General features: G+C 46.9%; 50 protein-coding genes and 6 tRNA genes. 36 read left to right on the forward strand and 20 right to left on the reverse strand.

The window, feature by feature from the left end:
* The first annotated feature begins 82 nt into the window (after positions 1-82).
* Both Q0198_RS05360 and Q0198_RS05365 read left to right on the forward strand, forming a co-directional pair.
* Positions 83-3349 carry a S8 family serine peptidase gene (locus Q0198_RS05360; RefSeq protein WP_297895881.1) on the forward strand — a complete coding sequence of 1089 codons (3267 nt, stop codon included), beginning with the start codon at positions 83-85 and terminating at the stop codon, positions 3347-3349.
* Positions 3350-3504: 155 nt separating this feature from the next.
* Positions 3505-3627: a hypothetical protein gene (locus tag Q0198_RS05365; protein WP_291939188.1), complete on the forward strand. Its 123-nt coding sequence runs from the start codon at positions 3505-3507 to the stop codon at positions 3625-3627.
* Positions 3628-3932: 305 nt separating this feature from the next.
* Here Q0198_RS05365 and Q0198_RS05370 read toward each other — a convergent pair.
* The 7 genes from Q0198_RS05370 to Q0198_RS05400 form a co-directional block, all read right to left on the reverse strand.
* Positions 3933-4007: transfer RNA gene (locus tag Q0198_RS05370), tRNA-Asn, on the reverse strand.
* A gap of 14 nt (positions 4008-4021) precedes the next feature.
* Positions 4022-4106, reverse strand: a tRNA-Leu gene (locus Q0198_RS05375).
* 49 nt (positions 4107-4155) lie between these two features.
* Positions 4156-4232: transfer RNA gene (locus tag Q0198_RS05380), tRNA-Arg, on the reverse strand.
* Positions 4233-4247: 15 nt separating this feature from the next.
* Positions 4248-4324, reverse strand: a tRNA-Arg gene (locus Q0198_RS05385).
* 6 nt (positions 4325-4330) lie between these two features.
* Positions 4331-4407 (reverse strand) — tRNA-His (locus tag Q0198_RS05390).
* Between the two features lie 5 nt (positions 4408-4412).
* Positions 4413-4489, reverse strand: a tRNA-Pro gene (locus Q0198_RS05395).
* A gap of 74 nt (positions 4490-4563) precedes the next feature.
* Positions 4564-5193 carry a non-canonical purine NTP pyrophosphatase gene (locus Q0198_RS05400; RefSeq protein ID WP_297895883.1) on the reverse strand — a complete coding sequence of 210 codons (630 nt, stop codon included), beginning with the start codon at positions 5191-5193 and terminating at the stop codon, positions 4564-4566.
* Positions 5194-5298: 105 nt separating this feature from the next.
* On the opposite strand from Q0198_RS05400, the gene Q0198_RS05405 reads away from it, so the two are divergent.
* The 4 genes from Q0198_RS05405 to Q0198_RS05420 all read left to right on the forward strand — a co-directional run bounded on the left by Q0198_RS05405 (position 5299) and on the right by Q0198_RS05420 (position 10035).
* Positions 5299-6597 carry an MFS transporter gene (locus Q0198_RS05405; RefSeq protein WP_297895884.1) on the forward strand — a complete coding sequence of 433 codons (1299 nt, stop codon included), beginning with the start codon at positions 5299-5301 and terminating at the stop codon, positions 6595-6597.
* Positions 6594-7805: a molybdopterin molybdotransferase MoeA gene (locus Q0198_RS05410; RefSeq protein WP_297895886.1), complete on the forward strand. Its 1212-nt coding sequence runs from the start codon at positions 6594-6596 to the stop codon at positions 7803-7805. Before Q0198_RS05405 ends, Q0198_RS05410 begins: the two co-directional genes overlap by 4 nt.
* Positions 7806-8145: 340 nt before the next feature.
* Positions 8146-8658 (forward strand): DNA-deoxyinosine glycosylase, encoded by a 513-nt coding sequence (locus tag Q0198_RS05415; RefSeq protein ID WP_297895888.1) that lies wholly within the window; start codon positions 8146-8148, stop codon positions 8656-8658.
* A gap of 159 nt (positions 8659-8817) precedes the next feature.
* Positions 8818-10035, forward strand: a complete 1218-nt coding sequence (locus Q0198_RS05420; RefSeq protein WP_297895890.1) for a toxin-antitoxin system YwqK family antitoxin — start codon at positions 8818-8820, stop codon at positions 10033-10035.
* Positions 10036-10960: 925 nt separating this feature from the next.
* Here the strand turns inward: Q0198_RS05420 and Q0198_RS05425 are convergent.
* Genes Q0198_RS05425 through Q0198_RS05440 form a run of 4 tightly spaced genes read right to left on the reverse strand, consistent with a single transcriptional unit; the run spans position 10961 to position 14606 of the window.
* Positions 10961-11692: a superoxide dismutase gene (locus Q0198_RS05425; RefSeq protein ID WP_297895891.1), complete on the reverse strand. Its 732-nt coding sequence runs from the start codon at positions 11690-11692 to the stop codon at positions 10961-10963.
* Positions 11692-11865: a hypothetical protein gene (locus Q0198_RS05430; protein ID WP_005870938.1), complete on the reverse strand. Its 174-nt coding sequence runs from the start codon at positions 11863-11865 to the stop codon at positions 11692-11694. Before Q0198_RS05430 ends, Q0198_RS05425 begins: the two co-directional genes overlap by 1 nt.
* A complete protein-coding gene (locus Q0198_RS05435; RefSeq protein ID WP_297895893.1) occupies positions 11858-13972 on the reverse strand; it encodes a mechanosensitive ion channel family protein in 2115 nt (704 codons plus the stop codon). The genes Q0198_RS05430 and Q0198_RS05435 overlap by 8 nt, the downstream gene beginning before the upstream one ends.
* Entirely contained in the window at positions 13938-14606 is a 669-nt protein-coding gene (locus Q0198_RS05440; protein WP_297895895.1) for a carbonic anhydrase, read from the reverse strand. Before Q0198_RS05440 ends, Q0198_RS05435 begins: the two co-directional genes overlap by 35 nt.
* A 132-nt stretch (positions 14607-14738) precedes the next feature.
* Here Q0198_RS05440 and Q0198_RS05445 point away from each other — a divergent pair, with 132 nt between their 5' ends.
* The 6 genes from Q0198_RS05445 (at position 14739) to Q0198_RS05470 (ending at position 18413) form a co-directional block, all read left to right on the forward strand.
* The gene (locus Q0198_RS05445; RefSeq protein ID WP_297895897.1) at positions 14739-15434 is read left to right on the forward strand and encodes a Bax inhibitor-1/YccA family protein; all 696 of its coding nucleotides are present in this window, start codon (positions 14739-14741) and stop codon (positions 15432-15434) included.
* A gap of 94 nt (positions 15435-15528) precedes the next feature.
* Complete coding sequence (gene secG, locus Q0198_RS05450) at positions 15529-16050, forward strand: preprotein translocase subunit SecG (protein WP_297895899.1); 522 nt, start codon at positions 15529-15531, stop codon at positions 16048-16050.
* Positions 16051-16151: 101 nt separating this feature from the next.
* Positions 16152-16709: a ribosome recycling factor gene (gene frr / locus Q0198_RS05455; RefSeq protein WP_297895901.1), complete on the forward strand. Its 558-nt coding sequence runs from the start codon at positions 16152-16154 to the stop codon at positions 16707-16709.
* Positions 16710-16712: 3 nt separating this feature from the next.
* Positions 16713-17324 carry an orotate phosphoribosyltransferase gene (gene pyrE / locus Q0198_RS05460; RefSeq protein WP_297895903.1) on the forward strand — a complete coding sequence of 204 codons (612 nt, stop codon included), beginning with the start codon at positions 16713-16715 and terminating at the stop codon, positions 17322-17324.
* Between the two features lie 103 nt (positions 17325-17427).
* The gene (locus Q0198_RS05465; protein WP_297895905.1) at positions 17428-17853 is read left to right on the forward strand and encodes an RDD family protein; all 426 of its coding nucleotides are present in this window, start codon (positions 17428-17430) and stop codon (positions 17851-17853) included.
* Positions 17850-18413 carry a ribonuclease HII gene (locus Q0198_RS05470; protein WP_297895906.1) on the forward strand — a complete coding sequence of 188 codons (564 nt, stop codon included), beginning with the start codon at positions 17850-17852 and terminating at the stop codon, positions 18411-18413. The genes Q0198_RS05465 and Q0198_RS05470 overlap by 4 nt, the downstream gene beginning before the upstream one ends.
* A 34-nt stretch (positions 18414-18447) precedes the next feature.
* Here Q0198_RS05470 and Q0198_RS05475 read toward each other — a convergent pair whose 3' ends face one another.
* On the reverse strand, positions 18448-18582 hold the full coding sequence (locus tag Q0198_RS05475) for a hypothetical protein (RefSeq protein WP_297895908.1): 135 nt from the start codon (positions 18580-18582) through the stop codon (positions 18448-18450).
* A 340-nt stretch (positions 18583-18922) separates the two neighbouring features.
* Here Q0198_RS05475 and Q0198_RS05480 point away from each other — a divergent pair, with 340 nt between their 5' ends.
* Together Q0198_RS05480 and Q0198_RS05485 are read left to right on the forward strand one after the other, a co-directional pair.
* Positions 18923-19642 (forward strand): TerC family protein, encoded by a 720-nt coding sequence (locus tag Q0198_RS05480; protein WP_297895910.1) that lies wholly within the window; start codon positions 18923-18925, stop codon positions 19640-19642.
* 35 nt (positions 19643-19677) lie between these two features.
* Positions 19678-21129, forward strand: a complete 1452-nt coding sequence (locus Q0198_RS05485) for a hypothetical protein (protein WP_297895911.1) — start codon at positions 19678-19680, stop codon at positions 21127-21129.
* Positions 21130-21598: 469 nt separating this feature from the next.
* Here Q0198_RS05485 and Q0198_RS05490 read toward each other — a convergent pair whose 3' ends face one another.
* The 3 genes from Q0198_RS05490 to Q0198_RS05500 all read right to left on the reverse strand — a co-directional run bounded on the left by Q0198_RS05490 (position 21599) and on the right by Q0198_RS05500 (position 24422).
* Positions 21599-22627, reverse strand: coding sequence for a DUF3137 domain-containing protein (locus tag Q0198_RS05490; RefSeq protein ID WP_297895913.1), 1029 nt, complete (start codon positions 22625-22627; stop codon positions 21599-21601).
* A gap of 378 nt (positions 22628-23005) precedes the next feature.
* Complete coding sequence (locus Q0198_RS05495; protein ID WP_297895915.1) at positions 23006-23566, reverse strand: Fe-S-containing hydro-lyase; 561 nt, start codon at positions 23564-23566, stop codon at positions 23006-23008.
* A gap of 10 nt (positions 23567-23576) precedes the next feature.
* On the reverse strand, positions 23577-24422 hold the full coding sequence (locus Q0198_RS05500; protein ID WP_297895917.1) for a fumarate hydratase: 846 nt from the start codon (positions 24420-24422) through the stop codon (positions 23577-23579).
* A gap of 199 nt (positions 24423-24621) precedes the next feature.
* On the opposite strand from Q0198_RS05500, the gene Q0198_RS05505 reads away from it, so the two are divergent.
* The 3 genes from Q0198_RS05505 to Q0198_RS05515 all read left to right on the forward strand — a co-directional run bounded on the left by Q0198_RS05505 (position 24622) and on the right by Q0198_RS05515 (position 27291).
* Positions 24622-25179, forward strand: coding sequence for a NapC/NirT family cytochrome c (locus Q0198_RS05505; protein WP_297895919.1), 558 nt, complete (start codon positions 24622-24624; stop codon positions 25177-25179).
* Between the two features lie 10 nt (positions 25180-25189).
* On the forward strand, positions 25190-26593 hold the full coding sequence (locus Q0198_RS05510) for a multiheme c-type cytochrome (protein WP_297895921.1): 1404 nt from the start codon (positions 25190-25192) through the stop codon (positions 26591-26593).
* A gap of 281 nt (positions 26594-26874) precedes the next feature.
* Positions 26875-27291 (forward strand): hypothetical protein, encoded by a 417-nt coding sequence (locus Q0198_RS05515; RefSeq protein ID WP_297895922.1) that lies wholly within the window; start codon positions 26875-26877, stop codon positions 27289-27291.
* 1243 nt (positions 27292-28534) lie between these two features.
* Here Q0198_RS05515 and Q0198_RS05520 read toward each other — a convergent pair.
* Positions 28535-28753: a hypothetical protein gene (locus tag Q0198_RS05520; protein ID WP_297895923.1), complete on the reverse strand. Its 219-nt coding sequence runs from the start codon at positions 28751-28753 to the stop codon at positions 28535-28537.
* Between the two features lie 310 nt (positions 28754-29063).
* On the opposite strand from Q0198_RS05520, the gene Q0198_RS05525 reads away from it, so the two are divergent.
* The 17 genes from Q0198_RS05525 to Q0198_RS05605 all read left to right on the forward strand — a co-directional run bounded on the left by Q0198_RS05525 (position 29064) and on the right by Q0198_RS05605 (position 47178).
* Positions 29064-29669, forward strand: a complete 606-nt coding sequence (locus Q0198_RS05525) for a DUF6803 family protein (RefSeq protein ID WP_297895924.1) — start codon at positions 29064-29066, stop codon at positions 29667-29669.
* A gap of 393 nt (positions 29670-30062) precedes the next feature.
* A complete protein-coding gene (locus Q0198_RS05530) occupies positions 30063-30752 on the forward strand; it encodes a response regulator transcription factor (RefSeq protein ID WP_291940170.1) in 690 nt (229 codons plus the stop codon).
* On the forward strand, positions 30742-32160 hold the full coding sequence (locus tag Q0198_RS05535) for a DUF3365 domain-containing protein (protein WP_297895962.1): 1419 nt from the start codon (positions 30742-30744) through the stop codon (positions 32158-32160). Before Q0198_RS05530 ends, Q0198_RS05535 begins: the two co-directional genes overlap by 11 nt.
* 104 nt (positions 32161-32264) lie before the next feature.
* On the forward strand, positions 32265-34340 hold the full coding sequence (locus Q0198_RS05540) for a cytochrome C (protein ID WP_297895926.1): 2076 nt from the start codon (positions 32265-32267) through the stop codon (positions 34338-34340).
* Between the two features lie 51 nt (positions 34341-34391).
* Positions 34392-35165: an FKBP-type peptidyl-prolyl cis-trans isomerase N-terminal domain-containing protein gene (locus Q0198_RS05545; RefSeq protein WP_005870892.1), complete on the forward strand. Its 774-nt coding sequence runs from the start codon at positions 34392-34394 to the stop codon at positions 35163-35165.
* 28 nt (positions 35166-35193) lie between these two features.
* Positions 35194-35901, forward strand: coding sequence for a 4Fe-4S dicluster domain-containing protein (locus tag Q0198_RS05550; RefSeq protein ID WP_297895928.1), 708 nt, complete (start codon positions 35194-35196; stop codon positions 35899-35901).
* 1 nt (position 35902) lies between these two features.
* Positions 35903-36874 (forward strand): NrfD/PsrC family molybdoenzyme membrane anchor subunit, encoded by a 972-nt coding sequence (gene nrfD, locus Q0198_RS05555; protein ID WP_297895930.1) that lies wholly within the window; start codon positions 35903-35905, stop codon positions 36872-36874.
* Positions 36875-36889: 15 nt separating this feature from the next.
* Positions 36890-39580 (forward strand): cytochrome c biogenesis protein CcsA, encoded by a 2691-nt coding sequence (gene ccsA / locus Q0198_RS05560; protein WP_297895932.1) that lies wholly within the window; start codon positions 36890-36892, stop codon positions 39578-39580.
* A 10-nt stretch (positions 39581-39590) separates the two neighbouring features.
* A complete protein-coding gene (locus Q0198_RS05565) occupies positions 39591-40424 on the forward strand; it encodes a tetratricopeptide repeat protein (RefSeq protein ID WP_297895934.1) in 834 nt (277 codons plus the stop codon).
* Positions 40425-40455: 31 nt separating this feature from the next.
* The gene (locus Q0198_RS05570; RefSeq protein ID WP_297895936.1) at positions 40456-41580 is read left to right on the forward strand and encodes a nitrous oxide reductase accessory protein NosL; all 1125 of its coding nucleotides are present in this window, start codon (positions 40456-40458) and stop codon (positions 41578-41580) included.
* A 17-nt stretch (positions 41581-41597) separates the two neighbouring features.
* Positions 41598-41765, forward strand: coding sequence for a hypothetical protein (locus Q0198_RS05575; RefSeq protein WP_297895938.1), 168 nt, complete (start codon positions 41598-41600; stop codon positions 41763-41765).
* The gene (locus Q0198_RS05580) at positions 41755-42864 is read left to right on the forward strand and encodes an FtsX-like permease family protein (RefSeq protein ID WP_297895940.1); all 1110 of its coding nucleotides are present in this window, start codon (positions 41755-41757) and stop codon (positions 42862-42864) included. The genes Q0198_RS05575 and Q0198_RS05580 overlap by 11 nt, the downstream gene beginning before the upstream one ends.
* Entirely contained in the window at positions 42861-43538 is a 678-nt protein-coding gene (locus Q0198_RS05585; protein WP_297895941.1) for an ABC transporter ATP-binding protein, read from the forward strand. Before Q0198_RS05580 ends, Q0198_RS05585 begins: the two co-directional genes overlap by 4 nt.
* Positions 43535-44488: a hypothetical protein gene (locus tag Q0198_RS05590; protein ID WP_297895943.1), complete on the forward strand. Its 954-nt coding sequence runs from the start codon at positions 43535-43537 to the stop codon at positions 44486-44488. The genes Q0198_RS05585 and Q0198_RS05590 overlap by 4 nt, the downstream gene beginning before the upstream one ends.
* The gene (locus tag Q0198_RS05595) at positions 44485-44994 is read left to right on the forward strand and encodes a hypothetical protein (RefSeq protein WP_297895945.1); all 510 of its coding nucleotides are present in this window, start codon (positions 44485-44487) and stop codon (positions 44992-44994) included. The genes Q0198_RS05590 and Q0198_RS05595 overlap by 4 nt, the downstream gene beginning before the upstream one ends.
* A gap of 542 nt (positions 44995-45536) precedes the next feature.
* Positions 45537-46358 carry a DUF364 domain-containing protein gene (locus tag Q0198_RS05600; RefSeq protein WP_297895947.1) on the forward strand — a complete coding sequence of 274 codons (822 nt, stop codon included), beginning with the start codon at positions 45537-45539 and terminating at the stop codon, positions 46356-46358.
* A 136-nt stretch (positions 46359-46494) separates the two neighbouring features.
* Positions 46495-47178: an alpha/beta hydrolase gene (locus Q0198_RS05605; protein ID WP_297895949.1), complete on the forward strand. Its 684-nt coding sequence runs from the start codon at positions 46495-46497 to the stop codon at positions 47176-47178.
* Here the strand turns inward: Q0198_RS05605 and Q0198_RS05610 are convergent.
* From Q0198_RS05610 to Q0198_RS05620, 3 genes are all read right to left on the reverse strand, one after another.
* Positions 47167-47352 (reverse strand): hypothetical protein, encoded by a 186-nt coding sequence (locus Q0198_RS05610; RefSeq protein ID WP_297895951.1) that lies wholly within the window; start codon positions 47350-47352, stop codon positions 47167-47169. The genes Q0198_RS05605 and Q0198_RS05610 overlap by 12 nt on opposite strands.
* Positions 47353-47632: 280 nt before the next feature.
* On the reverse strand, positions 47633-48025 hold the full coding sequence (locus tag Q0198_RS05615) for a hypothetical protein (RefSeq protein ID WP_297895953.1): 393 nt from the start codon (positions 48023-48025) through the stop codon (positions 47633-47635).
* Between the two features lie 91 nt (positions 48026-48116).
* Positions 48117-48878 (reverse strand): hypothetical protein, encoded by a 762-nt coding sequence (locus Q0198_RS05620; RefSeq protein WP_297895954.1) that lies wholly within the window; start codon positions 48876-48878, stop codon positions 48117-48119.
* A gap of 266 nt (positions 48879-49144) precedes the next feature.
* Between Q0198_RS05620 and Q0198_RS05625 the strand changes: the two genes are divergently transcribed.
* Both Q0198_RS05625 and Q0198_RS05630 read left to right on the forward strand, forming a co-directional pair.
* Positions 49145-51502: a type I secretion system permease/ATPase gene (locus Q0198_RS05625; protein WP_297895956.1), complete on the forward strand. Its 2358-nt coding sequence runs from the start codon at positions 49145-49147 to the stop codon at positions 51500-51502.
* Between the two features lie 25 nt (positions 51503-51527).
* Positions 51528-52829: an HlyD family type I secretion periplasmic adaptor subunit gene (locus tag Q0198_RS05630; RefSeq protein WP_297895958.1), complete on the forward strand. Its 1302-nt coding sequence runs from the start codon at positions 51528-51530 to the stop codon at positions 52827-52829.
* Between the two features lie 529 nt (positions 52830-53358).
* On the opposite strand, the gene Q0198_RS05635 is transcribed toward Q0198_RS05630, so the two are convergent.
* Positions 53359-56046 carry a polymorphic toxin type 44 domain-containing protein gene (locus Q0198_RS05635; RefSeq protein WP_297895960.1) on the reverse strand — a complete coding sequence of 896 codons (2688 nt, stop codon included), beginning with the start codon at positions 56044-56046 and terminating at the stop codon, positions 53359-53361.
* Between the last annotated feature and the right edge of the window lie 301 nt (positions 56047-56347).

Raw genomic sequence — 56347 nt, forward strand, 5'->3', positions numbered from 1 at the left:
TTAGCTTTTTTCATTTTTCACCTCAATGATATATAATTAAATAATTTTTTTATAAAAACCAAACCATAAAGAAAGGGATCGTATGGGAAAGTTAAATTTCAAAGGAGCCCATGTGCTGTCTGCGGCAGTATGCGCCGTGCTATTTGCAAACGTCTGCGAAGCGCAGTATATAGAGCGCGGCAAAATAGGCGATATAAAAAGCTGGGAGACGGACGAATACAAAGCGTACTGGGGCCTAGACAGTATGAACGCGTCGGTAGCTTATGCTAAAGGCGCCACCGGCAAAGGAGTAAAACTCGGCGTGGTCGATTCGGGTATGCTTCTAAGCCATCAAGAATTCGCAGGAGGCAGGGTTACGGGGACGACCGCGAAGGGCGAGTACTCCAAAGACGGCATGCGTTACCCCGACGCGGAATTCGGCAACGCGCCCTTTAAACAAAAAGGCAGCGATGAAAAAGACAAGACAGACAAGGGCAAATTTAAAAAAGGTCAAAAATTTGAAACTAACGGCGATTGGATAGCCGGGACGAACGACTCGCACGGCACGCACGTAGGAGGCACGATAGGGGCCAACCGCGACGGACGCGGCACGCACGGCGTGGCATGGGAGTCGAGATTATACTCGGGAAATACAGGCGGAAACGACGGCATGACCTACGGCCCAAATCAAGACTACGGATACTTCTATGCCGTATATAACGAGCTTGCTAAATCGGGCGTAAGAGCGATAAATAATAGCTGGGGATCAAATAGAAGAGTAAATTCCTCCTATCCGGGCGCGGAAGGTTACAGCGGGATTCCCGGTACGGCGGCTAATCCTACTAAGCCTAATCATCATCTATACCTCAAAGATATAGATACCGCTAAAAAAGCTTATTATCAATTCGTAGTGGACGGCCGGAAAAGCTTCATAGATGCCGCATACGAAGTCGCTAAAAAATACAGAATAATCCAAGTCTTTACCGCTGGCAATAGAGACGGCATGGAAGAATCCTACACAAGGGCGATGCTGCCGTATTTTCGCCCCGACGTGGAAAAGCTATGGCTAAACGTAACGGGACAAACTGACGGCAATGCCCAAAGATTTAATACCGCGGGAGATTCTAAATGGTGGACCATAGCAGCGCCTGGAGTAAAGATAAAATCCTCTATCGTAGATGTCAAAACAGGCAAGGCGGGATACGCTTCTTGGGGCGGCACGTCTATGGCGGCACCTCACGTAACGGGAGCCTTGGGCGTCATAATGTCCAGATATAACTATATGACGAACGAGCAGGCACGAGATGTCTTACTAACAACGGCGAGACAGACGAAGTATTCGTTCAAAAAGAATGATACTAGCAAGCTTTCGGGCTGGACGAGCGAGCTTGGAGTGCCCGATAAAAGATGGGGCTGGGGCATAGTAGATCTCGGCAAGGCGATGTTCGGACCGGGTCAGTTTCTAGGGAAATTCGACGTAAATATGGACGTAGATGACGTCTGGTCCAACGACATCTCTGATAAGGCGATAAAATTTAGAAAGACCGAGGACGATGCGGATGCTGCGGCTTGGGCAGTGCGCAAAGCACAACTCGATGCTAAAGGCGGAAATTTAATCGCAGAAGAAAGAGCCGAATACAATGTAGAGCTAGCCAGAGAGCAAGCGCGAGCGCATAGAGCGGCGGAAGGCTATAAAGGAATGCTGATAAAAAGAGGCGGCGGCACGCTAACGCTTGCGGGCGATAACACCTACAGCGGCGATACGATCATAAAAGGCGGGCAGATCACGGCGCTAAATCAGTCTTTAAAAAACAGCAAGGTGACCGTAGAAAACGGCGGCGCCTTGAAGATCAAAAAGAGCCTAACCGTCCAAGAGGTCAAAACCGACGTATTCAATAAGCCGAAAGAATTCGTAAATAAAACTAGAACCGCCACCTCAGATACCGTCACGGCGACGATAAAGCAAGGCGGCAGATACGTCGTATCGCACGCGGGTATAGTCGGCATGTCTTCGGCAGGAGCTACGAATTTGAACCTCACGTTTGAAAAAAATTCCATCGTAGATCTAGAAAATCCTCTTTTCGAAGATGCGCAAAAGATATATAAAGATCCTGCAAAATCAAAGAGATACTGGGTAGAAGGTAGCTTCAGAGGCTACGATCAGACAATTTTAAGAGAATACGCGTTTTTTGATTTAGTTAAAAATTTTAACGACTCCAAGCTAGAGTTCACCTTCAAAAAGGGCAGCGAGGGTATGGTGGATTTCGCAAAGGGTAAAAATCAAAAACTGATCGCCGCCGCAATAGAGGGCTCGAGCAATCAGCCCGCCCTAATGAGCGTTTTTAGAAGCAGACCTGCGGTGCGAACGAGCGATCTGTATAGAAATTTCATCTTTGCTACGCCGCAGCAGGCCTCCGGCACGCTAAAAACGTTCGCGAACGAGGCAAATTTCATCGCGCAAAACGCCGCCGTGATCGATAACGTACTGATCCGAAACGCCGTCTTAAGCCGCAAAAGAAATTTTAACGCGCTAAGCATAGATGAAGAGACGGGGATCAACTTCTGGGCGAATACCGCGGGAAACGTCATGAAATTTAGCTCGGATGAGGGAAGCGGAAATTTCAAATCTACCTCCGTGACGCAGCTCGTCGGCCTAGACGGCGCGCTGAGTGAAAACTTAAGACTGGGAGCCGTAGTGGGCGTGGGAAAAACCAAGACCAAGGAAGACGGCAGCATGGAGTTTGATCACACAAACAGACACGCGGGACTTTACGCGCAGGTGGGCTTAGAGACCGTTAAATTTGATCTAGGCGCCGTATATACGGACATAAAACGCAAAAAAACCGGCAGCTCCACGATAGTGCAACACACCGCTAATAATGGCGCTAAGAGCAACGAAAAGCTCATAAATATGTTTGCTAGCGCGACATACGGCGGCTTTAACGGCGAAAATTTTGAGATAAATCCGTATTTGGGCGTCTCTCGCATCTACGCTAGAACGGGCGGCATGAGCGAAAATGTGGGTCCGTTCGTGATGAGCACGGATAAAAAATCTAGAAACATGAATATCCTAACAGCGGGCATTAGTCCGAGCATGCCGTTTAAAATAGGCGGCATGAGTTCGTCCGCACAGCTCGATCTAGCCTACAATAGATTTTTCAGCGACACGAGACCGGGCGCGGGAGTGAATGTCGCAAACGCAGGATACGTGGATCTAGAGGGCAAAGAGCTTAGAGACTTCGTCACCGCGGGCGTGGGCGTAGAGACTATGATATTTAAAAACACGAGCCTTAGGCTATCGTACACCGGCGCGTTCGGAAACGACGTGAAATCAAATAGCCTAAACGCCAAGATCGAGGTTTCGTTTTAACCCGCTTCACTCGGCTGCAAAGCGGCGGGCTAGAGTAAAATTTACTTTAGCCCGCGCGGCGCTTGAAATTTTAAAATTTAACCGCAGCAAAATACACATAAAATCGCTAAACTGCGATATTTGCGTAGCTAGAGAAAGGCGAAGAGCCTATTTTAATGCAATCTCGACATAAATTATTTCTGCAAGACGAAGCGCCGAGCCCGTCAAGCGCTTTTGCGGACGGAGTGATCAAAAACATAGACAAGATAAATTTAGCCGCATATCCTATCGCACAATGAGTTTTGAAATTTCACGGGGGCGAATTTCACTTTTAAAATGGCAATGTGAGCCAAAGCGGCAAAAATCGCAAAGATAAGGCGCCCGCCGAAACCTTAAAAGCAGGTCCCGTAAAACTAAATTTTATTCTTTGCGAGCACATGCACGACCGACGCAAATAACGACACTTTTTGCAACAATAAAATTCTAAATCTAGGCTTTTGTAGAGGAAAATTTTTAATTTTATTCGTATTAAAATTTAGGCTAGGAAAGCAATTTAACAGATGCTTTTAAACATCGTTGAATCTAAAGGGATTTTGAATACAAGTGGCTCCGGATGCTGGATTCGAACCAGCGACCAAGCGGTTAACAGCCGCCTACTCTACCGCTGAGCTAATCCGGAACGCGTAGAATGGATGGTGCGGATGAAAGGACTTGAACCTTCATGCCGTGAGGCGCCAGATCCTAAGTCTGGTGTGTCTGCCAATTTCACCACATCCGCAAAAAAGAAAGCGCATATTAGCCAAAAAGCTCTTAATATGAGCTTAATATGGTACGCCCAAGAGGATTCGAACCTCTGGCCTACGGCTTAGAAGGCCGTTGCTCTATCCAACTGAGCTATGAGCGCAAAATATCAAATCAGTGGTACGCTCGAAAGGAGTCGAACCTTCAACCTACAGATCCGAAGTCTGTTGCTCTATCCAATTGAGCTACGAGCGCATAAAGTGGGGTGAGTTGTGGGAATCGAACCCACGACCCTCAGGACCACAATCTGATGCTCTAACCTACTGAGCTAAACTCACCACAATGGTCGGAGCGAAAGGATTCGAACCTTCGACCCTCTGGTCCCAAACCAGATGCGCTACCAGCCTGCGCTACGCTCCGTAGATTTTCGTGGATTGAATGAAAAGCGTATTATATATATTTTTTCTTAAATTCCGCTTTTTGCGGCTTTAAATTTAATGAAATTTAACAAGTCGCATCTGTTTTTCTAAATTTTTCAACAAAATTTGCATCAGCGCCAGTCCCTTCGTGCGGTGCGAAATTTCAAATTTCACCGCAGCGGGCAGCTCCCCGATCGTGCGGTCAAATCCGCGCGGAATAAACATAAAATCGTATCCGAATCCGTTTTGCCCCCGCTGCTGCGTTATCGCCGTGCCGTGCATGAAGCCGTGCGTACAAAACTCGCCCAGAGCGCATTTTAGCGCGATCGCCGCCGTGTAATGCGCGGGCGAGGAGTCTAAGCTTAAAGCTCTCAGCTCGCTTGCCAATTTATCGCGGTTGCTCGCATCCGTTGCACCCGCTCCACTAAAGCGCGCCGAAAATATCCCCGGAGCCCCGCCCAGCGCGTCTACGCAGATACCGCTATCATCGCTTAGCACAAAAAATTCGCTCTGCAAATTTTTACTTTTTAGCGCTTCATACACGGCGCGGGCCTTAATCAGCGCGTTTTGTTTGAAGCTCGTGCCGCACTCGTCGATCTCAAAAGGATCGAGCACCTCGCCGAGCGCACACACGTCGTATCCCGTGAAAAATTCTTTTATCTCTTTTACTTTATTTTTGTTGCTCGTCGCAAGTAAAATTTTCATCCTCGCTCCTTAAATTTAAGCCGCCATTTTACCCAAAATCAAAGAATTCGTTACGATTTTTGGCTATAATCGGCGCAAATTTCATATTATTTGAGGTCTAAGATTATGCTAAAAAGCGTCCTTCCGCTTAGTTTTATCATCGCTACGAGGTTTTTTGGATTATTTATTTTGCTGCCCGTGCTTAGCCTGTATGCATTGAGCTTGCACGGCGCAAACGAAAGTCTAGTGGGGCTACTTTTTGGAATTTATGCGATTATGCAAGTGATTTTGCAAACGCCATTTGGAGTGCTAAGCGATAAGATCGGACGTAAGAAAACCCTTGCTATAGGGCTGGCGCTTTTTATCGTGGGCGCTTGCGTTTGCGCGGCGAGTGAGAGCATTTATACGATGATTTTTGGGCGCTTTTTGCAAGGCTGCGGTGCTGTAGGAGCCGTAGCTACCGCACTAATTAGCGATTTTACGCGAGAGGAAGAGCGCGGTAAGGCGATGGCGGTAATGGGCGCGATGATAGGCGTGAGCTTTGGCGTAGCAATGATTTTAAGTCCGCTTTTAAGCGCCAAATTTGGACTTGCCAGCCTATTTCATCTAAGTTCGGCGCTTACGCTTTTATGTTTGATGCTGCTTTTTTTCGTAGTACCTACCGAACCGCATATCCGCTCCCTGCGCCAAAAGGTCCCGCTCGGCTCACTTTTGAGTGACAAAAATTTAATGCTTATGAATTTAACGAATTTTTTTCAAAAAGCTTTCATGACGGCAGCGTTTTTTCTAATTCCAATTTTGCTCGTGCAAAAATTCGGACTTTCCAAAAGTGATTTGACTAAAATTTATGCTCTAGGCGCGGTCTTTGGCTTTACTGCGATGGGTGCGAGCGGTGCTTTAGGCGAAAAGCGCGCGCTAGCTAAGCAAATTCTACTTATCGGCATTTGCTTTTTCATCGCTTCGTATTTGATTTTTGCGTTTGCTAGCGGGGCGAGCGCTTTCGTGGTGGGTGTGATGCTCTTTTTCGTGGGATTTAACGCGCATGAGCCCATTATGCAAAGCCTTGCGTCCAAATTTGCCAAAGTCGCTCAAAAAGGCGCCGCACTTGGGATTTTTAATTCATTCGGATTTTTTGGCAGTTTTTTGGGTGGGCTATGCGGTGGCGCACTTTTTGGCAAAATTGGCATCGAAGCGCTAGGCATTGGAGTCGCGGTTTTGGGTGTGATCTGGCTTGTGCTGCTTTCTAGGCTGAGCGATCCGAAACTTTTTAAGAATTTATACTTTCCTAAAGACGGTGATTTTTCCGCACTACAGGGCGTCAAGGGCATTATTGAAATTTACGAGACCGATAGCGAACTCGTTGTGAAATTTAACTCGAAACTGATAGATGAAGATCAAATTTATAAAATCGTAGGAGGCAAATGATGGAATTTGAAAAATTTGAAAGCGCGATGGAGCGCTTCGCAAAGACGGTGCAAAAGTCTTCGCGCATCGAAAAAGTCGCGATCACGCAGGCGCTGGGACGTATTTTAGCAAGTGACGTCGCAGCGCCTTTTAGCACCCCGCGTCGCCCGACCGCCGCGATGGACGGATACGCGCTAAAGGGCGCGGATCTAAGCGAGGGGGCGAAATTTAAGATCGTCGGCACGACGCCTGCAGGCAAGATGCCTGGCGCCGCAGCAAAGGCGGGCGAGTGCGTCAAAACCTTCACGGGCGGGCTAATGTGCGAGGGTAGCGACACGCTTCTGCCGATCGAAAACGTGCAGGTACAAGCAGGCGGTATTATCGTCACAAAGCCCGTTTCCGCAGGCTTTGCCGTGCGCGCGGCGGGCGAGAGCTACCGCGAGGGCGAGCTTTTGCTTAGAAGTGGCACGAAGCTCGGCTTTTCGCAGATCGCGCTGCTAGCCGAGCTAGGGCTATTTCACATAAGCGTATTCATCCGCCCAAAAGTAGCGATCCTAGCCACCGGCAGCGAGATCAAGGATCTGGGCGAAAAACTCGAAAACGACGCTCAAATTTACAGCTCCAACCACATCGCGCTTGCAAATTTAGTAACGCAGCTAGGCTGCGAAGCGATGATAATGCCTCTAGTACGCGATGACGAAAAAGAGCTAGAAGGCGCGATCTTATCGGCTTTACAGAGCGCCGATATACTTCTAACTAGCGGCGGAGTGAGCGTCGGAGACTACGACTTCGTGCAAAGCACGCTGCAATCAAAATTTGAGCTCATCGTAAAGGGCGCGGCGATCAAACCGGGCCGCCACGTGCGCGTAGCCAAAACTGGCGAAAAATATATCTTCGCATTCCCCGGCTTCCCGCTCTCGGCGCTCATTACGTGCATTTTGTTCCTGCGCGTATTTTTGCAAAAATCCTTCGGCGTGCACGAAAACACCGAATTTAGCGCAATCTTAGATCACGACTACGTAAAAAAGACGCCGTGGCTTGAGTTTATGCCCGCCGTCTTGCAAAACAGAGACGGGCGGCTTTTTGTTAGCCTGCAAAGCAAAAAGCAAGGCTCCAGCGCGATTTTGAACAATTTAGACGACGATAGCGTCCTGCTCGTCGCGCCGCTCGAGGTCAAAGAGCTCAAAAAAGGCGAGCTCGTGCGCGTAATCTCGGTACCTAAAATTTAGCGCGCAGCGGTTCGAAGGCGATTGCAGCGGCAGATGGAATTTTAACTGCCGCGAGGGTTAAAATTTTGCCGCTGCGAGGCGTTAAATTTAGCCACAAAGGTCTGCTTCGAGGTTTAAAAAGTTGAAATTTAGACCCAAACGCGCGCCGTAGCAGGCTGATCAAAATTTTACCGCACGCCGCTATACAGCGAGTGCGGTAAAATTTTTGCCGCCGCGCAACTTCAGCTCCAAGCTACTTCGCGGACGAAATTGCGAAATTTACGAGAGATAAAGCGAAAATGAAAGATAAATTTTATGACGCTCCGGCGGGCGTTTTCGGCGAATACAAAGCAGGCGTAAAATGAGCCAAACCCACCCTTTTAAGCCGATTTTCGATGAGAATTCTAAAATTTTAATCCTCGGCTCTTTTCCCTCCGTCGTTTCTCGCAAACTGGGCTTTTACTACGCAAATCCGCAAAATCGCTTCTGGCGCGTGCTGGCGCAAATTTTAAACGCGCCGCCGCCTACGAGCACGGAGGAAAAGATAAAATTCCTGCTCGCCCGCGGCATCGCCGTCTATGACGCGGCGATCTGCTGCGAGATAAAGGGCTCGAGCGACGCCAAAATGACCGCCGTCGTGCCAGCAAATTTGGAGCCGATCTTTAGCGGCGCACGCATCGTGCAAGTGTTCGCAAACGGCGGCAAGGCGCATGAAATCTGCGAAAAACATCTAAAAACTCAAATTTTAAACGCAACGGGCAGAGAGCCGATCAAGCTGCCATCCACAAGCCCCGCAAACGCAAATTTTAGTTTTGAAAGGCTAGTGCGCGAATGGACGATCGTCGCGGATGTGTTAAAGCGCGCCGAAATTTAGCGCCCAGCTCCGTTAAACAGCGCGCGATAAGCTTACGTGCACGGCGCGCGTCCAGCGCCATAGACCAAATCCACAGCCTAAATTCCGCGAGGATTTATCTAAAATTTAGCTTCAAATTTTAAAATTCTTCAAATTTAACCGAGCCAAAGGAAGCAAAATATGAAAACCCGCAAAGCCGCGCAAAATTCGCTCAATTTGGGCTTAAATTTAATGCGAAGTTTTAGCTTTCCAAGCGCATTAAAGTTCCTGCTTCTGCTTCTGCTTCCGTTTTTGGCGCTGGGTGCGCAAGCTCTGGAGCCAAAAATCGTAATGCAGCCCGAGCCGATCCTAAAAAACGGCCTGTATTTCGTAGCGGACAAGCCCTACAGCGGGACGCTCAAGGTGCTGCACTACAGCGCCGAGGATCTCTACGACGTAAACTTTATGGGCGTCGTCTACCCCAGAGCAAAGCCGCTGCCGCCGACGCTTATCAGAGAGATCGACGTAAAGGACGGCACCGCGGTGCTTCAGCGCGATTACTTTGACGGCAGAGATAAGCCCTCAAACGAATATCCGCTAAAGGGCGACCTGTACGACGGCGTCGCGAAGAGCTACTACGCAGACGGCGGCGAGCTGAGATCGCAGAGCGAATACAAAGCCGGCAAGCGCGAGGGTTTTTACAAGCTGTATTATCAAGGAAGCGGCAAGCTAAAGCAGCGGGGCGCGTATAAAGCGGACAGGCGCGAGGGCGTTTTCACCGACTACTACGAAAGCGGCGAAGTAAGCGCGCGCCATCCGTATAAGGGCGGGCTACGAAACGGCAAGGACGTGGATTATTACAAAAGCGGCAAAGTGCGCGGCGTGCGGAGCTACAAAGGGGGCAAGCGACAAGGCGTGGAGAGATGGTATCACGCAAACGGCGCGTTAAGGCAGACCGGCGCATACAAGGATGACCGCAAACATGGCATTTGGAAGTTGTTTTACGAGGACGGCAAGACGCGCGTAGTCGAAAATTTTAAAGATGGCGAGCGCGACGGCGCCGTGCGTGAATATTATCCAAGTGGCGCGTTGCAGGGCGAATACGAGTTTGAGCGCGGCAAGCAAACGGGCACGAGTAAGCAATACTACGCAAGCGGCGCTCTTGCGGCGAAAGTGATGTTCAGAGACGGGCACAAGCACGGGCTATACGAAACATACCACGAAAACGGCGCGCTCAAGGCTAGAGTTACGTTCAAGGATGGCCTGGAGACGGGCACGGCGAAGCACTACTACGCAGACGGCAAGCTCGAAGCCGAGGGCGAGTTTGAGCGCGGCAGGCTCGTGCGCGCCAAAAAATACGACGAAAGCGGCAAACTAATCAGCGATAAATCCGATAAAAACGGGCTCGCAAGAGAGTAAGGCGGGCTAAATTTTAAAATTTTGCAGGTTTGGAATTTTGGGTAGGCTTAAATTTTAAGCAGCCTCGGCTTTATGTTTTGCGTTTCAGACAGATGCGGCTTTGAATTTTGATTGAGCGCGACTTTGGACAAGTGCGCTTTATATAGTTCAGCACTTTAAATATACGCAGATTTGCTTTTTTTCGAGCAAGTGCAGTTTTAAATTTTTGAGCATGACTTTGAATTTTGAGCGAGCTTTGCACTTTGGGTAAGTGTAACTTTATACAGCGCGTGAATGTGACTTGATACTTTAACCAACGAGGCTTTGTATGGCATAAGCTCGCCGCACGATTTAACTTTATACGTATTAAAATTCTACGCGCTGTTTCAGCACAACCGGCAACACAGAAATCATCCGACACGACACAGCTTGGCTTTTCGACATAGCGAGTTATTTTCTAGGCGTAGCGCAAATTTTTAAAATTTAAAGCGGAATTTCAAGCCAGAATAGCGCTAAAATTTTAAACGTAAAAGGGCTAAATTCGATGGTCAAATCTCGCTAAATTTATCCCACGGTTCGCAAGCTGTGCTATTTTGGCGTTAAATTTCAATGTGCGTGCGACACAGTATTTGTAGGGCGGAATGCGGACGCCGAGAGGCGATAGACGCTTATAAATTTAGCGCGTAGTAAGCGGAAGCGAGATGGACTCCAGATAAAAAATCTTAAATTTTAATCCGCGGACGCCAAATGGGTTCAAAATTAAATTTACGTAAATTTAGAGCGCGGTAGACCGTGAGTGCTCGCAGAGCACCGCAGGCTGTATGGCGCAGTATCCGTGCGGCAAAATACGGGCATTGAAAGACGTAGCCGTTTGAAATTTAGAGCGCGGCGGTCATAGAGAGCCGAGAATCCGTAGCGCTCGAAGCTGCGTAACGAAAGCTCAAATCTATCCGCAGCAGCCGCAATCGCAGCGCGAGGAGGCAGCGGGGTGAAGCTCACTGATGTAGAGCTTTACGGAGTCAAGTCCTTGCTCTTTCGCCTGGAAGTAGGCATCGCTTGCAAAGCCAAAGTCCGCAAAGCGCAAGAAATTCTCCACGTAGAACTTGCGCGCATTTTGATAATCTATGTAGTAGGCGTGCTCCCAAAGATCGCAGGCTAAAAGCGGAATTTTACCACGCACGATCGGCGTGTCCGCATTTTGCGTCGTGATGATTTCTAAATTCGCCGCGCGCTCGTCGCACACAAGCCAGCACCAGCCGCTGCCGAAAAGCCCCATCGCGCGCTTTAAAAACTCGCTTTTAAAATTTTCCATCCCGCCGAAAGCCTGCGTTAAAGCGTTCGCGAGCTCGCCGCTAGGCTCGCTTGGCTGCGCGATACAGTCGAAGTAAAAATCGTGGTTGTAAATTTCAGAGGCGTTGTTAAAAATACGGCTAAAACCTAGGCAAATTTTATAAAGCTTTGAAATTTGCGAAAAATCGCACTCCTCGTCGCGCGCGGCCTTGAACGACTGCGTAATTATCGTAAAAAGATCCGCGTTTTGTATCGGCGTGTCCGCTATATCTCGATTTAAGGCAGAGACGTAGTCCTCGCAAAGCCCGCCGTGATGAAATTTTAAACTCTGCAAGCTCGCGATTTTATTCGTGCGCGGATCAAAAGGCAGCGCCCTGGATCTAAACACTAATAATCCTCGCTGTCCAAATCGCTATAATCGTTAAAACCGTCGTCGTCTTCGTAGCTGTAATCATCCTCGTCGTAGTTGTAGTTGTAACTCTCGTCGCCTCCGATTAAATCATCGTCCTCATATTCGTCCTCATCGAACTCTTCGTCTTCGAAGTCATCGAAATCAGCCATTTTGCTCTCCTTTGTCGTTGGAATTTGCTTTTGATTTTACGCATTCGCTTGCTATTTCCGGGATATTTTCGATATAAACGCTCTGCGATGGGAAGGCAAACGATAGTCCGTTTTGCTCCACGATCTCCATTATTTTAAATAAAACATCCTCTTTAGTTTGGATGAAATTTGCCCATATTACGGTTTTTGTGAAGCAGTAAACTAAAATATTAATGGACGAATCGCCAAAGCTATCTAACGCCACAAACATAGTGCTTTTATAGCCCGCTAAATCGTCGATAGAGACCATATTTTGTCTATAGCGCATACGAAAATCTTTAGAATTTAGCGCTGTATCGGCAGATTGAGCGATGCCCGGGTGAGATTTTAGCATCTCTTTGATGTCGTTTACGCACTTTCGAAGTTGAGCTGTGCTCGCGCCGTATTCGACGCCTACGGTAAGCTTTAAATTCCGTCCTACCTTCCTGCGGCTCCAGTTTTTGATATTTTGCGCCATTATGTTGGAATTCGGCACAAAAACAAGAGCGTTATCAAAGGTCCTGATCGTCGTCTTTCTAAAGCCCGTTTCTACGACGTTTCCCTCTATGTCGCCTAATACGACCCAGTCTCCTTGCGAGAATGAATTATCAAATAATAGCATCACGGATGAGAAGAAATTTGCGATGATGTCCTTGGTTGCAAACGCGATCGCAAGTCCGCCGATTCCAAGCGATGCCATAAGCGCCGAGATGTCAAAGCCTAGACGCTCTAGCACCAAAAGTGCGGCGATGATGATTACGATGACATATAGAATTTTAACGACTAGATTTATGATATCTTTTCTGACGCCTTTTTTTGTGATATTTCCAAGCACGACAATGCCGTAACCATCGATGATTTCGATAATGAGCCATGCCCAAAGCACCACGTAAACGATCGAGAATAAATTTGCAAATTTTATCGGCACAGGCGCCGGATAATAAAATATACTAAGACAGATATCGACCGAATAAGCGATCAGCAAAATACCCATCGGACGCTTGATAATGCCCACTACTTGCGTTTTTAGAGTTTCGCTATCCAGCGAAAAGCTTTTATTAAAGAATTTAAATACGAAATAGATGATGTTGGCAAGCAGTCTGCGAAGCGAGTAGAAAAATAGCGTAATCAGCGTGATTAGAATGAGCTTGCCGAAATTTACGTGGCTGAGCTTAAACGGAATTTTATCGTTGATATAATCGATCACCGACTTAAAATTTAAGCTCGTAAAAACCACGCTGCTTGCGAGTAGATCGCTATTTCGCGATAGATACGTAAGCACCTCGTCGTAGGTCTGCTTGTCGTTTTTCAAATCGTTGATTTTAGACTCTAAGGCGTCTATCTGCTCTTGACTGCTTAGATTATTTTTCAAATCATTAAGTTTGCTAAAATCCCTAGTTTGGATATTTAGTAGCGTACTACTCAGCTCGCTTTCAAGCGCGCTTCTGCTTGCGCCGTTTACAAACATATCCTCAATTTTCATAAGCGAGGTATAAAAGATCTCTGCCATTTCCATCTTTTCTAAATCCGCGCTTGCATTTACGTATTCGGGAGAGCTCTGCTTTTTAGCATATTTTTTTAGCGTAGTTTGGATGTTCTTTTTATTTTGCGCATACGACATTATGCTTTCGATATCCATATCCTGCTGCGTAATCGCGAAAGGTAAGCGATCAAAGAGCTTAGCTTTATTGCGATCGATGGCGTCCAATTCGTTTTTGCTCGCGTTGGCATCGCCGCCGTTAAGCAGGGAGGCGCGCTGCAAATTTAGCTTTTTAATCTCTTTGATTACAGAGATAAGCGTCTCGCCGTTAGGAGCTTTTTTCTGTGAAGTCTCCGTTTTGGCGACCTTTTCTGCGATCATATTTATTACTTCAGTTTTATTTCCATCCTCCGCACCGAGGGATTTGGATAGAATTTTAGCGACTTCTTTTTTGATCTCGGTTTTGTTGTTTTCTAAAGTAAGATTTGCCTCGGGCGCGGAAGAATTTGTCTCTATAAAGCTTCCCTCACCGGTCGTGTTGAGGTCTGCAAACGCTAAAGCGGTGCTAAAAAGACTAATCGTTAAAAAGCTGATTATAGATTTTTTCATAATCCATTCCCTTATTTAATAGCGTAAAATGCGCGCCTTCGTCGTCGTAGTTGAATAGCTCGCCCGTTTCGATGACGTAGTGCCAGCCGTAAATTTTAATCTCGCCGTTTTTGTAGGCGTCTTTGATGCCGGGAAAGCTAAGTAAATTTTGCATAGAATTTATAATATTTAATCTCTCGGTGATCCACTCGCGCTTGTCGGCGCCGATATCTTTTAGCTTTTCGACCTCGTCTTTTACAGGCTGCATTAAATTTAGCCAGCGCCTTACGTTTGGAATTTTTTCGAGCTTTTTTGCGTCATAAAATAGCGCCGCGCAGCCGCCGCAGTTGCTGTGCCCGCAAACGATAATATTTTTGATTTTTAGCGAATATAGCGCGTATTCAATCGCTGAGGTAGTCGCTAAAAATTCCTCGCTAATGCGGTATGGAGGAACGACGTTTGCAATATTTCGTACGACGAAAAGCTCTCCTGGAAGCGTCGAAGTAATTAGGCTTGGCACCACGCGCGAGTCGGAGCAGCCGATAAAAAGCGTGTGGGGCTTTTGATGATTTGCCAGACTTCCGAAAAGCTCGGCATGCTCGGCAAAATTTTCTTCCATAAATTTAATAGCTCCATTTATTAACTGGCTGGGCATACTTTCTCCTTAAAAAAGTCGGGAATTATATATTACTTTCATAAATAGATAGAATTCTAGGAATTTTTAATTATATATTTACCAAATTTTCGCTAAACTCCCCGCTCATAAATCAAAAGAAGGAGAAAAAATATGAGTCTATACGACAGACGAAATTACGCGGACGGCTATGAGCTATCGGACGCATCACTAGAACAAGGACGAATCTCTCAGACTATCAAACAAACCTACGCGCTTCTAACCGCTTCGATGATAGCTGCGGCAGCAGGGGCTTTTGTGGCGATGAGCTTTGGTGTGAGCTTGGCTATTCATCCATTTTTATATCTAGTGCTTTTAATGGGGCTAATTTTTGGTATGCAAGCAGCTGTAAATCGCGGCGCTAATACGATTGCGCTAGTTTTGCTTTTTGCATTTACCTTTATTACCGGTCTTACTCTAGGTAGATTGATCGCTATTTATATCGCAGCGGGTGCCGGAGACGTAGTAACGCATGCGTTTGTGGCTACAGCGATTACTTTCGGTGCTCTTACCGTTTACGCGATGAATGCAAAGACAAATTTCGACTCTTGGGGCAAGCCGCTATTGGTATCGCTTGTGGCTATTATCGTGTTAAGCCTTTTGAACTACTTCTTTTTCAAAAGCACCGTGCTTGATATAGCGATTTCAGCTTTTTCGGCTTTAATCTTTTCGATGTATATCATCTACGATACTAAAAATATTATAAACGGCACCTACACTTCACCGATAATGGCTGCCGTAGATATGTATCTAAACATCTACAACCTCTTCCTTTCGCTGCTAAGAATTTTCGGCGCAAGCAGAGACTAAATTTTACGCACCGCTTCGTGCGGTGCACTCTTAACTTAAAATTTATAAATCTTTTATTATAATCGCAAATTCAATTTTTTCAAAAGGTTTTATAGTGACTACGTTATTTTTGGTTTTACAAGTCGTTTTTGCCGTGATAATTACGATCTCCGTTCTACTGCAAAAGAGCTCTTCTATCGGACTTGGCGCATACAGCGGAAGCAACGAAAGCTTATTTGGTGCGAAGGGGCCTGCGGGGTTTTTGGCTAAATTTACCGCTGCAATGGGAATTTTATTCGTGATAAATACACTCGTGCTTGCGTATTTTTATCAGCAAGATGCTAAATCTTCCGTAGTTGATCGCGTCAAGATCGAAGCAAATGCTACCAAATCCGTGCCAAACGCTGTCCCTGGCGTGCCATCCATTCCTAATTCCGGCACAAAGCCTAATTTCGCTCCGGCAAACACCGAAGCAAATCCCGTAAATAGCAGCGAGGTAAATTCAACAGCTCTGAAGATCGAAGCGCCCGTAGCTCCTGCGACTGATACTGCCGCGGCTGCCCAATCGCAAGCATCAAGCGCCGCAAACGATACCAATGCGAGCGCCGCTTCCGCAGATCAAAACACAACCAAATAAACTCTAAATTTTAAAATTTAAAAGCGCAAAATCCGCGCTTTTAAATGCTATTCTTATTTTTTTAACGCTATAATTTTGCAAATTTTATTTAAAGGATTTGAATGCTAGAAGCTATCTACAAAGAGCAAAGAGCAAATGGCGATCGAGCTATCGAGGCTTTGAAAAAGGACTTTACGACGCTACGCACCGGCAAGGTGAGCGTGGCGATCCTGGATCATATTTTCGTGGATTATTACGGCTCGCAAACTCCGCTAAATCAAGTCGCGACCGTCCTTTCGACCGATGCGGTCACGATCTCGATCACGCCGTGGGAAAAGCCGATGCTAAAGGCGATCGAAAGCGCTATCGCAGCGGCAAATATCGGCGTAAACCCAACTAATGACGGCGAGAGCGTGAAGCTCTTTTTCCCGCCGATGACGGTCGAGCAACGCCAAGAAAATGCAAAAAAGGCCAAAGCGATGGGCGAGAAGGCTAAAATCGGCATTCGCAATGTCCGCAAAGATGCTAACGACGAAATCAAAAAGCTCGAAAAAGACAAAGCGATCTCCGAAGACGACGCCAAAAAGGGCTATGACGAGGTGCAAAAGATCACCGACTCTTACTCAAGCAAGATCGACGACGCAGTCAAGGCCAAAGAAGCCGAGCTTTTGAAGGTCTGAGCTGTGAATATAGAAAAAATCTATCGCGACTGCGGCGCATATCTGCGAGGGCATTTTCTGCTTTCAAGCGGCAACCACTCGGAATTTTATCTGCAAAGCGCCAAAGTACTTGAGGATCCGCAGCTCGCGGGGCAGCTCGCAGACGAGCTTGCCGCAATCATCGAAAAAGCAGGCGTAGAGTTTGACAGCGTCTGCTCGCCCGCGCTGGGCGGAATTTTAGCGGGCTACGAGCTAGCTCGCGCGGCGAAAAAGCGTTTCATATTTACCGAGCGCGTAGATCGCGTAATGAGCCTGCGCCGCGGCTTTGAAGTGCATAAGGGCGAGAGATTTATCGTCTGCGAAGACATCATCACGACGGGCGGCTCGGCTCTTGAGAGCGCGAGGCTCATCGAAAACCTCAGCGGCGAGGTCGTGGGCTTTGCCGCGCTTGCCAATCGCGGATTTTGCAAGGTCGCAAATTTAGCGGGCAGCGTCGCTAGGGCTGGCGCCAAGCTGCCCGCGGATAAGCCGTTTTTTGCGCTAGGCAATTTCGAGTTTGAAATTTACGAGCCCGCAACCTGCCCGCTTTGCGCTACCGGAAGCAAGGCGATCAAGCCCGGCAGTCGCGGAAACTAGGCGTCGATTTGCTGCTAAGAAACCGCAACGAGATTAAATTTTATCCTCTAGGCTCTAAATTTAGCGCGCCGGAATTTTAAAATTTAATCCAAAACGGATCGAAATGTCAAAACAAAAAGCTAAAATTTCACCGATTTTTCTGCGCGTAAAGGCCTTCATCGTCGATCTTTTCATCATCGCGATGCCCCTATTCTACGGCGTTACCTATCTCGTCTTAGGCTCGAAAGAGGCTCTGTGGCGCAACCAGGCTGCGATCGCGTTTATATGGCTCACATACGGCGCGATTTGCGCGGCATTTTACGCCCGCAGCGCCCAGACGCCTGGCTACAAGCTCGCGGGGCTTTACCTCATCGACGTTCGCAGCGGGCGCAAAGTAAGCTTTTTTAGGGCGCTAGCTCGCTTTGCGTGCTTTGTATTTGCAGGCTTTAGCGTCATCGGGCTTTTGATCTGCTTCTTTCGCAAAGACAGGCTGAACTTACACGACCTGCTAAGCGGGACTGCGCCCGTCGTGCGAAAGGACGCGCAGTGAGCGGGCAGATTTGCGGCATCGACGAGGCGGGGCGCGGCTGTTTTGCGGGTCCGCTTTGCGTCGCGGGCTGCGTGCTAGCGCGCGAGATCGCGGGACTTACCGATAGCAAAAAGCTAAGCGAAAAGCGCCGCGAGGAGCTCTACGCCCTGATCGTCAAAAACTCGCGCTACAAAATCGTCGAAATTTCAAGCGCACAGGTCGATGAGATCGGACTCAGCGCATGTCTAAAATTGGCGCTTGAGCAGATTCTCGCGTATTTTATGGGTTTTAGCGGACAGATCATCTACGACGGCAACGCAACCTTCGGCGTACGCGGACTTCAGACGCTCGTAAAAGCCGACGCGCAAATCGCCGAAGTAAGCGCGGCGAGCATCCTCGCCAAGGTCACGCGCGACCGCGTCATGCACGAGCTCGCGCAGTGCTACCCGCAATACGACTTCGCGCAAAACAAAGGCTACGGCTCGCGCGCGCACATCGCGGCGATCGAGCGGTACGGGCTCACGCCGTTTCACCGCGCAAGCTACAAGATCAAATCGCTGCAACCCTCGCTGTTTGATTAACGAATTTGTTTCGCGCTGTTTAGGACGCGCCCGCTTAAATTTCAACCTCGTACCCTTTGCATACACTCGGCGCCGAATTCCAACCTTGCACGCTCTGTGTGTATTTGGCGCCAAAATTTAGCCTGCCCGCATTGCAGCGCTCGTCATCAAAATTTACTTGTCGTGGCACCTATCTTTAAATTTTGAAATTTGCCGCTCCTTTATCCACCAACCTCGATCGAGGTATGCCGCCTGTGCGGCTTTAGCTGCACGCGGATTTCAAAACGAATTTTGATAAAGCAAACGCGTGCCACGCCGCACTAAATAAATTAAAATTCCGATCTATGCTAAATTTAGCCCATATTTGCGCTGTATCAAAACTCAAAATTTTAAAATTCGAGACTTTAAATTTAGTGCGAAATCAAGCGCGGAATTCCACGCGCAGTTTCGCGCGCAAAGGCGGTAAAATTTAGAAATTTTAACCAAACTTTCGCTATCATCACGGCTTAAATTTCACCCAAAGGAAACCGATGTTTGAATGGATCGCCTCACCCGAGGCATGGATCAGCCTGGCGACGCTCACGGGACTTGAGATCGTGCTTGGCATCGACAATATCATCTTTATCGCGATTTTGTGCGGCCGCCTGCCCGAGGCGCAGCGCGGGCGTGCCCGTATAATGGGGCTTGCGCTTGCGATGTTCACGCGCATACTGCTGCTTCTTAGCCTTAGCTGGATCATGGGGCTTACCAAGCCGCTATTTAGCGTGCTTGCGCGCGATTTTAGCGGACGCGATCTCGTGCTGATCGGCGGCGGATTGTTTCTGCTCGTCAAATCCACGCTCGAGATCCACTCCAGCGCCACCGGCGAGGCGCACGAACATAGCGCTAGCGGCGGCAAGGCGAGCTTCGGCGGCACGCTCCTGCAGATCGCCGTTTTGGACATCATATTTTCGCTCGACAGCGTCATCACCGCCGTGGGTATGGCGCAGCACCTACCTGTGATGATCCTCGCAGTGATCATCGCCGTGGGCGTAATGATGCTCGCTAGCGGCGCGATCGCGCGCTTTGTGGACACAAACCCGACGATCAAAATTTTAGCGCTTGCATTTTTGATTTTGGTAGGCGTCTCGCTGATCGCCGACGGGCTGGGCTTTCACATACCTAAGGGCTACATCTACTTCTCGATGGCGTTTTCGCTGCTGGTGGAGCTCATCAATATTCATATCCGCAAAAAATCCGCCGCGAAATAGGAGGAGCGGAATTTTGCGAGATCTGAAAGGCGCGCATGGGGTTTTCTAAATTTCTTTCGCCGCGGCAGATCAAGCTTGCTCGCGGCACGGCTCGAAATTTCAAGCTTGAGCCCGCGACTGCAGGCACGGCGAAATTTAGCTTTACGCTTGAGGGTTTGCACTTTGCGGGAAATTTGGACTTAAAGCGCGACGGACTTTATCTGCCGATACGCGAGGGCGATGAGCTGGCGGTGATATATGAGGCTTCAAGCTCAAATTCCAGCCGCGAAGCTTCGAGGAGCTTAAATTCCGATCGCGAGATTTTAAGCGGCGCCGATTTAAATGGCGAAAATTCCGTACCGCGCCCTAACTGTGAAATTCCAAGCGACCGCGCTTCCGCTGCCGCAAATTCAAACCGCGACGCATATAGCGATACGGCGGCAAGTGCGCGCCAAAATTCCATTGTATCTGATTTATCGGACAAAGATCGTAGCGGCATAAGCTCCGCCGCTTTAGGTTTTATCCGTAAAGACTTAAGCGGCTCCATATCTTTAAATTCTACCCGCGAGGAGCACGGCGCCCAGGCAAACCTCGCCGTATCTCCGCTAGATTTCGTCAATTTAAGCCTGGGCGCGCAGCGCTGGAAGGACGCGGGCAGCGCGATCCTCGCCGTGATATTCGCAGCCTTCGGCGTAGCGCTAGCTGCGATGAGCATCTACTGCATAATCTTTATCTTTGATGCAAGGGCTCCTGCGGGGCTGCTAGCCCTGCTCATCCTCGCGCCTTTTGCGTATTGCAGCTTTAGATTTATGCGAAGAGACTGGCGCGCCGCAAAGTTCGGACGCATATTCGTAGCGCTTCCGCACTCCAAAGAGCCCAAGCGAAGCGGCGAAGCGGAAGGCTACGCCAGCGGCGTGCGCGTGCTAAAAGGCGATGACGTTTATTATTTCGGCTTTGTGGTGGACGGAGTGTATTTATCGGGCGATAGCAAGCTGCAGATCGTCTCCGACGGGATACTCACAGATCAAAATTTAGCGGAGCTTGCGGACGGCGAGAATTGCACGAAATTTAAAAATTTAGGTGCAGAAAATTCTGCAAATTCTGCGAGCATTAAGAATTTTGCGAAATCGGCAAATTCCACAAGCTCTGTAAATTCTGCCAACGCAGCAAATTCTATAAATTCCGCCCGCTCCGCCGAAGCCGCGGCACCCGCCAAGGCAAAGGACGCTTCGCATAGCTTTGAGCTGCAAAACGGCGATATTCTCCGCGCCCGCTACAAGGACTACCGCGTAAGCGGGCTGTGGAATAAAAGCCGCGGCAGCGAGCTCGGCGATACGCGCAGCGGGCTTCGGCGCGTGATAGATTTTATCGCGGGCGTGGCGCTACAAATAGGTCTGCGTTTGGGCGGCGCGCTCGTGCTGACGTGGCTCGGCGATCACATCGGCGGCTCCTTCGGCAACGCCCTAAGCTTCATCGGATTTTTGCTGCTGCTTAGCCTTATGCTTTGAAAGGCGAATTTCAAACGGCATCCTCACGGAATTTTGCAACTTCAAGAAATTTCAAGTTTCGAAATTTTGCGGAATTCCGCAGCGAGCGGATTCGGCTTTTAAATTTTGAGGCTTTGGAGCCGCAAATTTAAAGGCGCGGCAAAATTTCAAATTTCAGGCGCGTAAGATTTCGACTGCGAAATTTTAAAATTCTAAATTTTAAAGCGTAGAATTTCAAGGCGCGGAATTTTAATTTAAGAATTTTAAATTTTGCGGCGCGGAATTCCGTAGCGTGGATTAAAATTTTAAATTTCAAAATGCGCGGGATTTTACGCGCCTTAAAATTTCAAAGTACGAAATCAAAAAGCGAAATTTTAAAATTTCAAATTTTAAGGCGCACAGAGCTGTAGCATGTGGAGCCGCGGCGCGGCGTGTGAAGTTATAGTGCGCGAGGCTGTGACACGCAAAGCCACGGCGAGCCGCCTGTCCGCTAGCTCCAAATTCTTTCGTTTAGTTTTAGGTTTTTTACGATCGCTAAAAAGTGCGAAAGCTCGCGCTTGAGCTGCGCGGCGGGGTCGCGGCGTAGCACACTTTCGTCGATGTCCGGCTCGAAATTATCGCGCCCCGTATTTACGAAAATATAAATTTTGCTATCTGCGAAGCTAAGGCTAACGGGCGCGGCTACGGCGCCTGCGAAGCGCAAGAGCCTCCGCATAAAGGCGGGCGTTAGAATATACATCGCGCCCGTCGCGTCCGCGGAATACACGGCGAAGGCGGCGTTAAACTCCGCATCGTCCATATCGATCCTCTTTAGCCCGCCGGTGTTCGGCGCGCCGGCGCGAGCGGGAAAAATCAGGGTTTTGGCACTTATGCGTTTGTTAAATTCCGCGTAGAAAAAGGTGCCGAGGATTTCGCTTTCCGAAAATCTATTAAATAAGCTCACGTCGCAAAATGCGAACTTCACGCCGTCATAAACGCCCGAGACCCTGTCGTTGCCGCCTTTGAATTTATCTAGTCGAAAAAAGAGCCCGGAGAGCTTGAGTTTAGCAGGATCGATATCGCCTGAAATTTCATATCGGTAGCCGAACGCCTTAAAATAAGGCATTAGATAGTGCTCTTTAAAAGCGCGCCGAAATTTTATCGAATAATCTCGTTTGAAGACTCTAAATAATACGAATAAGCTATAAGCAGCCAAGATTAAAATTATAATCGCGAGTAAGATATATTTGGAAATCGTGGGGCGATTTTGTAAATCGTTTAGAAATAGGCTCATAGCAAAAAGGCAGGCAGCGTAGATTATCTTAGCTTTTATGGAGCTTTCATCGCACAAAACGGCTACTATAAGAACAACCGCGAATAATCCGATAAGCGGCAACAAATCCGCCATGCCTCCTCCGTCGCGTAGCTTGTGTAACAAAAACGCGCCGTAGCCGAGCATGCACGCCGCCGCGAAGATCGTATTTCTTTTCGCCTTATACAAAAGCCCCAGCCTGATCTGCTCCAGCTCGCTCGCGCTCAATCGCCCCTCCTAAAATTTAAATCCGATTATGGCGCTAGCGAGCTTTAAATTCGCTTACGAACGGCGACGAAATTTTAAAATTTAGACTTGCGTAAATTTACGGTTAAATTTTAGCAGCGGATCGTCTAAATGTAGCGAAGGCGGAATCTTGGTAGAAGTTTAAGCGGCACGAAATTTTAAAAATTCCGTGCCATAAGAGAGATAAAATTTTACGGGCGCGCTTTAAATTCGCTATAAAATTTCACTGCGCGACAGCGTAAAATTTCGCAAAATAAACGCCGTAGTTTATGCTGCGAAATTTAGGGCGCCCGAGCGGACGCCGATAAATTTACGAACGCCCGCGCCGCAAAAGCACTGCGCGGACGCCGCTAGCAAAATTTAGATTTTTCTATAAGGCGCCTGACCTACTTCGTAGAAGTTATTGCCCTCGCTGTCGATCGCTACGATAGCAGGGAAATCCTCGACCGTAAGTCGCGCGACCGCCTCAGGTCCTAGCTCTGGATAGGCTAGCACTTCATATTTTTTGATGCTTTGGCTAATCAGCGCACCCGCGCCGCCGATAGCGACCATATAGACGCAGCCCGATTTTTTCATCGCCTCAACGACGGCCTCAGAGCGGTAGCCCTTGCCGATCATGCCGTTGATGCCTACTTCGTTTATCATCGTAGGAGTGTATTTATCCATGCGTCCGCTAGTCGTAGGCCCTGCAGCACCGATTGCCTGACCGGGTTTGGCGGGGGTCGGCCCCAAATAGTATATCGTCTCGCCAGCCAAGCTTACGGGTAGCTTCTCGCCGCGAGCGAGGGTTTCGGTTAGAGCCTTATGCGCGGCATCGCGAGCTGCGATGATGGTGCCGCTGATTAGTACGTTATCGCCCGCCTTTAGGCTTTTTACTACGCTTTTATCGAAAGGTGCGGTAATTCTTTTAACTTCTGACATGATTTCCTCCTTATAGTTCGGCGTCGGCATGGCGAGCCGCGTGGCAGTTGATATTAACGGCGACCGGAAGTCCAGCGATGTGGGTCGGATACCACTCTACATTTACCTTGACGGCGGTGTTTATGCCGCCCAAACCCTGCGGACCGACGCCCGTAGCGCGCGCCATCTCCAGCAGCTCATCCTCTAGCTTGGCGTAGCGCTCGTCGGGATTTCTGCTGTCGATCGAGCGAACCGCGGCTTGCTTGGCTAAAAGCGCCGCTTTATCCATCGTGCCGCCGATACCAACACCTACGACCATTGGAGGGCAAGCGTTAGGACCAGCGTATTTGACCGCCTCTAAAAATACCTTTTTTACCCCCTCGATGCCGTCTGCGGGAACGAGCATTTTTAGTACGGATTTGTTTTCGCTGCCAAAGCCTTTTGGGGCCACTTTGATCTTAAGCTTGTCGCCGGGGATGATGCGGGTATTGATGACCGCAGGGGTATTGTTTGTGGTGTTTTTACGTTCAAAAAGCGGCTCTGCGACCACGGATTTACGCAGATAGCCGCCTACGTAGCCGTCCGCGACGCCTGCGTTGATAGCGTCCTCCAGATATCCGCCCTCGATATGCACGTCCTGACCGAGTTCGACAAAAACCACCGTCATACCGGTATCTTGGCAGATCGGCGCGACCTCTTTAGCCGCCAAATCGGCATTTTGTAAGAGCTTGCCCAAGATATCCTTGCCGATAGGCGAAGTCTCGTTCTCGCGCGCTTTCTCAAATGCCGCGCGCATATCTGGCGTGACGTGATAACAGGCTTTTTTGCAAAGCTCGCTGACTACTTTGGTAATTTCAGCCGCTTGGATCGTTTTCATGATCTCTCCTTGTATTGAAATTTTAATGGATTATATTCCGTTAAACTAAAAACTTAGTTTAAAATTTTATCTTCATTTAATAAATTTTAACAAAAGGCTAGAAAATAAGCGGGTTTTAATCTTTTTATAATAAAATACCGCTTTCCGAATTATCAAATACTAAAAATTTTGCGAAGAAATTTTAAAATCAAGGAAACCTATGAAAAAGAAAACTCTTGTGCTGCTCGTGGGCGCTTGTGTGCTTATAGGAATGATACTTTCTCTTGGGATTGCGGAGATGGTTCACCTTACGGGCACCGATAAATTCTGCGTATCCTGTCATACGATGCAGCCGATGGCAAACGCCTTTCATAATGACGTTCACGGCGGCAATAACCCGCAAGGCTTCAAAGCTGATTGCGTCGCCTGTCATGTCTCTCATGAAAATACCTTTATGTATCTTTGGACCAAAGCTCTAACCTCCGCAAATGATGTCTACAAGACGGTCTTTACTGACGCAGATAAGATCGATTGGCAAGAAAAACGCAAGGAGCGAAATCATTTCGTTTATGAAAGCGGCTGCCTGAGCTGCCATCGAAATTTAAAAGAGCAGAATAATCAAGTAAATAAAGCCTGGCTCGCGCATAGGGATTATTTCGCGGGCACTACCGGCAAAACCTGCGTGCAGTGCCACGAAAACGTCGGTCACAAAAATATGGGTATAGAGATTACCAAATATTGGGATAAATACAACCTAGAAAATAACAAAACCAAGTAAAGGAGAAGCAATGCTAAAAAAAGTCGCTATTTTAATAGCCTGTATCGCAACATTTGCATTTGCCCAAGCGCCGAGCGCCGAGCACGGCGCGAAAGCGGCCATGGATGCAAATTTAAGCAACGCCGTAAATATTAATTTGACGGGAAATTTAAAGGTAAATAGGCAGCTTACGCCGCTAGCTAGACGCTGCGTCGAGTGCCATGCCGAAAAAACTCCGGGCGTCGTTGCGGATTGGAAGATGAGCCGCCACGCTCACGTAGGCGTTAGCTGTACCGACTGCCACTCGCAGCCAGCAGATAGCCCTATGGCAGCTAAAGAGCCGCATCCGAAAGACACCGACAACCACGTCTCCGTGCTAGTTAGCCCAAAAACCTGTGCTAAATGCCACAGCAACGAGGTTAAAGAGTTTGAAAACAGCGGTCACGCAAGAGGCGCTATGCAAATGCAAGCCAACAAAGGAATAGTTGATCTAATGTATCACTACGAAGGACGTGATATCCCTGATCTTAAACATGCACCTGATATTACCGGCTGCTCTCAATGCCACGGTAGCGTCGTTAAAATGGATGAGCATAACAAGCCTACCAAAGAGACCTGGCCCGTTTACGGCATCGGTACGGTTTATCCGGACGGTAGCGTAGGCGGATGCAAATCATGCCATTCTGGTCATAAATTTTCGATTGCTGAAGCTCGTAAGCCTGCTGCTTGCGCATCTTGCCACTTAGGACCTGATCATCCGGATATCGAAATTTACAATAACTCGATGCACGGACACGTATTTAACGCTGAAGGCAATGAGTGGAAATTCGATAGCGCTCCTGGTACTTTAGAAGTACCTGATTACCGCGCCCCTACATGCGCGACCTGCCATATGAGCGGCGGTGTGGGTGATCTAAACTCCACTCACAACGTATCTCAACGCTTGAAGTGGAATTTGTGGCAGCCTAAGAGCAATCTACGCACCGGCGGTAATGAGACTGCGGTAAGCGAGTTCTTAAATACCGGCAAACTAAACGTCGGCAATCCTTTGGCAGGTAACCTAAACGGTCCTGAGGCGGCACGTGCCGAGATGAAGCAAGTATGCAAAGAGTGCCATGCAAGCACCCATACGAATAATTTCTTTGAGGTGGGCGATAAGCAGGTACTTCTATATAACGTTTACAACGACGAAGCGACTAAGATGCTAAAAGAGCTTAAGGAAAAGAAACTTCTAAAAGACGATCCTTGGGCGGATGCGTTCCAGCGTATTTATTACACTTCGTGGCATCACGAGGGTCGCAGAATGCGCCAAGGCGCGCTAATGGGCGGACCTGATTATTCGCATTGGCACGGCGTATTCGAGGTCAAAAATGACATCAGAGAGATGCGCGAAATCTACGAGCGCCGCATCAAAACCGGCAAGATCGAGGAATAATCCTTCTTAGTCTGCTAAATTTTGCCGGACTAAACAGATCAAGCTTGTAAGCCCCTGCACTTCGCAGGGGCTTTTTTGTTTGGATAAAATTTTGGAATTTTATTTTGTAATCCGCGCAAAGCCCATCGAAAATCGCCCCTAAAAGCCACTTACAAAATCACTATCTAATTATTTAAGATTATTGAGAATTTATGACGGAAGTAGCTGATAAATTAGAGTAAATTTATCTCTTTGCAATTCAAAATTAGCTACAATCGCGCATATCATTTAAAAGGAATTTTATGGACAAGCAAACGGCATTAGACTTTTTGAGACTTCATCAGCCGATGCCTGCGCAGCTTTCGGATCAGCTCGCGGCAGAGTTTCGCGCGGTACGGGAGTTTTTGCGTGATAATCCCTGCGACGAGGCGCTTGAGCCGCTTTTGCGCTCGCTAAATGAGGGCGACGGCGCAAGTGAATATCCGCTCGTGGACGAGGTATTGGGCGCGGCGGACGATGCTGCTGCGGTAGCTGCGCTTAGAGCGGTCTTAGAAGATCCGAGCACGGGCAGCGGAGCGCGATTTTGGGCGACGCTTTTTAGCGTGAGCTTCGTCCGTAAGGAGCTCATCGCAAGCCTGGAGACATCGCTTAAATACGCAAACGATGATTTGATCGAGCTTACGAAGGAGCAGATCGAAATGTTTAAGCAGCTGACGTAAAGCTAGCTGCGTAACTTATAGTTGCGCCTTGCTCACCAGATTGCGCTGCTACAAAGCAAATCCAAATTTATAAAAATCGGCTTAATCGAAGGTTGCTTTTAAATTTTAAAATTTTGCGGTCGCTTAAAATTTTTTAGAGGCTACGATTACGAAAGAGGCGCACTTTATTTTCTATGGGCTGTGACAGGCGCCCTGTGCGAGGATTGCTATCGGCAAAGATATAGCCGTCGCCGCTAAGTGCGAGTGGCACAGGCACCGCGAGATATGTATCTAGGAGGGTAGAAATTTCACGGCGTCGTTTGAAGTAAAATTTTAAATCTGCGGGCTTGTGATAGAATTTAAGTCGTAATAATGAAGCAGAATTTAATATGCGGCGAGCATGACGCTGAAATTTTAAGCTTGCGTCGCGCAGTGACTGGATTTCGCTCAGTGCGATCCGTACGAAATTTTAAGCCGTAAAGATAAAGCGGAATTTCTCATACGCGATTTTTTTGAGACGAAATTTTAAGCAATGAGTTTGAGGCGGAATTCTGAGGCGTGAGTTAGATTATAAACTTACACCGTCGGTAGAGGATACCGCGCCTTTTTTGCTCTGAGAACTCCTACCGCACGGCAAAGAATTTTGCGCCATTTTGCACTACAGCTATGGATCTCGACCACGCAGTGAGCAAGGTTGCGCTGCGCTATGCGACTAAGGATACTGCGCCATTTCGCAAGCGATCTTGTAGCGAGATTAGGCTATGAGCCTTGACGCACGACATAGAAATTTGCATGGTGTGATCCGTGCAGGATTAGATGGCGCAGATTTTGCGCCTCCATCTGCACCGCCAAAAAATTCTACCGAGCGGAGTTGTGATCTAGAAATTTTGCAGCGGCACGAAATCTTCTAGCGCGGATTTTGAGCTTGCGTAAAATTTCGCACCGCTAGCATGTGAGAGACCTGAAATTTTAAATTGCATGTCACTTTAAAATTTTAAACTTATGAATTTGACCCGCACTTACTTTTAAATCCTAATTCCACACCATGTTTGGCGATGAAATTTTAAAATTTCATCGCGCCAAGAGCAGCTCGATCAATCGGCGGACGCAGTAAAAATAAGATAGATAAAATGCATCAGCGCGTGAAGCGGGGCTAAATTTAAATCGCTGGCTAAATTTTAAAGCGTGGCCTAGATCGCCTGCGGGCGCTCGACCTCGGCTTTAAAATAGTTAAATTTAGCTCTGCGCCCGCGAGACGCTTCGGCTACCTGATTTTTGCGGTGCCGAAGCAAAGTCCGTTTTCGTTGCACTGCATATTTTCTATCTGCGGATCCTCGCTTTCGCCGCAAATTTGGATCATCTGATGCGACGCCTCGTCCATTTTGGGCTCGCTGCAATGCGAAACGCCGGGCTCTGGATGCTCAGGATTGGAGCAAGCGCATACAAACAGCGCTGCGCAGGCGAATAAGAGGGAGTTTTTCATTCTGAATCCTTTTAAAAAATTTTGTAATTCTATCTTTGCAAAGCTGAAATTTTACGGAATTTAAAGCGTTTTGGCTAAATTTAATGCAGCTGCATCTGCAAATATAAATTTTCTAAATTTCACGTTAGATACGAAGAGGCGGCGTGCGAGGCGAGATAAATTTAATATTTGTGAGCGAGTTTTAAGACGCAGCCCAAATCGTTTTACGGAAAGATAAGATTAAAGGCGCACTTAATCTTATCTATTGTTTTAAAATTTTTTACCGAAAGCTGCTAGAATTACGCCCTTTAAACCAAAATAAGGAGAAAACATGGCAATGACGAATTACATGGAACTTTTGATGGCAAATCAGCCGTGGAATTTGATTTTATTTATGGCGGTGCCGATGGGCTTAGCAGAAGCGATAGTAGCGAGCGAATTTTTTAGCTTGTACCGCGCGAAGGAGGGCTCTTTGGCGCTAAAAATCAATAAATGCCTTAGCATCATTCTCGGCGCTTATTTTACGATATTAATCATTTACGTAGCGGTTAAAATTTTGCCCGTCATTCATTTACGTGGCGCTGCGGACGCCTTAGCTTTGGCGGCATACGTAGCGGCGGCGCTGCCTGCGCTGGTGCTGCTACTTTTGGAGCTCGGAGTTATCGCAAAAGGAGCGGAATTTAGAGCTAGGCTTAAATTTCATTTCTTGGCGCTGATTGTATTTTTGGTGCTAGGACACATCGCGATGATTTTTGGAATGACCGATCCAGGTATGAGCGGCATGGAACATTCTATGATGGATCATGGCTCGATGAGTGGGATGAGCCACGATATGGGTTCGATGGAGGGGATGGATCATTCGCATATGAATCATGGCTCGATGGAGAACATGGATCATGGCGGCATGGATCACTCAAAGATGGAGCATTCACATTAACTTTAGCATGCCCGGCTTGGGCTAAATTTTAAATTCTATTCCGCCGAGCTGCGGAGCTGATAGATCTTTATGATTTGATTGCCTTTGTCTGCGAAATGCATATGCAAGCCCCTCTCAAATAAAATTTTACCGTCTTTCATCTGTCGCCTGCGAGGCGGTAAAATTTAATATCAAGCTTATCGCCCCACCTTTTTATGTTCTTGTGATATTTTTATTCGACTTATACAAGACGTAAAGCTCACGTATAGGTAGTTTTCAGTTTAAATTTGCGTGCAAACCGCTTTGGTATATTTTTTAACGTTAGTTTAATGCTAAATTTATATAATCTAAGTCTAGTTATATTTTAAGAGATGATTAAGAATGAAATGCGCTAAACTTGGAGGCGGATAGAGTATGCAAGATTACGAATTATTGGACGTTTTGTCCAATAAAAGGGTTCTTTGTCTAGAGGATGAGCCCGGGATTTTAAAAAATATAACCGAATCACTGCAGCTGTTTTTCGGCGAAGTAGTGGGGGTTAAGGACGGGTTGGAGGCGCTTGATGAGGCGATGAGCGGTTCGTACGACGCACTGGTTTTTGATATCGGCGTGCCGCATATGGACGGGCTAGAGGTCGTTAAAAAGATCCGTGCTGCTGGTATCTCGGTGCCGATCGTGATACTTTCGAGCCACACCGAGCAGGAGTATCTGTGGCGGGCGGTGGAGCTTAAGATCACTAGGTATCTGCCTAAGCCGTACGATAAAAACGCCTTTATAAAGGCGCTGCAAGACGTCGCTGCGGAGCTGATAAATCACGCGCCGATATTTAGCATAAGCAGTGAGTTGAAGTATGATTTTGCCAAAAAGATCATCTACGTCAAAGACAGCGCCTGTCATCTTTCCAAAAGCGAGAGCAAGCTTTTGGAGTACTTCTTAGCGCGCAAAAATCAAACCGTAACCTACGAGCAGTTATTCGACTATATGTGGGAGTTCGAGCAGCCTAGCAAGGAAGCGATTAAGGCGATCGTCAAAGAGCTGCGCCGCAAGATCGGCAAGGACGTGATCAAAAATTTATATGCGGTGGGGTATCTCTTTGAAGTATAAATTTAAATTTATCGTAGCGCTTTTCGTGCTGCTATATATTATAATTACGGCTTTGGTTTTTAACTTCTACCGCGAGCTTGCGCTAAAGGACACGAGGCGCGAGGCGTTTTATATCCTAGATACGATGAATGCGGTGCGCGACTACGTCTCGACCGTGCAGCGCCCGCTAATAAACGAGCTTAAAGAAAAAAAGCTTCTAAGCGAGGACTTTTTCGATCCGAGGCTGATGTCCTCGACCTACATAACGCGCGAAATTTATAAAATTCAGCTCGCCAAAAATCACATTAACTACGACTACAAGCTCGTCGCTACCGATCCGCTCAATCCCGAGCACGCTGGAAGCGAGTTTGAGAATGAAATTTTAGAGGGCTTTAAAGAAAGCAAATATAAAGAATATTCCAGAATCGTCTATGATAAAGAGGGCGCCTCGTATCTTTTGAGCCTGCCGATAACAAACTCTCAGCCTTCGTGCACCGAGTGCCACAGCATCAACGCAGCGCCTAAAAAGATGCAAGAGCTCTACGGAGATGTGGGAAATTTTAAAGGCGGCCTGGGCGATACGATCGCGATGATAAGCTTTAAAATTCCGATAAAAAGCATTCTGCTCTATCACACCAAAGAGTTTGTCGTTAGCGGCCTAAGCTTGCTTGCAGTGTTTTTGATCTGTATATTTTGTATCTATAAAATTCACAAAAAAAACGCGACTTTAAAGATGCAAACGCAGCTTTTACTGATAAATCAAAGCCGCCTCGCGCTCATGGGCGAGATGATCGGCAATATCTCGCACCAGTGGCGCCAGCCGCTATCGCAGATCAGCTCTACGCTTATAAATTTAGAGCTTTACAACGAGCGAGGCAAGCTCTCAAAAGAGAGGCTCGAAGGCGGCATAAAAGACGCGGGCGAGCAGGTGAAATTTATGAGCGATACGATCGAAGATTTTAAAAATTTCTTCAATCCGAACATGCCAAAGAAAGAATTTAGCGCCAGCGAGGCGATCGAGCAGGCGCGTAAAATTTTAAACGCCTCGCTTAAAAAGCATGTCATCGACATAAGCGTGCGGGTAGAGGAGAATTTTACGCTTTACGGCAACGTAAACGAGCTCATCCAGGTGCTAATAAATATCATAAACAACGCAAAAGAGGCGTTTTTGGACGTGCCGCTTAAACGGCGCGAGATTAAAATTCGCTCGTTTTTAAAGCAGGGCGAGCGAGTGATTACGATCGAAAATAACGCAAGCCGCATCGATGAAGCGCAGCTAGATAAAATTTTTGAGCCGCACTTTACGACAAAACAGCAGGGTAGTGGGCTTGGGCTATATATGAGCAAGATGATAATCGAAAAAAATGGAGGAAGCATAAGCGCTGCGAATTCCGACGACGGCGCGATATTTACGATATCTTTTCGTTAAATTTAGACTTCATTAAATTTCTCCCTTTTTCACCCTTTTTTGTTGATATTATTTTGAGCGTAGAACTTTGCTAATTTAAAATTTCGATTTTCAAAGGAGGAGCCATGAAAAAATGGAATAAGATGCTACTAGGCGCGCTAGCCTGTATTAGCATTTTTGCCGCAGGAGCCTGTGCTGATGAAGGCATGGGGCATGAGATGGAAATGTCGCAAAAATCGCGCGACGTCATCGCAAATCCTAAGGGCACGTTGCAAAGCAGAGGCGTCATATCCTTGCAGGACTACGTCGTAGAAGAGCGAGAGATGTATGACTGGCTATTTAAAAATCACCCGATTTTTACCAAATACGGCGGTAAGACGGTCGGTAAGATGGATGTACACGACCGAGGTTTGGAGTGGCTTGCGGAAGGGCATGGATTTGACTTTTCAAAGGCTAGTAAAAGAGACGACGGCAAGGGCTATAGCTCTATGATGTATAGAATCCCTGCGGGCTCTTCGCTGCAATTTCCGAATAAATTCATAGGTCCTGAAAAATGCGGCGAGTGCCACCCTGCGCAGTATGAGACATGGAGCAGATCGCGCCACGCCACTACTATCCGCTTTCCTGGCGAGCACCCGGAGGTTAATAACAACCTAACCGATCCGGTATTTAGCCCGGATACGGCGTCGATCCTTCCAAAAGGTATTACCCCTGACGTAATTTATGCGACCGTGGGACACCTAAGGACAAAATTTGGCTACGTAGATGCATGGCTTCTACGCGGAACCTATCACGTAGAGGGCGGCTTGCTACGAGACGGCACCGGTCAGATCGTAGCCGGCGGTAACCAATTCCAAAGGACTTGGGCGTTAAATTTAGACGATGAGACGGTCAAAAAGATTAAAAAGATCGTTCCGGAATTCCCGGAAACTCTAGCCGATTATGGCGATAACGGCGGTTACGTAAGAGGTCTTGCGTCGTATGCTGCAAAATACAAAAAATCGATGTTTTTCCAAGCAAACAGCTCGTATTGCGAAGTCTGCCACCCATTCAAATTCGATTTTAAAACTAAGAAAGAATTCTATGCTGCTTTGGGTAACGCAAAAGAGCTTCAAAAGCACACTATCTCCAAGGGTATCACCTGCGAAGAGTGCCATGGAGCGGGCGGTCACCTTGACGGCGCTACAAATTTTAGAACCTCAAACTGCGAACGCTGCCACCAAAGATTTAACTATAGCCCTGATTTAGCTCGTGCTAATCCGCTAAACAACGGAAATCCCGATCTATCTCTTAGCTCTAAATTTAAATCTATGGGTCCAGGATGTGGCTCTGAAGGCTCACAATCATACTTTACCGCTCACTACGAGAAGGGTATGCGCTGCGTAACCTGCCACGATCCGCACGATAACACCGGACCGGTAGTTGGCGATAAAACCGTCAAGGGCGTAAATTATAACTCCGAGCAGGGCTATTTGAGTGCGTTTTATACAAAGCCTAAGATCACAAAAGAGTGCAAAGATTGCCACCAAGAGCAAGCCTATATCGCTGCAAGAGCCGATACGCATAAAGACAACACCTGCGCATCTTGCCACATGCCGTTTATGATGAGTTGCGAGAACTTCTACGCTATTCAGTTCCAAGACAACGCGGGATTTGATACTCAAAGAAGATCTCACATCTGGAAGATCGACATCGATCCTACTAGAAAATCTCTAGTCGCAGGCGATGCCGCTAAAGGTCCAAGAGATGCGAAAGATTGGCACTTCCAAAGAAATAAAGATGGACGAAATTTCGTCGATCTTATGTGGTCGTGCGCACGAACCTCGTGGGCGGATAAAGATATGCAAGATACTAAAGGCTGCCACAGCCCTGTCGTTTCCGAGCTAAAAGAGACGCTTCATTTCAAGAATCAAAAGCAGGTTTACGATGAGGTTATGGGCTGGCAAACTCCAATTAAGAGCGATTTCTCGCAAGTTAAGATCGGTATTCAGGGAATTTACTCGATCCTTGAGACCAAAAAGCTTGACTCCAGCGATAAAACTCGCGTTTACGAGCTGATCGAAAAAGCTCAAGACACCGTCGATCTTATCGAAAAAGACGGCTCATGGGGAATGCATGGCTTTAAATATACTAAGCAAAGGCTAGAAGCCGCTAAAGAGTATATCAAAGAGGCTCAAAGAATTCTAAATAATAATTTATAATTCTTTCGGGGTCGCGTAAGTTCGCGGCCCCGAAATTTAAAAGGCAAATGTATGCAAAAAAGACTAAAAATTTTCTTGCCTATCGTTTTGGCAAGCTGCGCGTTGGGCGCGAATTTAACTACGCAAGAACAAAAAGAATCTTATAGCATCGGAGCTTCTACCGGAAGCTATGTTTCAAACCAGCTGCATTCACAAGCCGCATTAGGCGTCAAATACGACTTAGATGCGGTGATAGAGGGGTTTTTGGACGCTCTTAAAAAGCAGCAGAAGCTAAAAGATGAGGAAATTATTGCGCTTTTGAATCAAAGAGCCGATAAACTAAATAAGATCGTAGAAACAAATTCCAAAGCGGAGCTTGATAAAAATTTAAAAGCAGGCAAGGAATTTATGGCGAAAAATGCCAAAAATCCGGACGTTAAAACCACAAAATCCGGTCTTCAATATGAAATTTTAAAGCTAGGTATGGGCGAAAAGCCAAAGCCTGAGAGCGTAGTAGTGATGAACTACAAGGCGTATTTGACGAATGGTAGTGTATTTGACGATACTTTCGCATCTAAAATTCCGGCGCATCTTTCTATGATAGGCTTAATCGACGGATTGCGCGAGGGGTTGCTTTTGATGAATACAGGCTCGAAATATAAATTTACAATCCCTAGTAATTTAGCCTACGGCAACGTGGACGTAGATAGAATTCCTGCGGGTTCTGTAGTAATTTTTGAAGCCGAATTACTAAAGGTTTTAAAGCCCGGTGAGCTTGCCGATGCGGCGAAAAAGCTTAGCGAGAGCGAGGCTAAAAGCTTTCACGACGCGAATAAAACAAAGTAGTTTTGCTTAAATTTAGTCGGAGGAGAATATGCAAAAGCAAAGAAGAAATTTTATAAAATCCGCCGCACTCGGCTCTTTGGGGCTCGGCGCAATCGCCTCAAGCTTGCTCGCACAAAACGGCACAGATAAAAGTGCGCAAGATGTAAACGCAAGTGCTAAAAAGCAAGAGCCGAAAAAGCCGCACTACGGTATGATCTTCGATCAGAACAAATGCGTCGGCTGTACCGACTGCGAGATCGCCTGTAAAAAGGTAAATTTGGTTCCGAAAGGCCAAATGAGGCTTTTTATAGAGGACAAAACCGATCCGCTAAATTTGAAAGAAAAACGCTATGTTAGAGTATCTTGTCAGCAGTGCGAGGACGCGCCGTGCGTGAACGTCTGCCCGACCAAAGCCTGTCACAAGGACGAAAAAACCGGCATCACGACGATGAACACCGACGACTGCATCGCCTGTAAATACTGCATCGTCGCCTGTCCTTACGATGTGCGCTTCATAAATCACGAAACAAGAGCCGCGGAGAGCTGCAACTTCTGCTTGGATACGAATTTAAAAGACGGTCACGAGCCCGCCTGCATTGAGGCGTGCAGATACGAGGCGATCGTATTTGGCGATCTAAACGACGAAGAATCGCACATCAGCCAGCTACTTCGCGTAAAAGACAGCCTGCGTATGCATCCTGAGTGCGGCACGAAGCCGAGCCTGCGCTATATTCCTGCGGTAAAACTAGGGGTGTGATATGAACGGAGCTATAAATTTCACTGCGACCTTCTCGCACGGCGTGGAGTGGGGCTGGCCGATAGCGGTTTATCTTTTGCTAGCGGGCATGAGCGGCGGTGCTTTGATAGTCGCGATCCTCGTTAAGCTTTACAAAAAACAGACCGAAAGCACGCCGCTATTTAAGGCCGCGTCGCTGCTTTCTTTTATCACGATCTTACTCGGTATGGTCTGCCTGGTAGCCGATTTAGAGCGGCCGCTACTTTTTTGGAAAATTTTGATCAATTACAACTTCACCTCGGTTATGTCCGTGGGCGTTGCGGCGCTTTGCGTCTATATCCCGCTTAGCTTCGTAGCTTGTCTTTATGCGTTTGAAGCTGATCTTAGCGGATTTTTATCGCGCAGACTTACTTTTTTAAAAGGGCTTTTCACGCTCGTAATGAAAATTTTAAACGCGCTTCGCCCGCTGCTTCTTGCGCTTACGCTTGTTTTTGCGGTCGCGATCTGCGCCTATACGGGCTTTTTGATCTCGGTTTTAGTTAGATTTCCTATCCTTAATACCGCCGTTTTACCTGCGCTTTTCGTGGCGTCTGGCCTATCTGCGGGCATCGCGGGCTCAAGCCTCATAGCCGCACTTTTCTTTAAAGCGGAGTTGCACGGAGGCGATCTAAAAACCTTACATGCCGTCGAGTGGCCGGTTTTAGCGATGGAAATTTTACTAATCGGCATGATTTTCGTCTCGCTAATAACGGGCAGCGGCGTACAAAAAGCCGCGAGCGTCGCCTTTAGCGAGGGAATTTACGCGCGTCTTTTTTGGCTAGGTGTCGTGGGCGTAGGTTTTTGCGTACCTCTAGTTTTAAATTTCGCACTGGGCAAAAAGATCGCTCACACCGCATTTGCGTTCTACGTTAGCGCGCTTGCCAGCGTGGTCGGAGTATTACTTCTTAGAATGTTTATACTATACGCGGGACAAACTTACGATATAATAATGTAAAACTGCGGAGGGTTAATGAGCGCGCTAAAAATATTAAAATTTTTCATCTCTTACAAGTTCGCGCTCTGCCTCCTTTTTATCCTAGCCGCAGGCGCCGGCGTCGCAACCTTTTTAGAGAGCATCTATGACACGCAAACGGCTAAAATTTTAGTCTATGAGGCGCGCTGGTATGAGTGCGTCATGGGCGCTGCGACGCTTAGCCTGCTCGGCATTATAATTAAAACCAAAATGTGGCGCCGCTTCGGCTCCTTCGTCCTTCACGCGGCATTTATCGTTATCTTTATCGGTGCGGCGCTGACGCGCTATTTCGGTACCGAGGGTGTGCTGCACGTTAGAGCGGGCGAGAGCGAAAATGAGATGGTGAGCGTCAAGCCATACTTGCAAATCCGCACGCAAGACGCGCTGTTCGAGTATCCGCTAAATTTAAGCCAGATCGGCGATAACGATTTTAGCTTCACGCAAAGTATAAATTCTAAAAGCTTCACCGTCAAATTTGGCTCTTACAAACCCGCGCCCAAAGGCGAGCAGAGCACGCTTGCGGTAAAAGCGGGCTTTGAGGGCGGAAGCGAGCAAGAAGCGCAGCTGCGCGGCGGCGCGGGCTGGCTCGGGGAACCTAAAATTTTAAACTTTGACGGCGAGGAGATAATGCTAAGCTGGGGCTCGAAGCTCATAGAGCTTCCGTTTGCGGTAAAGCTTTTGAAATTTAAGCTTGAGCGCTACCCGGGCTCGCAAAGCCCGTCATCCTACGCCAGCGACGTTGAAATTTTAAAAGAGGGCAAGAGCGCGGGGGAGTATGAAATTTATATGAACCACCCGCTAAGCTTTGACGGCTTTAAGCTCTTTCAGTCCTCCTACGACACTGACGAGCTGGGCAGCGTGCTGGAGCTTAACCGCGATCCGGGTAAAATTCCCACTTATTTTGGCTATTTCTTGCTTTGCGTCGGATTTATCGGAAATCTTTTTACCGCGGGCAGCAGGTTTAAAAAGCTCGCTAAATTTATCAAAAATAATGCGCCCGCCGCGCTTCTTTTGATTGCGCCGCTTTTTTTCAGCATTGAGCTTCGCGCCGCGGATGAAAACTATCTGGCAAACCTTAAAGCTAACTCGCGAGTTCATGCAAACGGCGCGTTCGCGGAGCTTTTGGTGCAAGATTACATGGGCAGGATCAAACCGCTTAGCACCGAAGCAAGCGAGATCGTAAATAAAATTTCGGGCACGGATTCGCTTTATGGCTTAAGCGCCGAGCAGATGATCCTAGGAATGAGCCTAAATCCCGCGTTCTGGCGCGATCAAAAGATCATCAAGATCAGAAACGACGAGATCAAAAAGATGCTGGGCTTAGCGCCACAGGAGCGATATGCGAGCTTCAATTCGGTCTTTGATGAAAACGGCAACTACAAGCTCGCCCACGCCCTGGACGAGGCGAATGAAAAAAGCGCCTCGCGCCGTGGCGTGCTCGATAATGAGCTGATTAAATTCGACGAACGGCTAAATATCGCGTATCTGACCTTTAGAGGGGTGTTTTTTAAATTTATCCCCGTGCCGAACGACCCGCAAAACGCGTGGCTCTCGCCGAATGACGCCTTTGCGGATTATAGGATCGCGCCGCAGATCAAAGGTGTGCTAAACGATTATCTAAACGGCTTGCAAGATGGAATTTCGGATAATGATTGGGCTAAAGCGGATGCAGCGTTAGCGGAGCTGAAAAACTACCAAAGAGCCACCTCGGCGGCTATTCTTCCTAGCGTTAGCCGCGTCAAAGCCGAGGTGTTTTACAACAAAGCTTCGGTTTTCAAAAAGCTCGTTTATTGCTATATGATACTGGGTGGTATAGCTCTTGTTTTGGCGCTTTTGGGCGCACTTTGCGGTAAGCGCTTTGCGCTAGCGCAAAAAATTTTATTTGCGGCCTTTGCGATATGTTTTATAGCACATACCCTTGCGCTTGCGCTGCGCGGGTACGTCGCGGCTCACGCGCCGTGGAGCGATAGCTATGAATCGATGATCTACATCGGCTGGTCGGCGGCGCTTGCGGGGATCATATTTTTTAGGAAGTCCCTACTTACGCTAAGCGCAAGCTGCTTGCTAGCCAGCATCGTGATGCTAGTAGCGCATATGAGCTTTGTAAATCCGCAGATTACTAACCTCGTGCCGGTGCTAAAGTCCTATTGGCTTAGCATCCACGTCTCGGTTATCACGGCTAGCTACGGATTTTTGGGGCTTAGCTGCCTGCTTGGGCTTTTGGCTCTTGTTTTGATGGCGCTTAAAAACGGCGCCAATCGCGAGCGGCTTAACGCGCAGATCAGATATATAACGGCGATCAACGAGATTAGTCTCATCGTGGGGCTTTCGATGCTGACGCTCGGAAATTTCTTCGGCGGCGTGTGGGCGAATGAGAGCTGGGGGCGATACTGGGGCTGGGATAGCAAAGAGACCTGGTCATATGTCTCGATCATCGTCTATGCGATCGTACTGCATCTGAAATTTATCCCGAAACTCGGCTCGGTCTATGTTTATTGCGTGAGCTCGACGCTCGCGTATAGCTCGATCATAATGACCTATTTCGGCGTAAATTTCTACCTCACCGGCATGCACTCTTACGCCGCGGGAGACGCACCGCATATACCCGCGCCGTTTTATTGTATAATAGCGGCGATCTTTTTAATAATCGTTCTTGCCTTCAGGGGCAGGGACGTAAAAACGATATAAAGGAGTAAATTTGAAAAAATTTCTAATAGCGTTAGCCTTGGCTGCCGCGGCAAACGCGGGCTTTATCAGCGAGGGCATTCAAGCTCAGCAAAGCGGCGATCATAAAAAACTCGCAGAAATTTACGAGCGAGCGTGCGGTTTGGAAAATAAAGCTTCGGGCTGCTATAATCTAGCCGTTTTGTATTTTGAGGGTACCGGCAACGTAGAGAAAAATTTCGAAAAAGCGATCAGCCTCTACGAGAAGGCGTGTAGCGCTAAATTTGCGCTTGCGTGCAACAATCTAGGCTATATCTATGAAAGCGGCAACGGCGCGGATCAAAATTTTACCAAAGCCGCGGCTTATTACGAAAAAGCCTGCAAAGATAACGAAGGCTGCACCTCGCTCGGGCTTTTATACGCAAACGGCGCTGGGCTCGCAAAGGACGTCGCCAAGGCGGCGAGCCTTTATGAGAAGGCCTGCACCTACGGCGATATGATGGGCTGCAACAACCTGGGCTATCTGTATCTAAAGGGCGAGGGCGTGCAGCAAAGCTTCGCAAAGGCTAAAATTTTTTACGAAAAAGCTTGCGGCGGCGACATCGGCATCGGCTGCAACAATCTAGGTTATCTATACGCCTTCGGACAGGGGGTAGACCAGGATTATAAGCAAGCAAAGCAGCAGTATGAAAAGGCGTGTAACCTCGGTCACTTCGACGGCTGCAATAATCTAGCCATAATGTATGCCGAAGGAAAAGGCGTGAAGTCCGATAACGCTAAAGCAAAAGAGTTTTTCAAAAAAAGCTGCGAGGGCGGCATCAAGATGGGCTGCGAGAATTTGGAATTTTTAAACTCGATTAGTAAGTAAATTTAAAACATCAATTTTTTAAGGAGATAGTATGATTTTACGTTCGTTTTTGGCTTCGGCGGCGCTTGTTGCGCTCGTTTGCGGCGCCTCGATGGATGGGGCTAATAAATCGGCAAATCCTATGTTTCAAAGCGTGGATCCTAGCAAAGCTACGCTTGTAGGAAGCGGCGAGGGCAAAGAATACTGCGCCGTTTGCGGAATGAGCCTGGTAAAATTTTATAAAACCAATCACGTTTGGAATGGCAAGCAAGTAGCTTCTCTGCACTGCTTGTACGAGATTACGGGCGGCAAAATTCCAAGCGATGCGCAGGTCGTCGATACGAAAAATCTAAATTTAATCGACGTAAATAAAGCCTTTTACGTCGTGGGCAGCAAGGTCAAAGGCACGATGAGCCGCAATAGCAAATACGCCTTTTCAACCGAAGCCGACGCGAAAGAATTCCAAGCCGAAAACGGCGGCGAGATAATGAGCTTCGCCAAAGCCTACGAGATTGCGGGGCAGGATTTTGAGGGCGATAATAAGATGATTAAAGCCAAGCGCGAGGGCGGCGTTTACGCGCACGGTAAGGAATTTTACGAAACAAACTGCGCTAAAACGGATGCTAAAAGCTTCAAAGCCATATCCGAGCTTAAAGCTCATCTCAAAAAGACTTGCGATACAAAGGGCGCTAGCAAGGCTCCTGAATACGACAAGCACCTACAAGCCGCAGCGCTATATTTATGGGACGCGCCGGCAAATTTAGGCAGCAGCGGTAAAGATGCAAAAGCGAAAAAGCCTGAGAAGATCGTCGTGCCTGAGGGTGCTAAATGCCCGGTCTGCGGCATGCTAGTGGGCAAAAACCCTAACTGGGCGGCGATGATAGAGATTCAAGGCGGCGAGAACTTGTATTTTGACGGCGTGAAAGATATGATGAAATACTACTTCCAAAAGAGCAAGAGCTTTGATAAAATTTACGTAACCGACTACTACAAGCTTCATAAGATCGATGCTAAAAGCGCCTTTTTCGTGCTCGGCTCCAACGTCTTAGGACCGATGGGCGACGAGCTCATTGCGTTTGATAGCGAGAGTGCGGCTAAGACCTTCGCTAAAGATCACGGCGGCAAGAGTGTACTTAAATTTGATGAAATTCAAGAGAGCGTAATAGAAGGGCTATGAGGCTCATTTGCGCTTTAATGATCTTTTTTGTCGCCCTTTACGCGCTCATCGCGGTGCATTATGTGAGCTTTGATCGCGCAAAGGGCGAGCAGTGCCTGCAAAAGCTCGCACGCGAGATAAAGGACGTGCGGCTCTCGAGCAGCTTTAAGAGCAAGGCCTATGCGGAGTTCGTCTATGATAAGTAAAAATTTCATCGACTACTCCGTAACTTTGCTGCGAAAAGACAGAGCCGATCACGCTTTTAGCTTCGCGATCTTTGCATTTATCGTTTTTATTTTAAGCTCGGTGCTTTTCATCTCGGGCTCCATTCAAAACGATCTTGAAAAGGTCATCAAGCTCAGGCCCGACATCGTCGTAGAGGCTCTACGCGCGGGCAAGCGCGATCTGATGCACGACGGCTATATCTACGATATCTCCAAAATCGCGGGCGTCAGCGAAGTGCAGGGCGCCGTAGACGGGATGTATTACTTCGCTCAAAAGCGCGTTTGGTTTCATATCGTAGGCGACGAAAGCCTGAGCGAAAACGAAATGGTCGTAGGCGAGGGGGTAAAAGCGGCGATGGGCGAGTGGTACTATGAGGACGAGTTTCACTTCTTAACCGAACAGCGCCTAATCGCGATTAAGATTAATAAAATTTCGCCGCACGAAAGCAGCATCGTCTCAAACGACGTGATCTATCTAAATCCCGTTACCGCGCGCGAGGTGCTAAGCCTGAAGGAGGGCGAATACACTAAACTCTACGTAAGCGTACCCAACCCCAACGAAGTAAGTGAAGTAGCGCTTAAGATCGTAAATTTATACCCCAACACGGAGGCTCTTAGCGCGGAGGACGCGGTAGCCGAAGTGAGGCATCTGTATTATTACAAGGGTGGAATTTTTATGGTGCTTTATGCCGTGGCGATGATCTCGTTTTTCATCTTGCTAAAAAATCAAATTTCGCTCGCATACGGCGAGAAGAAAAAGGAGATCGCGATCTTGCGCAGCATCGGCTTTTGTATAAAGGACATCATCGCGATGAAATTTATTCAAAATTTCATCGTCTCGCTAAGCGCTTATCTGCTCGGCGTCGCGGGCGCTTATGCTTATGTTTTTATCCTGGATGCGTCGCTTCTGCGCGATATATTCTTAGGCGGCGAGCTGCGAAATTTCATCACCTTCACGCCTGCGATAAATTTTAATATGCTCTTTTTGATCTTCGTCTTTAGCGTGATCCCGTTTTTAGCCTTCGTCATCATCCCATCCTGGCGCATCGCTATCGGCGATATGGGCGAGGCGGTCAAATGAGCAAGATAGAGATTAAGCAGCTTTTTAAAATTTACAATGAGGGCAGGGCGAATGAGTTTCGCGCTTTGAAAAATATAAACTTAAGCGTCGAAGAGGGGCAGATCGTAATCTTAAAAGGAGTCAGCGGCAGCGGCAAAAGCACGCTTCTATCCATCATAGGCGCGCTTTCTAAGCCGAGTAGCGGCGAGGTTTTAGTAGGCGGCGCAAACGTCTCTAAGCTCGCCGATATCGAAAGCTCCGCGTATCGCCACAAAAAAATCGGCTTTATCTTTCAGTCTTTCAACCTGCTTGAGGCGCTTAGCGTCTATAAAAACGTCCTTGCGCCGCTTAGCCTTGAGCGGCTGAGTAAGGGTGAGCTTGGCGCGCGCATAGATGAAGCGATGCAGATTGCCAATATCGCGCATAAAAAAGATCAGATCGTCTCTAGCCTTAGCGGCGGCGAGAAGCAGCGCTGCGCTATCGCTAGGGCGCTTGTGATGAATCCGCAGATTATCTTAGCCGACGAGCCAACGGCAAATTTAGACAAACAAAACTCGCTCGGTTTCATCGAGATGCTCTCAAAGCTCAAAGAGCTTAAAAAGACCGTTTTGATCGCGACGCACGACATACTCTTCGACGAGCTAAGCTTCGTGGAGCGATACGTGTTTTTAAAAGACGGAGAAATTTCAGCATGAGCGTATTTTTATCGGGTAGCGTGATCGCGTTTTTGGCCGTGGAGCTGATCGTAATAGCGCTGATGGCGATCTCGCAGTTTCACATCGTGCGGATCATACGCTACTGGGACTTTAACGCCACCTCAAATTTACAATACGCCCTGGAGAAAAGAAACTATCTCATCAACACCATTTTGTTCTTCACGATAGCGTGCAAGATCATTTTGTTTATATTTTTCGCGCTCTGCCTAAACGAGCTCTCTTCGGTCGTGCCAGGCGCGATGTGTTCCGCAGGCGTCGTGGGCTCGAACCGCTACGGCAATATCCTACTGCTTTTAAAAATTTTACTGATCTTCGGCTTTGGGCTCTGGCTTATTTTAAACAGCCTCGATCTTAAAGCGGGCAAATTTCCCTATCTAAAGCGCAAATACCTGATCTTTACCATCCTTTTTGCGGGCGTTTTGGCGGAGTTTATTTTAGAAATTCTATTTTTTATCAATATCCCGCTGCGCGTGCCTGTGTTTTGCTGCTCGGTCGTATTTCGCGCGCCGAAGCTTCCGTTTGGATACACGCAGGCGCTTTTGGCGACTTTTTTCTACGTGATATTGGGCGCCATTTTGATCTTAAATTTCTTAAAGCAGTCGATGGCGAGCTTTGCTCTGAATTTGCTCTTTTTGTTCGTCGCATACTACGCGATCACCTATTTTTTCGGGCTTTACGTTTACGAGCAGCCTAACCATAAATGCCCGTACTGCATGCTTTTAAAGGATTATTACTTCGTCGGCTACGCGATTTGGGGCTCGCTGTTTTTGGGTATATTTTTCGGCATCGTGCCGTTTTTAACAGAGCTCATCACCAAGCGCGCCTACACCCACCTGCTTAAATACTCCTCGTTCTGGCTCATTCTAAACGCGCTCATCTGCAGCGCCTACGTCGTCAAATACTACTTCGTACGGGGTGCGCTGCTATGATTAAGAAAATTTTTGCCGCGATTTTGCTCGCCTGCGTGATGGGGCTACTCATATCGTCGATGGATATAGCCGAATCCAAAATTTCCGTGCGCCACGGCAACACCGATAAGCAGCCGCTGCAGATCGAATTTGGCAAATATCTATGTCGTGAAAGCGGTACGGTGATAAACGATCTGTACAACACCGCTCAGGCCATTATGCCAAACGGCGATACATATTTTTTCAACGACATCGCAAACGTCTTTATGTGGCTGATGCGGCAAAAAAACAAAGATGAGATCGTGGTGTGGGTTTATTCGCAAGACACCGAGAAATACATCATCGCCAAGGACGCCTGGTACTCGCGCGTCGAGATCACGCCGATGGGCTACGGCTTTGGCGCGTATGAGTTTCATAACTACGGCAGGAGCGACTACTACTACGACGAGATCGTGCTGTGCGCCGCGCGCGGCGAGACGCTGCTAAATCCACTCATCAACATCCTGCTTTCGGAAAATAAAATTTAGCCTCGCAGCGGATCGGGAAATGAAATTTAATTCTGCGATGGATCGGAAATAAAATTTAGCCGTGCGGCGGATATGAAATAAAATTTAGCCGTGTGGCAGGTAAGAAATAAAATTTAACTCCGCAGCGGGCGCGACTTGTCGCAGATACGGCTCGTCACGTAAATTTTACCTGCATCTGCTAATTTTATTAATTTTACCCACGCTTGCCGCTTTTATTAAATTTTGCCCGCTGCCGCTTTCGTTAAATTTAGCTCGCGTCCGAGTTTGCGTTCGCTCGCAATTATTAAATTTGCTCGCATTTGCCCGAGCTCGCATCGGCTTGCTCTCGTTAAATTTGATCCGTCCGTGCCGCGCTTTTAAAATTCCAAGCCGCAACGATACGCGCTCGCTACGTAAAATTTTATCTCGCGCCCGCCGCTTGCGTTAAATTTGGCTCGCGTCTACTTGGATGTCGCCGCTCGCGCGATCAATAAATTTATATCAATACGGGCGCCGAAATTTTAAGCTATAATGGCGCTAAATTCCACATTAAAGGAGCGAAAATGAGCGAAATTTTAGATCAGACGCTGGAGTGCGCGAAAGAAATTTTAGGCGCCCAGGCACTGGATCTTAAGATCGAGCGTGCGGTCGTGGGGCTGTTTTTTAGCGGCGTGAAGCTGCAAGGAGGCGCGTGCGGGCTTAGCTATACGCCGCTAAAGTCCCTATCGAGCGCCGTTTGCTGCCCCTCGCAAGCAAGCGCGATGCCCGATTCGGGCAATATCGCAGGCAAGAGCGTTCGCTATCTGCTGCGCGACCTAAACTCCGCCGCGCCGCTTAAAAAGACGCTCGCACTTGCCGCGCTAAATGCGCTTGGAAGGGTGTGTTTTGATAAAATCCGCGCGGATTACGACGTGAAATTCGGCGCCGATCCCTTTGAGCAGCTGCGGATCGAGCGCGGCAGCTTTAGCGTCGTCGTGGGCGCGCTGGTGCCCTACATCAAGACGCTGATGAAAAATGGCGCGGATTTTAAAATTTTAGAGCTTGATAAAAGCACGCTCAAGCAGGCGGAGCTGCCGTTTTATTTGCCCGCAAGCGAGGCTAGCAGCGTCGTGCCGCGCGCAGATAACGTGATAATCACGGCTACGACGCTCATCAACGACACGCTGGGTGGGCTTTTGCGCCTGAAAAAAAGCGGCGCCAAGCTCGTGCTCGTGGGGCCTACCACGCCGCTATTGCCGCAGGCGCTGTTTGAGCGCGGCGTGGACTTTGCAGGAGGCACGCTCGTGCGAGATGCGGACGCGGTGCTCGATATCATCGCGCAGGCGGGCTCGGGGTATCACTTTTTGGGTAAATTTGCCGATAAAATCACGATCTGTAGGGGCTAGGGCGCGGATTGAAATTTTAAAATTCTGCGCGCAAGCGGCTTTGCAGCGGATTTTTATAGATCTACGCGAACGTTTTAAGAGGTCTTTTTTAAAAAACGATGTAAAATGTCCGCTTTAGAAATGAGAGGAGCTATAGATGAATAGCAAAAGACGAAATGCGATGAAATTTAGCCTAGCATGCGCAGCTTCGCTACTTTGCGTCGGTACCGCCTCGTTTGGGGCGAGCTTAAATTCGAAGGAGAAAAATATGCAAAAGTGCGTCTATATCGTGCACGGCTACGACGCTTCGCCTAAAAGCCATTGGTTTGCCTGGCTCAAAGACGAGATCGAAAAATCGGGCGCGAGGGCGGAAATTTTAACGATGCCCACGCCTGCGCACCCAAGGCTTGATGATTGGCTGAAAACTCTGCGAGAAAGCGTAAAATTTGAAGGCGAAGTCTATCTGGTCGGACACAGCCTCGGCTGCCCTACGATCTTAAATTTCTTACAAAGCAGTGCCGCAAGCGGCGCAGTAGAGGGGATCGTGCTGGTCTCGGGGCTTGCAAAGCCGCTTAGCGATCCGCAATTTAAAATTTTAGACGAGTTTATGGATAAAGGCTTTGATTTTGAGCGCATAAAAGCCGCCGCAAAACAGCGCGCGGTGGTTGCCGCAAAGGACGATTATATCGTGCCGTTTAGCTTTAGCCGCGAGTTAGCGGGGCAGATCGATGCTAAGTTTTACGAGGTGCAAAAAGGCGGGCATTTTTTGGATAGAGACGGCTTTGCGAAGCTTGATCTTGTGTATGAAATTTTAGAAAAAATGATGAAATTAAAGGGCTAGGCTTGGGGCAAACGCGCCCGCACGATCGGTTTTTTGCTTCTGCATTCGCGCCACTCGCATTTTCTCTGCCGGAGTTTGGATTTGCTTTGCGGCTAAGATAAGAGTCTCGTTTTTAGCCTGCCGAAGGCTTCGCTGCCCGCACAGATAAGCCTGCGGCGCAATCGCCGTTTGCAAAGGCAAGTTTCGCGCCGTTTTTTGAAATTTTGCAAACGCTGCAGCAAGGATAAGTGCGTTTTATATAAATTTCAAAACGCAGCAGTTGATGGGTTTCTGGTTGTGGCAAGATAAAATTTAGCGCTCGCGGCGGAGCTTTTGCGACGATAGAATTTTAAAATTTTAAAGCGCGCGGCGAGGCCGAAATTTTAAATAACGCTCGGCTCGCGCGGGCTAAATCCGCACCTAAGTCCGTATCGCGCGAGAGATAAAATTTAGCAGGCGCGAAAGGCGCATAAGTTTAGCTTTTCTTTTCGTTAAACATATACGAAATCACAAAAACGATCAGACAAACGGGCGCAAACGCAAATGCAAACGCCACGCTCCAGCCGGCGGCACGCTCACCCCAAAAATACCCCGCCGCGAGGCACGCCAAAAACCCGCCGTAAAAAGCACCGAGCGATAAATTTTCTACCGCAAAAAGCAACAAACTAAAATTTGGATTTTTTACAAACAGCCTACTTAGATTAAAATTTTTATACCTTTTGAACAAATACCAAAGTAGTGCGCAAGCCAAAATCGCAAATATTGCGACAAAAGCGGCAATTCTTAGCACGCTCTCAAAAGGCAAAACCTCCAAAATCAAAGACGTCACCCACCAATCAAGCAAGAAAACTATCGGCAAAGCGAGCAAATGTCTCGCCGCCCTGTGAATTTATACTTTTGCTCCGCATCCATCGGTCTTAAGTCCCATAAATTTTTTAATGAAATTAATATTAGAGAATTTAGCGCCTCTCTATATCTCTACCACCCAAATAATATTCTTCCAGCGGATAATTTATATTGCCGCAGTTATCAAATTTAAAACCTTTTCCAATACCGACTACGGCATTTTTTCTCTCTTTATAGTATTCTCTAGTAATGTCAAAATTCGTTATCAAGTCATAAATATACTCGGAATGGTTAAATTGCATATAATTACCGTTAAATATAGCAAATTTATCAAGAAACAAAGTACCTGTGACTTCTTTATCGTCGCCGTTAACCATAACTATCGGTCTGTCAAATCCAACGCTCGTATCTTTCAAATTTATTTTTAGATATTTCTTTGGATCGGTTTTTTTAGCCTTTAGCTCTTTCATCAGTATCTCCTCAGTCGTTTTTCCCTCTTGGTAATATTTTTCTAATACATCAAAACAATTTGATAAGTTTATATTTTCTAGTTCATAGTATGCAACCTCATATTTACTGGACCAAAGACTACCGAAGGTTTTCAACCTATAATTATCAATCATCCAATATAGCTTTACATCATAGTCCAAATATGCCCCTGCTACTCTTTTATACAGCTCCTCTTTGGGCAAAATTCTATTTTCTTTGAGGCAATAGCCTTGTTCGTATTTGTTATAGTCGGGGAGAGAAACGACGGCGAAGCCTCGTGAAGTGGAATAATCAGGGATTGTTCGGATAAATGCGGCGCAGAGTATTATTATAAGAAGTAGCGCTCCAGCTAGCACTTTAAATTTAATAGACCTGTAGAATTTCATATCAGTCCTTTTCTTGCTATCCCTTGGCGTGGATTATATAGCCGCATTTATAAAAGTATGCTTAAGCTTATAAAATATTCCCGAGCCTTGTTTTAAAGCGGCTTCTTAAATTTTTAGCGCTTTCCTAGCTATTCATTCCCACCGTACTATTATTGGTTTCCCAAATTCTCTCAATCTCTTAAATTTCTTTAAAATTCCTTTCGAATTTAAGCCCCGTTTCAAATAGACTTAATAGAATTCCTTCAAATTTCACTCAAAGGTATCCGATGCAAACCGCTCTGGGCTCGCTAGGTCTGATAGCCGCCGTAAATCATATCCCATTCGATGCCAAGGCGCTTATAAATAAATTTGCGCTAAGCAGCGAGGAGCCGCAGATCGAAGAGCTAGTGCGGATGGCTAAGCATTGCGAGTTTAAGGCTAAAATCAAAAAGCTAAATCTTTCAAATTTGATGCGCTATAAGCCGCCGTTTATACTTCAGAAAAAGGATGGAAGCTACTTTAACGTCCTAAAGATCGAACAGCAAAGTAAAGCGGATATTAAAGCGGCAAATACTAACAAGACGGCAGCCGATCTAAATAGCGCAAATTCCAAAGATACGGCAGATTCCAAGGAGATATTGAGCTCTAACAGCGACACGACAAATTCTTTAAACTCATCTTCGTCCGCATCGTTCTCTTCCGGTGCGTCATCTTCATCCCATGCAAACTCATCCCATTCCTCCGCCAAAGAGGCTAAAGCCTCCCGCTCATCCAAATCTCCTCTATCCAAAGCCTCGCCAGAAGCTTCCCTTAAATTTATCGTATTTGACGGCGGAAATTCCGTAAAGGAGCTAGGCGCGAGCGAGCTATTTGATCTTTGCAGTGGCGAGTTTATAGTGCTAGCTCATAAAACTCTGAATTCTCAGATCAAATTCGGCTTTGCCTGGTTTTACAAGCGGATGCTAAGCTTTAAAAGAGTGGTATTTGAAGTGCTTTTGGCTTCATTTATCATGCAGCTTTTCGGTCTAGTGACGCCGCTTTTTACGCAGGTAGTTCTCGATAAGGTTTTAACTCATCATAGCATTAGCACGCTAAATGTAATTGCATTTGCATTTTTGGCGACCATCATATTTGAGATGCTTTTAAGCCTAAGTAGAAATTATATATTCGCGCACACTACTACTAAAATTGACGCTAAGCTAGGTAGCGAGCTTTTTAGCCATTTGGCTCTGCTTCCGATGACTTACTTTGAGAACCGTAAGGTAGGAAACATAGTAGCTAGAGTACGTGAGCTAGATAGCATAAGAGAGTTTATCGCAAATAAAAGCGTAAGCGTGCTACTTGATATTTTATTTAGCTTCGTATTTGTCTTTATGATGCTGCTTTACAGCATTAAACTCACGCTAATTGCAATCGCATTTATAAGCGTAATTGCTGCGATCTACTTTTTTATTACTCCCGTTCTTAGAAAGAGGCTGGAGGATAAATTTCAAATGGGAGCCGCTTCAAACTCCTATCTCGTAGAAGCAGTAACCGGAATGCAGACGGTAAAATCTCTAGCGATCGAGGGCAGCATGCAAAAGATGTGGGAGGAAAATCTAGGCAGATACGTCCGCTCATCTTTTAATCTTTCAAATTTAAGCAACGTCGCAAGCGGCTTTGCCTCCGCGCTGCAAAAGCTTATGACGCTTTGCATTTTATATTTCGGCGTAGGGCTCGTAATAGAAGGCAAGCTAAGCGTCGGTCAACTCATCGCCTTTCAGATGTTTGCGGGGCAATTTAGCGCTCCTGTAATGAGGCTCGTGGGCCTTTGGAATGAATTTCAGCAGGCCCTTCTTAGCGTAGATAGGCTAGGAGATATATTAAATACTCCAACCGAGCAGAGCACCGATAAACCCATTGCACTAAATAATATAGAAGGGGATATAAAATTTGACGCCGTAAATTTTAGATACAGGCCGGATCTAAATTTAGTGCTAAAAGATATCAGCTTTCACGTAGAGCCGGGCAAAAGCGTAGGCATAGTAGGCAGAAGCGGCAGCGGTAAAAGCACGATTACGAAGCTGATCGAGCGGCTCTATCTGCAAAGCTCGGGAGCCGTTTACATAGACGGCATAGATATCAGACATCTTAATCCATATCTTTTGAGGCAAAACATCGGCGTAGTCCTTCAAGAAAACTATCTATTTAGCGGCAGTATCAAAGACAATATCGCCTTTGCAGCAAGCGGAGCTAGTATGGAGGAGATCATCAGGGTTAGTAAGATCGCGGGCGCTCATGATTTTATCGCCGAGCTTGCAGGAGGTTACGATACCTTCGTAGGAGAGCGCGGCTCTAGCCTTAGCGGCGGGCAGAAACAGCGCATCGCAATCGCTAGAGCGCTCATAAATAATCCTAAAATTTTAATCTTTGATGAGGCAACCTCTGCGCTTGATTATGAAAGCGAAAGCATTATCAATAAAAATTTAAGCGAGATCAAAAAGGGAAAAACCTTTATCATCATCGCGCATAGGCTAAATTCCGTCAAGAATTGCGACGAAATTTTAGTACTGGATAAAGGCGAGATCGTAGAGCGCGGAAGGCACGATGAGCTAATGGCGCTAGGCGGCTACTACAAGAGCCTATATGATAAGCAGCTAGGATAGGTCGAAGGGTAGGGCGGGATAAACAATGCTAAAAATTTTCAAAAGAATAGAGGATGATTCAAATGAGTTTAAGCCTTTATTGATCGAGATAGAGGATGCTCCGCAAAACCCTTTGGGAAGATCTATCTTATGGATCGCTTGTGGGGCTTTGATATTTGCCGTGCTGTGGATGGTATTTGCTAAAGTTGATATCGTAGTAAGCGCTAACGGCAAGGTCGTGCCCGACGGAGAGATTAAAATTTTAAAATCTCTCGAAAGCGGCGTTGTCTCCAAAATTTTAGTAAAAGAGGGCGATAGGGTAAAAAAGGGCGATCATCTAATCTTAATCGATCCAAGCGTCTCTACGGTAAATTTATCCACCAAGCAAGAAAGCCTAGCTCTACTTGAATACTCTATAAAAAGGCTAGACGCTCTAAGCTCGGGCAAAAGTTTAGATGCCAATATCAGCGCGGATGAGCTGAGCTTATACAATACGCAAAAATCAAACTACGAAGAGAGCATAAACGTCTATAATCTAAAAATGCAAGCTCTGCAAATGGGGATAAATTCCACCAATTTAGAGGTCGAGAGACTAAGCGGAATTTTAAAGATAGATGAAGCGCGGCTGAATAATCTAAACAAAGTGAAAGATATAATAGCGCGCAGGGATCTATATGAGCTCAAATCCAAGGTAATCGAGCTAAACTCCAATCTTAAAATTTCAAAGCAGAAGCTTGCTGAGCAAAGGGCAAATTTGGATGAGCTAGCTAAGGAGCTTGAGGCCTTTAAAAGCCAGAGCATATCTAAATGGCTCGATGAGATGCTAGCCAAGCAGAAGGAAGCAAGCTCGCTAAAAGCAGAGATCAACGCGATCTTGTTTCAAACCAGACAGCAGATCATCTCCTCTCCCGTTGACGGCTTTGTAGGAAAGCTACTCGTAAATACGCAAGGAACCGCCATCACAAATCAAGAAAATTTAATCTCTATAGTGCCTAGCGATAAGCCTTTGATCATCAAAGCAAACGTGCTTAATAAAGACATAGGCTATCTGGAAAACAATCAAAGCGTGGCGATTAAGGTTCAGACCTTCGACTTTCAAAAATACGGCAAGCTTGAAGGCGAGCTGATCCACATAGCAAACGATGCGATAAACGATGAGAAGCTAGGGGAAATTTACGAAGTAAAGATTAGACCCGATTCTACATTTTTGATCGTAGACGGGATCAAAAAGGAGATAGAGCCCGGTATGAGCGTAACTGCTGAAGTAAAAGTGGGCAAACGGCGCGTAATAGAGCTATTTATCTATCCCGTCATCAAATACCTGGACGAAGGGCTTAGCGTAAGGTAGGATAGGGGGAGGGGGCTAGTGCTTGAATGCATTGCTCTCGTTCGAGCGACTTTCCTGTTCCCGTCTCTGTATGTCTAAGCGTGCTGCTCAAATAGCTGCTTTTCATCTAAGCGGTTATTTGTTATAGCGGGCGAGCCTATAGCCGAATGCGTGATTCAAACAGCTGCCCCGTTCAAACGTGCTATGTGTCGGGTACGTGGCTCGAGAGCCGCCTTCATTCGAGTACGCTGCCGTGCAAGTTAAGGGCAGGTGCCGTCTGATAAATTTTATGGATAAAGAATGAACGACTGCCCCATCCAAACGCGTAACCACTTCAAATTTAGCGTAAGCAAAGGTGCAAGCACGTTATGACTGATAAGTTAATGTAGAGTGAAAAACACATGGTTGTTTGTTAAGTGAGAGGGCGTTAATCTAGCGAACAAAAGCAACGCTTCAGCGATGGAAGTAAAAAAAATGCCGCCACCGGTTGCTTTTGCGAGCAACGGGTGGTGTTTTATATTAGTTAAAAGCCGCGGCTGGGCTGGTGAGACTAGTTCCCCCAGCCGCTCGCAAACATCTGCATGATATCCGGATTATTTTTCATATCATCCATCGAAATATTGCTCATACCGTTATTTGTGGCGTAAGCGTTGAGATCTTCGATGATCTTATTTATCTTGCTAGCAGTGATATACTCTCCACTAGCAAGCGCAATCTGCTCTATAGCACCACCGCCGAATTGGTTATTTATACGGACGGTGTCGTTTTCGCCGTATTTTAATACCAGATCGTTGGCGACCCTTTGAAAGGTGATATTTTCTTTACCGATTCCCTCTTTAAATTTAATTGTATCGTTACCCACAAAGTCATAGATAGTATCCGCTCCGTCGCCTCTGCCGAATATATAGGTATCGTCTCCCCAAGCACCTTCCAATCTATCGTTACCCTTTCCGCCTTCGAAGGTATCGTTGCCCCACTCACCGAAAGCGTGATCGTCTCCGTCGCCGCCGTAAATGATATCGTTACCGCCTTGACCATTGATAGCGTCGTTGCCTTCGCCGCCGTAGATAGTGTCGTTACCGTCGCCGCCGTAAAGTTTGTCGGCTCCTTCGGAACCTACCATCATATCATTTGCATTGGTGCCGCTGGAATTGGAAGTTATTGTCGCTATATCTAGCTTATTTTGCGTCTCTTGTCCTATGGCGGCTATATATTCGCTTAATACCCCTCGTTTATTAGCTCCGTATGCAAACTCGGCAAGTAGGCTAAGTCCTGCGGTGAACTCCTTTTTACTTTGAAATAAGGTAGCAAACTCCGCCAAATCTACGAAAGCCTTCTTCGGATCGCTTAGATTTATCTCTTTAAATTTATCGATTACTTTGGTGAAATTTAGTCTGAAATCATACTTTGGCTTAGCAGATATATTCGCGCCGCCACTTGCAGACCCCGAGGCGCCGCCCGCAGCCGTATCGTTAGGTACGGAGATCATATCCAGACTTATCAGATCAGCATAGCCTTTTAGTCTGGTTTGAGCAAGTAGCGACGCATAGGAGTAGTTTAAAATTTTATCATAGGTCTCGTTCGTGTTTTTGATGATAGCTTTTATATCGTCATTGCTTATATAATAGAGCTCTGCAGTCTTTGAGCCGGTGAAAGCATCAATTACTTTGATCTTGTATTTTATACTCTCAAACTCCTTTAGCAAGCTCTCATCTATAGAATTTGAGCTATTTAGTAGAGCCTGATATTGAGACGGAGTGAGGCTTAGTCTTCTGGCGTTTGGATTACCGGAGTTTATCACGTTACCGTCTGCATCTACGTTGATGTTTGATCCTGCGCCTAGATTTACATTGCTTGGAAGCTTCACCCCTTTTAGACTTACTTCGTAGCCCGCGGCATTAGAATTTCCGTCCGTGCTTCTTACCGCAGTCTCGCTCCAGGCTTTTATAAGAGCAGGCAGAGCCTTGAGCTGCTCCTCTTTAGTACTTAAGCGAGAGTAGCTATCTAGCGCGGCAGCAAGATCTTTATTTAAAGCAGCGGCCGATCTTAGATCTCTTAAGAGTCCAAAGCCTTTAATATTTGCTCTAGCCATATCTTCGGAGCTTAACGGCGCCCCGTCTTTAAATTTAGAGTTTATCGTATCTACGTTGAAATTCAGATCGCCCATACTATGAGCGGTGCCGTCAGTTTTAATGTAGCTTCCCTTTAGGCTTAGAGTATTGCCGCCTCCTAGATCTTCGTTTACCTCGTTGTGATTTAGGCTTAGGCTGGCGATACCAAGCTCATCTAAGCTCTTTAGCTCGCCTTCGTCTGAGATCCCGTTAGAGTTCGCATCCTGCCAAATTTTAAGATCTTTAAATTTATCGTCTTTATTATCTATAAGCCCGTCGTTATTGCTATCGAATTCCTTTAAAGCTTCGTAGCCGTCCTTGGCTAGTCTTTGATTGCCATCTTTATCTTTTATCTGCGTGAAATTTCCAAATAGCTCGCCGCCGTCGTCTATATTGCCGTTGCCGTTACGATCGTAGGCTAAAATTACATCCTCTTTGCTTATCCAAGATGATCTGTGAGACACTCCGTCGCCGTTGTGATCGAAGTAGGCTCCGCCGTTAGGTGCCGGGCTGATGCCGATCTTGCCGTCTCCGTTAAGATCAAGGGCGAGAGGGTCGACGATATTGATAGAGTTAAAGAAATCTTTGTAAGGATATATTTCTTTTAAATAATTTTTTAGCTCGTTACTTAAAGTATCGTCTGGAAACGCAGATAATAGTTCACACAATTCTTCTTCGGTCATCGGTGAAATTGGAAAATTTTTCTTATAAGCCTGTATTCCAGCAAGGATTTGAGCTTGATCTTTTGGATCATCATAATATCCAAAATCTCCAGTTTCGGCGGCCTGTAGCCAGCTCCAAACAAAATTCAATAAAAAATTGCTGTCTTTCATCATCGATGAGACTTGGGCGGCACCTGCACCTGCAAGCAAAATCTCTTTTGGAATTCCAAGAGCCGTTCCTATTACCCCATAATGCCAATTTCCAAAGTCTTCATATTTGCTTGGTTGATTTTTTTGCTTAGCTTCTATATCTCTATATTTGTAATCCCACTCACCTCTATTTTTGACTTTTAAATAAAAGTAATAGTATGTTTCCAATACACTATGGCTTGCTCTAAAATCCAAAGCTTCTTTGATGTTGGCTTCTATATTTACTCCAGCAGGAATTTCTCCATTAAAATTCATTGTTCGTCCTTTCTTGATCTGAATATGATACAACTTTTTATTGCAATTATACAATATGTTAATGCAAATAGAAATGTCAATGGAGTATTGGTCTCATTCAATATCGCTATACCACTTAAATTATTTTTAAACAATATAATTATGGTCATTAAAACAAAATTAAATATTAATAATATAAATGGCATAGCGAATACGTATGAAAATAAATTAAACCAAAATTCCATAAAAATATCAAACATTTCTAATTTTGTAAAAAATAAAAATAATATAAAAGAGAATATCCAATAAATAGAGAAGTGTA

It is taken from the genome of uncultured Campylobacter sp., assembly GCF_938045205.1.
GTDB lineage: Bacteria > Campylobacterota > Campylobacteria > Campylobacterales > Campylobacteraceae > Campylobacter_B.

Excerpts from the sequence above, each read along its gene's own strand:
- Q0198_RS05630 (WP_297895958.1), top strand. The coding sequence starts at position 51,528 with ATGCTAAAAATTTTCAAAAGAATAGAGGATGATTCAAATGAGTTTAAG.
- nrfD (WP_297895930.1), top strand. The coding sequence starts at position 35,903 with ATGAACGGAGCTATAAATTTCACTGCGACCTTCTCGCACGGCGTGGAG.
- Q0198_RS05405 (WP_297895884.1), top strand. The coding sequence starts at position 5,299 with ATGCTAAAAAGCGTCCTTCCGCTTAGTTTTATCATCGCTACGAGGTTT.
- Q0198_RS05430 (WP_005870938.1), bottom strand. The coding sequence starts at position 11,865 with ATGGCTGATTTCGATGACTTCGAAGACGAAGAGTTCGATGAGGACGAA.
- Q0198_RS05420 (WP_297895890.1), top strand. The coding sequence starts at position 8,818 with ATGAAAACCCGCAAAGCCGCGCAAAATTCGCTCAATTTGGGCTTAAAT.
- Q0198_RS05440 (WP_297895895.1), bottom strand. The coding sequence starts at position 14,606 with ATGCCCAGCCAGTTAATAAATGGAGCTATTAAATTTATGGAAGAAAAT.
- Q0198_RS05595 (WP_297895945.1), top strand. The coding sequence starts at position 44,485 with ATGATTAAGAAAATTTTTGCCGCGATTTTGCTCGCCTGCGTGATGGGG.
- Q0198_RS05505 (WP_297895919.1), top strand. The coding sequence starts at position 24,622 with ATGAAAAAGAAAACTCTTGTGCTGCTCGTGGGCGCTTGTGTGCTTATA.
- Q0198_RS05495 (WP_297895915.1), bottom strand. The coding sequence starts at position 23,566 with ATGTCAGAAGTTAAAAGAATTACCGCACCTTTCGATAAAAGCGTAGTA.
- Q0198_RS05445 (WP_297895897.1), top strand. The coding sequence starts at position 14,739 with ATGAGTCTATACGACAGACGAAATTACGCGGACGGCTATGAGCTATCG.
- ccsA (WP_297895932.1), top strand. The coding sequence starts at position 36,890 with ATGAGCGCGCTAAAAATATTAAAATTTTTCATCTCTTACAAGTTCGCG.
- Q0198_RS05575 (WP_297895938.1), top strand. The coding sequence starts at position 41,598 with ATGATCTTTTTTGTCGCCCTTTACGCGCTCATCGCGGTGCATTATGTG.
- Q0198_RS05545 (WP_005870892.1), top strand. The coding sequence starts at position 34,392 with ATGCAAAAAAGACTAAAAATTTTCTTGCCTATCGTTTTGGCAAGCTGC.
- Q0198_RS05510 (WP_297895921.1), top strand. The coding sequence starts at position 25,190 with ATGCTAAAAAAAGTCGCTATTTTAATAGCCTGTATCGCAACATTTGCA.
- Q0198_RS05635 (WP_297895960.1), bottom strand. The coding sequence starts at position 56,046 with ATGAATTTTAATGGAGAAATTCCTGCTGGAGTAAATATAGAAGCCAAC.
- Q0198_RS05465 (WP_297895905.1), top strand. The coding sequence starts at position 17,428 with ATGTCAAAACAAAAAGCTAAAATTTCACCGATTTTTCTGCGCGTAAAG.
- Q0198_RS05600 (WP_297895947.1), top strand. The coding sequence starts at position 45,537 with ATGAGCGAAATTTTAGATCAGACGCTGGAGTGCGCGAAAGAAATTTTA.
- Q0198_RS05410 (WP_297895886.1), top strand. The coding sequence starts at position 6,594 with ATGATGGAATTTGAAAAATTTGAAAGCGCGATGGAGCGCTTCGCAAAG.
- Q0198_RS05515 (WP_297895922.1), top strand. The coding sequence starts at position 26,875 with ATGGACAAGCAAACGGCATTAGACTTTTTGAGACTTCATCAGCCGATG.
- Q0198_RS05540 (WP_297895926.1), top strand. The coding sequence starts at position 32,265 with ATGAAAAAATGGAATAAGATGCTACTAGGCGCGCTAGCCTGTATTAGC.
- Q0198_RS05580 (WP_297895940.1), top strand. The coding sequence starts at position 41,755 with ATGATAAGTAAAAATTTCATCGACTACTCCGTAACTTTGCTGCGAAAA.
- Q0198_RS05400 (WP_297895883.1), bottom strand. The coding sequence starts at position 5,193 with ATGAAAATTTTACTTGCGACGAGCAACAAAAATAAAGTAAAAGAGATA.
- Q0198_RS05520 (WP_297895923.1), bottom strand. The coding sequence starts at position 28,753 with ATGAAAAACTCCCTCTTATTCGCCTGCGCAGCGCTGTTTGTATGCGCT.
- Q0198_RS05585 (WP_297895941.1), top strand. The coding sequence starts at position 42,861 with ATGAGCAAGATAGAGATTAAGCAGCTTTTTAAAATTTACAATGAGGGC.
- Q0198_RS05625 (WP_297895956.1), top strand. The coding sequence starts at position 49,145 with ATGCAAACCGCTCTGGGCTCGCTAGGTCTGATAGCCGCCGTAAATCAT.
- Q0198_RS05360 (WP_297895881.1), top strand. The coding sequence starts at position 83 with ATGGGAAAGTTAAATTTCAAAGGAGCCCATGTGCTGTCTGCGGCAGTA.
- Q0198_RS05365 (WP_291939188.1), top strand. The coding sequence starts at position 3,505 with ATGCAATCTCGACATAAATTATTTCTGCAAGACGAAGCGCCGAGCCCG.
- Q0198_RS05550 (WP_297895928.1), top strand. The coding sequence starts at position 35,194 with ATGCAAAAGCAAAGAAGAAATTTTATAAAATCCGCCGCACTCGGCTCT.
- Q0198_RS05620 (WP_297895954.1), bottom strand. The coding sequence starts at position 48,878 with ATGAAATTCTACAGGTCTATTAAATTTAAAGTGCTAGCTGGAGCGCTA.
- Q0198_RS05415 (WP_297895888.1), top strand. The coding sequence starts at position 8,146 with ATGAGCCAAACCCACCCTTTTAAGCCGATTTTCGATGAGAATTCTAAA.
- Q0198_RS05485 (WP_297895911.1), top strand. The coding sequence starts at position 19,678 with ATGGGGTTTTCTAAATTTCTTTCGCCGCGGCAGATCAAGCTTGCTCGC.
- Q0198_RS05525 (WP_297895924.1), top strand. The coding sequence starts at position 29,064 with ATGGCAATGACGAATTACATGGAACTTTTGATGGCAAATCAGCCGTGG.
- Q0198_RS05480 (WP_297895910.1), top strand. The coding sequence starts at position 18,923 with ATGTTTGAATGGATCGCCTCACCCGAGGCATGGATCAGCCTGGCGACG.
- Q0198_RS05500 (WP_297895917.1), bottom strand. The coding sequence starts at position 24,422 with ATGAAAACGATCCAAGCGGCTGAAATTACCAAAGTAGTCAGCGAGCTT.
- Q0198_RS05530 (WP_291940170.1), top strand. The coding sequence starts at position 30,063 with ATGCAAGATTACGAATTATTGGACGTTTTGTCCAATAAAAGGGTTCTT.
- Q0198_RS05605 (WP_297895949.1), top strand. The coding sequence starts at position 46,495 with ATGAATAGCAAAAGACGAAATGCGATGAAATTTAGCCTAGCATGCGCA.
- Q0198_RS05435 (WP_297895893.1), bottom strand. The coding sequence starts at position 13,972 with ATGAAAAAATCTATAATCAGCTTTTTAACGATTAGTCTTTTTAGCACC.
- Q0198_RS05570 (WP_297895936.1), top strand. The coding sequence starts at position 40,456 with ATGATTTTACGTTCGTTTTTGGCTTCGGCGGCGCTTGTTGCGCTCGTT.
- Q0198_RS05590 (WP_297895943.1), top strand. The coding sequence starts at position 43,535 with ATGAGCGTATTTTTATCGGGTAGCGTGATCGCGTTTTTGGCCGTGGAG.
- frr (WP_297895901.1), top strand. The coding sequence starts at position 16,152 with ATGCTAGAAGCTATCTACAAAGAGCAAAGAGCAAATGGCGATCGAGCT.